The organism is Lientehia hominis (assembly GCF_021044755.1).
GTDB classification, from domain to species: Bacteria; Bacillota; Clostridia; order Lachnospirales; family Lachnospiraceae; genus Lientehia; species Lientehia hominis.
In genome coordinates, this window is record NZ_JAJNOR010000006.1 from 57,672 (window position 1) to 115,342 (window position 57,671).

Sequence of the window (57,671 nt, forward strand, 5' to 3'; positions counted from 1 at the left end):
CTGCTGGACGCCTTCGCCGGATACGTCCCTTGTGATCGAGACATTTTCTGATTTCTTGGTGATCTTATCTATTTCATCAATATAAATGATTCCGTATTCTGCCCTGTTGATATCAAAGTCAGCAGCCTGAATGATCTTCAGCAGAATATTTTCCACATCCTCGCCCACATACCCGGCCTCGGTGAGAGCCGTGGCATCCGCGATCGCAAAAGGTACATTGAGAATCCTGGCCAGTGTCTGTGCCAGAAACGTCTTTCCGGAACCGGTGGGGCCGAGAAGCAGGATGTTGCTTTTCTGGACCTCCACATCCGAATCCGACGGCGCCGTGATCCTTTTATAGTGATTGTATACCGCGACGGAAAGCACTTTTTTCGCCCGCTCCTGTCCGATCACATATTCGTCCAGAAACTCCTTGATCTCCTTCGGCTTCAAAAGGTTAATGCCCTCCAGCTGCTCCACCGCGTCACTTGCCGTCTCTTCTTCAATAAGCTCCGCACAAAGCTCCACGCACTCGTCGCAGATGTAGACATCTTTCCCGCCTGCAATCAGCTTCTTCACTTGTTCCTGGGTCTTTCCGCAGAAAGAGCAGCGAACATCAAATTTTCCTGCCATCCGTTTACCTCTGACGACTTTCGATTACTTGGTCAATGATGCCATATTCCTTGGCTTCTGCCGCACTCATATAATGGTCGCGTTCGGTATCCACTTCGATCACATCCAGAGGCTGACCTGTGTTCTGCGCCAGCAGCTGGTTCAGCTTTTTCCGGGTCTCGATAATCTTGTCAGCCACGATCTTTATGTCGGTGGCCTGCCCCTGCGCGCCGCCGGAAGGCTGGTGGATCATGATCTCCGCGTTGGGAAGCGCCATACGTTTCCCTTTGGTTCCCCCTGCCAGAAGGAATGCGCCCATGCTGGCCGCCATTCCAATGCAGATGGTGGATACGTCGCATTTGATATAATGCATGGTATCATAAATCGCCATACCTGCTGTCACGACTCCGCCGGGGCTGTTGATGTACAGCTGGATATCCTTTCCGGGATCTTCAGATTCCAGGAATAACAGCTGGGCCACCACCAGGCTGGCCGTAGCCTCATTTACCTCTTCTCCCAGAAAAATGATCCTGTCCTTAAGCAGCCTGGAATATATGTCGTAGGAGCGCTCCCCCCTGCTGGTTGATTCAATGACGTAAGGTACTAAACTCATTCTGATGCCTCCTGTCTTAATTTTAGGCTTCTTTCGCTTCCGCTACCAGCAGATCGACCGCCTTCTGCACCGCCAGGTCTGTCTTCATCTGCTCCGCTTCCGCGTCTCCTAAATATTTCTTGAGCTGGTCTGCTTCCATCTTGTAAGCCTTGGCCATCTCTTCAATTTCTTTGTCAAGTTCTTCTTCTGATACCTGGATGTTCTCAGCCTTTGCAACTGCCTCCAGGGTCAGTCTGACCTGGATTCTCTTCTTGGCCTGCTCCATCATCTGCTCTTCCATTTTTTCTCTCGTGGTGCCGGTGAACTGCATATACTGCTCCATGGTAAGGCCCTGGCCCTGCATTCTCTGAGCAAATTCATTCACCATGTTGGAAGCCTGGGTCTTTACCATAGCCTCGGGGATATCCATGGACGCGTTTTCAACGGCCTTATTCACAGCCTCGTCCTCTTTCTTCCTCTTGGCTTCCGCTTCCTTCTGCTCCCTTAATTTATCTGCCACTTCCTTCTTATATTCTTCCAGCGTGTCAAATTCGGATACTTCGCTGGCGAATTCATCGTCGATTTCTGGCAACTCTTTTGCCTTCAGCTCTTTGACTGTCACTTTGAACATGGCATCTTTGCCTTCCAGCTCTTTTGCCTGATAAGGAGTGGGGAACGTAACGTTTACTTCTGCCTCTTCCCCTACGTTTTTACCGATCAGCTGCTCTTCAAAACCGGGGATAAACTGTCCGGAGCCGATGACCAGAGGGAAATCCTCTCCCTTTCCGCCTTCAAACGGCACGCCGTCGCAGAAGCCTTCAAAATCGATGACAGCTGTGTCATCCTTTTCAATGGGCCTTCCCTCTACCGTCACCATAGCGGCGTTTTTATCCTGCTCCTTTTTGATCTCTTCCATTACCTCGTCATCTGTGACGATGATTTCCTGTCTTTCCACTTCCAGACCCTTATATTCGCCAAGAGTCACTTCCGGCTTCACAGCCACAGAAGCAGTGAAGATCATGGGCTTTCCGGCCTCGATCTGGGTAACGTCGATCTCAGGCTGGGATACGACTTCCAGCCCGCTCTCTTCCACGGCCTTCTCATAAGCTCCGGGAAGCAGCATATTTACGGCATCTTCATAGAAAACGCCGGCACCATACATCTTCTCGATCATTTTCTGAGGCACTTTGCCTTTCCGGAAACCGGGGACATTGAACCTGTTTTTATTTTTCTGGTATGCGCCCTGAATCGCCTTTGCGACTTCCTCAGCCGGTACTTCGATTGTCAGCTTTGCCATGTTTTTTTCCAAATTCTCTACCTGTACACTCATTGTTCGTGTATTCCTCCTTAAATATATATAACGTATTACATTTTCTCACAGTCTAGCAATTTACCATTATAGCATAGAAGTTTTTTAATTACCAGCAGAAATTTCGATTTCTGGCAACTCCTGGCTGTGGGGCCGGCATTTACCTCAGCGTACAGGTATTCTTCTTATTTTATGGATGCTGAATCTCTTTTTTCACCCTTTCTGAGGTCTCCTCATCCGCAAGGATCTTAAGGAGCTCAAGGCCTTCGTCGATGGCAAAGCCGAGTCCGCGTCCTGTCACCACATTTCCGTCCCGGACCACACCGTCTTCCACATGCTCTGCCCCTAAAAGCTTGTCCTCCCATCCGGGATAGCAGGTGGCCTTCTTTCCCTCCAGACAGCAGTATTTTCCCAGTACACTGGGTGCCGCGCAGATGGCGGCAAGCAGCCTGCCCTCTTTGTGAAACTTCTGGATAGCCTCCCCCAGCTCCGCATGTTCGGTCAAGTTCGCTGTGCCCGGCATCCCTCCCGGAAGGAAAAGCGCGTCGCACGCATCGCACGCTTCTGACGACCACATGCTGTCGGCTTTCACGGTGATATCATGGGACCCTGTCACTTCAAGTCCTCCGCCCATGGAAGCTGTCTCCACTTCCACTCCGCCCCGCTTTAGAATATCCACAACGGCAAGGCATTCCACCTCCTCCATCCCCGGAGCCATGCAAACATAAACTTTACTCATGATAGACCTCCTTTTCTATTTCACTCTTACTGACTGCATCCATTATATCACACTCCTCCTCTTGGTTATAGAATGAAAGTATGATAAAATGAGAAAAATCATAAAGAAACTGTAAAATAGCAGAACGCGGAGGTCGGCTTATCCGCTGCCCCCAGAAAGGAACGCCGTGTGGAAATAGAACGGAAATTTTTAGTAAAAAAGATGCCAGAAGACTTGGAAACCTATCCCTGTCTGTTGATCGAGCAGGCTTATCTGTGCACAGACCCGGTAGTCCGGATCCGGCGCCAAGATAACAGCTATTATATGACTTACAAAGGCAAAGGGATGATGGTGCGGGAAGAATATAACCTGCCGCTGAATGAAAAGGCTTACCTGCATCTGAAAGCAAAGGCCGATGGCCACATCATTGCCAAAAAACGTTACCGGATCCCTCTTGGGACCCTCACAGCGGAGCTGGACATCTTCTCCGTCCCGAAAGAACTCACGCTGGTCGAAGTGGAATTTTCCACAGAGGATGAAGCTCTCTCTTTTTGTCCCCCAGACTGGTTTGGTGAAGATGTGACTTCTGACAGCCGCTATCATAACAGCAATATGATTTGAGATATGTAAAGGCGCCCTAGCCGGAAATATGGAAAGATTCATTATTTCCGGCGAGGGCGCCCATATGCAGGTCTATTATGCAGATTCGTCTTTTACTCCTGTGCGTATTCCACAAAATCCAGCGGATCAATGGGCGCACCGTCCTTTGTCATCTGAAAATAAAGGTTCGGGCCTTCTACCACATAATACTTAGTAGGTTCGGCCAGATTTCCGATAACGGCTCCGGCTTCCACATAGTCTCCAGGATTCACGGCAAGCTCTGTGAGCTGACCGCAGGTCAGTTCATAAGCGTTCCCCAAATCCAGCGTTACATAATTTCCCAGCTCTTCATTTGTCCCTACGGCTTTCACAATGGCATTTGCGGCAGCTTTTACCTGCGTTCCGGCCGCGCCCTGAATCAGAACGGCGGGATTACACTTGTACTCGTCAAGCGTAGGAAAATAAATAGTCTTGTCCATGGAATAATCCAATATGACATTTCCTTCTACCGGCCAGATCAGTTTGTCCGCTTCACCGAAGCTCACTGAATGTACTTCGCCGGCAGCGGCGGGCGCTTCTGAAGGAAGCTCCATTTGATCTTGTTCCGGGGAATCCTCTTCACCGGTCTCTTCTCTCACGGCCTCTGTGGCCTCTGTCGACTCGGGCGTATTCGCCGCGGTCTTTGTCGTCTCTTTTACGTCTTCTGACGTTTCTTCCTTTGTACCCGTAGTTTCTTCGTCATTCCATAAGAGCTCTTCCGAAGAATCGTTCAGTTCCATGTACTGATTATTCTCATCTTCTTTCTTGTCCGTTCCCCTCCATACCAGTACTCCGGCAATGGCAGTCACGGTCACAAGACACCCCAGCAGCATGACCAGCAATCCTTGCTTCTTCTTCACGATAATCACCTCGGTATTAGTCTTGCCCGATTACCGTGTCCTATTCAAAAATTATCTGGACAATTCTGGCTCACCAACATTTTTTTACTTTTTTTCTATGCTTACATTTTGATAATAGTAAGCCAGTATGGCCGCGGCATCCTTTCCTTCTCCCGCCAGTTTATTAGCTCCCCATTGGCTGAGTCCATATCCATGGCCAGAGCCCTTATCGACAAATTTAATTCCGCTCTCAGACTGTGTGATAGAAAACGCGGAAGACGGAAGGGAAAGCGCAGAGGCTACCTCTTCTCCGGTATAGGTTTCTGTTCCGGCCATCACGCTCTGCACATATCCCGCATCGTCCCTGGCCGCGATCTGCAGTCCCAGGACGTCCGTATCCGTAAGCTGCTGTCCGCGCAAAGAGCTTATGGCCGATACCAGATCAGGAGCGGAATATTCTTTGATCGTCACATATCCTTCCATATCCACATCCCGGCTGCTGTCAACGCTCTTTATGTAAGGCAGAAGCTCTCCTCCGTCCCTGGTCTTTCCCGCGCTGGCCCGGTGGAACATGGCGTCAATCAGCCCCCCCTGATAAGTCAGCACCTGACCCGCGCTCTCCGTCGCAGCCTGCTTGAATTTTTCCTGATACTCCAGGTATTTGTCTCCCCATTCCTTTTTTCTGTCATCCGTATCCCAATATCCGCAGGACAGTTCACTGCCGGCAATGGAAGTCTCGTCTCCCATCATCTTGTACAGATATGTCCTGGCAATGATCACCTGGGCTTTCACAGCCTCTTTTTCATAATTCCCCGGAATCTGAGACGCTGCCACTCCCTGCACATAGTCCTCCAGGTCAATTTCTTCTGTTCCGTATTCGCTTTTTACATGAACTGTTTTCCCGCTGTCCGCCGTCTGTTCCGGCGCCATGGTGATCTTGCCGGTAATAAAAAGTGTGACCATATAAGGAAACAGAAACAGGAGGATTGTCCCTCCTGCCGCCAATAGAAAATTTCGCTTCATAATAAAAAACTCCTTCGGCCTGTCTTTAAAATAGTGTACGCCGAAGAAGCTTTCCGTATGATTGAATTTTATGATTGTTTAAAAATGGAAATAAATCCAGACGGCAGACTTATCTTCCGTATCCTACCGCCATGTTTGCCAGATATACCTGCTCCGCACCGGCCTTTAACAAAACCGCGGCACATGACTGGGCGGTCGCACCGGTGGTATAGATATCATCCACTAGGATCAGGGTACCCCGCACTGCCGTTTTTCCCGATGTGCGGAATGCATGCGCCTCGTTCTTCTGGCGTTCCTCATATCCGAGCTGTTTCTGCGCTTTCGTATTTTCCACTCTGAACAGCAGATCCGTTCTCACGGATATCCCCAGCCTTCGGCCCAGGGCCTTGGCCAGCAGCTCCGACTGGTTATACCCCCGCAGCTTCAGTCTGGCCTTGTGAATAGGCACCGGGACAAGTGCATCTGGTCTCAGCCGGAGAAGCTGCCGTCCATGCCTTTTTGCCATTTCAGCTGCCAGGAACTCTGCACCCTCTCTTTTATTCTGATATTTAAGCCGGGCCATGACTGTCTGTGCCGCCGCATTATAATTAAGCAGCGCAATGCCTCCCGCGAAGTCCTTTGGATGGCGTATACAGTCGGCACAGTATTCTCCGCCATTCCAGCCGTTATCCAGCTTTTCCAGCTCCTTCCCGCATTTCATGCAGACCGGCTGACTGACATAAGACAGCTTCGGCTCACAGCGGCCGCATACATATTTCCGCCCATACGGCAGGATTTCACCGCAGACTGGGCAGCGCCCCGGATAAAGCAGATCCAGTATCGTATTCTCCCCTCCTGTCACAGCTCTTCCAGACGCTTATCCAAGCTGGAATAGCGTCTCTGTTCTGTCTCGTTTTCAATCATTCCCAAAAAGGTTTCCGGCATTCCCACGATACATACGCAGGATCTGGCCCTGGTCACTGCCGTATACAGGAGATTCCTGGTCATGAGCATCCTCGGGCCGCTTAGGAGCGGGATGACCACCGCCGCATATTCGCTTCCCTGCGCTTTATGGATCGTGATGGCATAAGCAAGCTCCAGTTCTTCCAACTGGCTGAAGTCATAAGTGACCACTCTTCCTTCATCAAACTCCACAACAAGCTCCTCCGCAAAGGAGTTAATCTCGCTTATGGTTCCGATGTCCCCATTGAAGACTCCGGCTCCTGTGTCTACTGGAATCCCGTACCGGCTCCTGACTTCCCATTCCATCTGATAATTGTTTTTGATCTGCATCACCTTGTCGCCCTCGCGGAAGATTCCCTGAGCATATTCTTTTTCCGCTTTCTTTCCATCCGGCGGATTCAGGAATTCCTGTAGTATCTTATTCAGACGTTCTACTCCCAGCGCCCCTTTTCTCATGGGAGCGATCACCTGAATGTCGTGCATCGGCACATTCAGATATCCCGGCAGCTTCTGACATATCAGTGCGATCGACGCATTGATTATGGAATTGGCATCCGTCCTCTTTATGAACAGGAAATCCCTGCTTCTGGCGGCCACATCCACCGGCTGGCCTTTATTTATCTTATGGGCGTTCAGGATGATGTCACTGGCGGCCGCCTGTCTGAATATCCTGGTCAGGCGCACCACATGGAAGCTTTCCGACTGGATGATATCCTTTAAGACATTTCCAGGCCCCACGGAAGGAAGCTGGTCACGGTCCCCCACCAGGATCAGCCTGGTCCCGACGGCTACGGCTTCCAGAAGAGACTGCATCAGCTGAATATCGACCATGGACATCTCATCGATGATAATGACATCTGTCTCCAGTGGGTTTGCCTGATTCCTGGCGAAGTGCACTTCCCCGGAAGACTCATTTTGGATGCCGGACAGCTCCAGCATACGGTGAATGGTCCTGGCCTCATATCCCGTGGCTTCCGACATCCGTTTGGCCGCCCGCCCCGTGGGCGCCCCCAGCACGACATCCATTCCCTCCATCTCAAAAAAGCGGATGAGCGCCGTGATCGTGGTCGTCTTACCGGTGCCGGGCCCTCCCGTGATCACCAGCACTCCGTGCCGCGCCGCTTCCAGCACAGCCTCCCTCTGGCGTTCATCCATCTCAAACTTTTCCTGTTCCTCGATCCGCCGGATCGTCTCAGCCGCTTCGCCTTCTTCTACTTCCCACACAGAATCCAGTTCCGCCAGCCGTCTGGCCACATTCATCTCCATATAATAATATTTAGCCGCATAGACGATCGAAACGTCCTCTTCCTTCTTCACCACCAGACGCTTGTCCATGACCAAGTCCATAATATGGTTCTCCAGCGAGTCAAGCTCTACTCCCAGCAGCTGATTCGTCCCGCGCAGGAGTTCATTCATCGGAAGATATGTATGTCCGTTCGTTATCGCCTGAAGAAGCGTATATAATATCCCGCTTTTTATCCGGTAGTCTGAATCTGCGCGGATGCCTGCTTTCACCGCAATATCATCCGCAATCTTAAAGCCGACGCCGGCGATATCATCCGCCAGACGATATGGATTCTGTTCAATGATCGTATAAAGCTCGGAGCCGTATTCCTTGAATATCTTCGCCGCCAGGTTGAGGGAAATCCCATACTTCTGTAGAAACAGCATCGCCTGACGCATATCCCGCTTTTCCGCCACCTGACTGCCTAGCTCCAACGCCATGCGGCTGCTGATCCCTTTCACCTCCGCCAGCCGTTCCGGCTCTTCCTCTATGATGCGGAAGGTGTCCTCTCCAAAGCGTTTCACGATCCTGGCCGCGAGCGCTCCGCCTATCCCTTTGATGGCGCCGGACCCCAGATATCTTTCTATGGACATCGTATCCTCAGGATTCTTGATCTCGTAGCTCTCCACTACCAGCTGTTCTCCGTAGAGAGGATGCTTTTTAATGGTTCCGATGGCTTCCACATATTCCCCTTCTCCCAGCATGGGAAGAATGCCTACCAGCGTTTTATCCTCCCCGCTGTTAAACAGCTCAATCACCGAATAGCCATTCTCCTCATTCCGGTATACGATCTTATTGACATATCCTGAAATCGTCTCCACCAGACGTCTCCTTTCTTAAAAAGCAAAAAGGCAGCCAGAAGCCTGGAAGACTTCTAGCCGCCCCTGATATCTCGTCGGCTGCGCCGCTTTTATTCAACGTCCCTTTGTCCATGCATGAACTCAATGAACTTTCCGGTGCCAATCGCCACTGCCGTCAGAGGCTCTTCGGCGATCACCGTATTGATGCCGGTCTTTTCCTCGATCAGAGCATCCAGTCCGCTGAGCAGGCTCCCTCCTCCGGTCATCACGATTCCTCTGTCGTACACATCAGCCGCCAGTTCAGGCGGAGTCCTCTCCAAGACATTGTGTACGGCATCTACGATCTGCATAGCCGGCTCCCGGAGCGCTTCCAGTGTTTCATCGGAAGTGATCGTGATCGTCTTGGGAAGTCCGGTCACCAGATTACGGCCCCTGACGTCCATGGCCACCAGCTCCGGTCTTTTATAAGCACAGCCTATCTGAATCTTGATCTCCTCAGCTGTCCTTTCACCGATCAGCAGATTGTGTTTTTTTCTCATAAAACGTACGATCGCCTCATCAAAATCATCTCCGGCCACCTTAACCGAAGTGCTCACTACCGTGCCGCCAAGGGAAATAACAGCGATATCCGCGGTACCGCCTCCGATATCCACGATCATGTTGCCGCAGGCCTTTGATATATCGATACCGGAACCGATCGCTGCGGCGACTGGCTCCTCAATAATAGAAACCTCTCTGGCCCCAGCCTGATAAGTTGCATCCTCCACCGCCTTTTTCTCCACCTCTGTGGCGCCGCTGGGAATACATACGCTGATCCTGGGTTTTCTCAGGGTCTTTTTTCCGAGAGCCTTACGGATAAAATACTTCAGCATTTTTTCCGTGACCGTATAATCAGAAATCACGCCCTGGCGAAGCGGTCTCACAGCCACGATATTGCCGGGAGTCCTTCCGATCATCAGACGTGCCTCTTCTCCGATAGCCTTTATCTGATTGGTGTCCCGGTCGAATGCTACTACGGAGGGTTCCTTCAGTACGACGCCTTTTCCTTTTATATATACCAGGATGCTGGCCGTACCCAGGTCAATTCCTATATCTGTCGATAATAACATCTTCATTTCCTCCTATGCTCTTCCAAACTGCTTGCCTATAATGCGATTCTATATCCGATACGTCCGGAGACCGGACATTTCTTCCTCTCATTACCTATAAACTTCGCCAATCCTTTATATTATAAACAATTTTTCCATTTTTTCAATTGCTTTTTGCAGATGAAAGGAAATTTTGTGTTTCTCTAAATTTTCTTTTATGTTCTTCATGATTTTTTCATAGACTGAACATATTTTGGTCACAATTTCTTTTTATACTATAGGCATACCAATCGAAATTGGTATAAACAAGCTTTTTCATACTCACGCTCGGCAGCCTGAGGCTGCCGAGTCCCCCCCCCTAAAACTCCACCCTGAAAAGGGTGTTTTTTTATTTCATAGGAACGTTCATCCTATGAAACAAAAACGACTCCGGGCGGAGAATCCCGCTTACGGGATTCTTTATTCTTTACGGCGTTTTTTCCGGTTTTCTTTCTTCTCTTTTCTCCGGATCTCATAACGCTTTATCTGTTCTGTCCGCAGCACAGAAAATTCCTTGGCAAACTTTCTGGAAGTGGCGGAAGGGTTCCGTTTCAGCATCTTCATCTTTAAGTATGCCATCTTTTCCGTCTGGGATTCGTGTTCCTGTTTTAAAGATTTAAGCTTTTCACCGAGGCTGGAGACCGCGCCCACTTCTTCATCCTTTTCGTCGGACAGCCTGACCAGCGCCCCCAGTTTTTCGTAAGTAGCGTCAATCAGAGAATCCATCTTACTCCCTGCCGCGCCGGCCATCTCCGTCAGCTTATCACCAATGGAATCAAGAAGCGTTCCAAGCCGTTCTCCAACCGAATCTTTCTTTTCTCCCATACCGATTCTCATGGCGTTTACACGTTCGTTCAGCTGCACCTGTACCTCGTTCAATTCTTTACGTAAACGTTTAGAAACATCCAGCATGTCCCGGATTCCCAGGGCTACCTTTATGGACACCGCTGCGTCGGAAACAAAGATGGCCGAAATCACGATCACCACCACCGTCACCATAACCGGAGGCAGTCCCAACACAAAGGCCTCTACCGGTTTATGCAGATATTTATTGAGCAGCACCGTGAATAATCCCCAGCAGAGGGAAGACGATAAACAGATGACGCCTTTATAATTCAGCTTCTGATTGCTGTAATCCCAATATTTCACTTTGAAGATTGCCTCCATGGACAACCCGACCACCAGTTCCAGGGCTGTGGCTCCCACCATCCCCGCCAGATACATCCATACGATATGGTCTCTCAGTCTCAAAGTCGCCACAAGCATTACGACCGCCCCTGATCCATATATGGGAAGCAGCGGTGAATGTAAAAAACCTCTGTTCACAAATCTTCTCTTTAATATAGAAACATAAGTACTCTCGAAGCACCAGCCGATGAAACAGTAAACATAAAAAAACATCAGCCATTGCTGAAAAGTATAGTGCATAGCCGCATCCTCCTGTCACTATTCAGTCTAGTGCAAGAGCTTTCGTATGTCAACTATAAAACGGGAATGTAAACTTTCTTAAGAATTATTAAAAAAGTTTTTCGACACCATATGACAAACAGCTCTTCAAATGGCTGAGAAATGAGGGGCGACCGCCGGCTTTTGGTGGAAGCCCCATGTTCCACAGTCCTGAACCGGCTTCCAATTTCAAGCCCAGGTATGACCGAAAGAATTTCGGCGGTCTGTGGCAATGATATGATAATAGATTTGTTATTTGATTAATATAGTTTTTTGTTTTTATTATAAATTAATTATATATCTGTCAGTCTTTTTTGTTTCAAATGTGTCAATTTTAGACACCATCATTCAAAAATGTCAATATAAAGCTTCCCAGTTTTTGTTATCTTTCTGCCACAGGATAAACTACCCGCCATTCTGGCTGATCTGACAGCAGAATGACGGGATAATTTTATAATTACTTATTATTTTTTAAATATTTGATACAAACTATGATGACCAAGATCATCATCACCAACTGTACGAGACTAAAAAGACATGACAATACATAGGACACATTCCAATAAAACATCTCTTTTTCCTCCTTTGTCTCTTATGCCAAAACTTTGTCAAAATAAACTTGTTTATATGATAATTTTATCGCACGTGCCGCAAAATATCAATTCATTTTCTGTTTAAATCAATATTATATTACTTTTTTATTTTTTACATCTATCCTTCTAAACAATGTCCAAGGGCATGCCTTTGAATACCTTTAAAACAAACTTATTTCTATAACTAGATGAAGCAGGAGGAAATCCGATTCCATCCAGGCGGCTCGCGGGCTGTGTGGTTATCTAATCCTTTTCTGGAATCTAAGAAATGAAATTTGTCCGGTACAGTGCGGCAGACAGGGCACCGGCAGAAAGATTCCGGGCCGGCCTAAAGGTGAGCGCCGCAGGGAAGCGGCCGGTGTTCTCCAGGAGGAGGGAGGCAGAAACGGAAATACCGGTTCCGTTTCTGAGCGAACAGGAGACAGGAAATCATAAGGATTTCCTGTCGACATGTGAGCGGTACTGCCGGAGCGGAGATAAAGCGGCCCCTGCATCGCCAGCGAACCGAAATCGTGACGGTCCGGAACTTCTGCCGATGCTAAATTGGAGCTAATTAAAAAAGATTCCAAAAAGTATTTTATATCATAATATAAGAATCAAACTGCGCCCGGAGCATTGATCTTCCCCCGAGCGCAGTTTTCCCTTTGGTCACTTATAACCGGAGTGCGGCCGCATGCCGTTCCGAAACTCTTGTCATTTGATTTCCATCTGATGGAGATACTTTTCTTTCGTCGCCATCCCGCCTCTGATATGACGTTCCGATTTATTGACGTCCAATACGATCCGGGCCTGGGATGCCAGCGTCGGATTGATCTGCACGAGACGGTCTGTCACGTCCTTGTGCACCGTACTTTTGCTGATACCAAACTTTTTCGCAGTCTGCCGAACCGTGGCGTTCTCCTCAATGATATAATTTGCAATCTCTACGGCACGCTCCTCAATATAATCTTTCAAAAGGGAGTCCCCCTGATACGCTTGTTTTTACAATCTATGCAGGGAGTATTCAATTCATGTGCAGGAAACGCACCATATTTATGGTTAATAATTCGCCGCCGCTTCCTTCTCCTTTTTGCTCTTTATCCGTCCCTCAGAGATTACCAGCCCGGCTAAAGTAAGCGCCGTCCCCAGGGCAGACATCCATGTGATCTTTTCATCCAGGATAATCGCTGACGCGGCTACTGTTACCACCGGGACCATATAGATATAAATCGTGGTCTTCACAGCGCCCAGCTTCTTGACCGCCGTATTCCAGGTGACAAAGCAGAGGGCAGACGCTCCCAGGCTCAAATATAGAAAGTTAAACAGCAGCGTGGAATTTCCAAGCACGGAAAAATCCGGCCGGAAATCCATGAGAAGCAGTGCCGGTATCATGAATACAAGGCCGTAAAAGAACGTTCTTCTGGTTACCTGGATGGTGTTGTATCCATAACGGCTGATCTTTCTGGAGAACACGGCATAAGAACTCCAGGCCAGCGCCGCTCCCAACTCCAGCAGATCTCCCAGAGGATTCACATGGAATCTGCTGGCTCCATTAAAGCTGATAAGGCATATCCCGGCGATCGCTGTCAAAAACCCTATGAAAAATCCGGGCCGGAGCTTTTCATCCTTTGTGAAAATGTGCGACAGGATTGCCGTAAAAAACGGCGTGACCGATATGATCACTCCCGCATTGGACGCCAGCGTATAAGTCAGTGCCACATTTTCCAGCAGATAATAAAAGGTGATGCCAAACAGTCCGGCTCCAACGAATAAAAGCTCATGCTTTTTTTCTTTCAGCTTCATCCGGCGCGGGCAAACGGCACACAATACCAGGAACGCCAACAGGAAACGGAAAAAAAGAATCTCCGCAGGCGCCATCCCTCTAAGTAAAATTTTCGTCGCTATGAATGTGGTCCCCCATACAGCCACGGTGAACACCGCCGCCATATGGCCGCGGGTACTACCTGTCTCTTCCTCTTGACCCGCCGTCTTCTGCTGAAACTGCTCTTTCATCTCCAAATCCTCCCTATTCTGATTCCGGGGCCTCAGACCCGTTCCCTCCTCTTTCATTCCCTGAAAATATCCCGGTATTGTCCCGGTGTCAGTCCTATAAACTCTTTAAAATAATTGGTAAAATGGCTCTGGTCGGAAAACCCTGCGGCCATAGCCGCATCCAGCGGTTCCCCTCCATGCTCCAGTAACTCCTTCGCTTTATTCACCCGGATATTTTCCAAATACCGATACGGCGTGATTCCATATAATCTCGTAAAGGTCCGCAGCAGAGAATATTTATTCATATCTGCCATGGCCGCCAGTTTATCAAGAGATATCTTTTCTTCATAATGTGTCTCCAGATAAAGGCGGACCCTTTCCGCTTCCTCATGAATGAACGGGCTGCTTCCTCCCTCACCAGGCTCCGCATATTTCCGTATCAGCTGTTCTGTCAGAAAATAAAACAGTTCTTCCTTGTCGAATTCTTTCCGCCCTTCCATTATCATATGATGAAGCTGGCGCAAAAGCTCCGTCAAGCCGCTGTCCGGAACTACAGTTTCCGAAAAATACGGCAGGCATCCTTTACCGGTTATCTCTTCCGCCACCCGCCACATAGTTCTTCTTTTTATATTAATACACCGATAATCCAAAGGAGCATCATCGATGGCCTCACATGTATGGCTGTCCGAAGGATTGAACAGCAGCAGAGCCCCAGACCGGACCTGGTAATCCTTATTTTTACATATCAGGTGCCTGCGGCCGCTCTCAATAAACCCAATCACATAATATTCATGGAAATGGTTAGGAAACCTTTGCATGATTCCTTGAAAGCAGTACGCTTCCACCTGAAGTTCATTGTCAAACCGAACGCTCCTTTTACCCTGTTCCATAATATTTCCTCTCTTTCCTTATCCTGTGCACAGCCAGTATAGCACAGTTCTCAAAAATGCTCTTGTAAAATATTGCACCTTGTCCAAGACTATTATAAAAAGATTCGGGACATATGAGGAGCCATTTGACATTTCCACAGGCGGATATTAGAATTGGAGGAAATCAGATGAGATCGCTTGCCTCATATCAAAATCAAATCGTTCTTTTTGCTCCTCTTCCCGCACCAAAGCTAGCTTCTGTCTGTTCTGAAAAATATTGGGACAACATGGAACTTCTGCCGGTACCTGGATGGAGGGACTCAGAAATGACTACTAAATACTTTGTACTCTAATTTGAAAAAAGGAGACATATGCCGGAATTACTGAAAAACAAGTATTTTAATTACAATTCTCTTCACGAACTGGCTGTGCGTACGGAAGCCGTATATCATCCGTTTCCTGCGGATACGTTTGTCAGTGATATTATGGACGAAACATGGGATGCTTTAGAACTGAAAGCCCGCATCCGCCGGATTGCCGCTCATCTGGGAAAGTATCTGCCGTCGGATTATGAGCAGGCACTCGGCATTATTGATAAGGTTCTCGCGGATTATCCAGAGGGATACCACGACAACACCTTAATATACTTCCCCGACTTTGTTGAGGTCTATGGACAGGATGAGCGCCATTGGGACCTATCAATGTCCGCGTTGGAAAGGTACACCGCCTACTCCTCATCTGAGTTTGCCGTAAGGCCATTTATCATAAACCATGAAAAGCGTATGATGCAGCAGATGGCCGCCTGGGCCAGACATGACAATGAGCATGTCCGGCGGCTCGCCAGCGAAGGCTGCCGTCCTCAGCTGCCATGGGGACAATCGCTTCCCAGCTTTAAAAAAGACCCGTCTCCCATTCTCGGTATCTTAGAGCAGCTGAAAACCGATCCGTCGCTATACGTCCGTAAAAGTGTAGCCAACAACCTAAACGATATATCCAAAACCCATCCCGATCTGGTCGTAAAAATTGCATTGGATTGGTACGGTAAGCACCAATATACGGACTGGATCATAAAACATGGATGCAGAACACTGCTGAAAAAAGGCAGAAGGGATGTTCTGGACATTTTCGGATTTGAAGATGACGATTCTGTGAATGCTGACGATTTTACACTGGATACCACATCTGTTGCAATTGGGGACGATATCACCTTTCACTTCAGAATCAAGGCGAAAAGAGCGGCCCAGGTACGGCTGGAATATGGCATCGACTATGTAAAAGCAAATGGCAGCCGAAGCCGCAGGATATTCCAAATATCTGAGGCTTCGTTCGCGGCAGGACAGGAAAAGTCATACAGAAAAACCCACTCCTTCGCAAATTCAAGCTCAAGGAACCATAATCCCGGAATCCATTCCATTACACTTATTGTCAATGGCGCTGAGAAGGGTACCCTGGATTTTGAGGTGCGGGCAGCCGGCTGAGCAGCTCTGCAGCCCGCACCATGGAACCAAAAATGCCTGCCCGGCTCACGGCCGGACAGGCATTCAACTCACGTATTCGCTCTCTCGTACTCAGACTTCTTCCTTATACAAGCTGCGGATCTCCTTCAGATATTTCCGGTATTCTCTCATCGCGGAAGGCGGAGCCGTCATCTTGACTTTGCAGCCATATCCGGCCAACCAGCCATAAAAAGCGTCTCCCACCGCAGCTTTCAATTTCAGGGAAACCATCTGAGCGCTCCCTTTTTTTGTACCAGAGCTGCTTTTCCCGCGCACGGAAACGCCTCCTCCCAATTCGTTCAGGATGCTCTCAGCCGCCGTCTCACTGCACAGCAGCTCAATCTTTGTTTTCCCCCGAAGCCAGTCCGGACGCCGGACAGAAGGCGCAAGCTTTTCAGGCTTGGAAGTGATTTCTTTTTCTTCTTTCTGATCTGCCGGTAAACCGGGCAAAATTCCGGGTACAGACAGCAGCCCGGCCATACTGCCGGCATTCTTAAGATAATAGCCGGCCGGCCGCTCTCTCCTGCTGACTACCTCAAAGCCGAAAGTCCGAAGTGCGTCCAGATCATCATAAATACTCTTTCTCTCCGCGGAAATGCCATGGCTTTGAAGCTCTTCGAGAATCTCATTCATTGTCACCACATGGGACGCATTCGTCCCCGCAAGCAGCTTTATAATGTACAATACTTTCAGTTTTTGATTCATCGATCTGGCCATATGCATTCCTCCTTCTCTTTCCGGCAGATGCCGCGAATCTGTCCTCTACAGGGCCGTTTCAATACCTGTTATATACGTGCACCAGATGGCCCAGCCAGTCCGATTCCCTCTGACCCAGCTGGTCCTTCCGCAGACGCCATTTCCAATTGTTTCCCAATGTGGACGGAAAATTCATACGGGCGGAATTATCCAGCTTCAGAACATCCTGCGCCTGGAATATCACCACATTGGCAACGCTGCCGTATGCAAGCCGGAACAGCTCCTCCACAATCTTTTCCCGGTCCCGGGTCCCAATCAGGTCAAATAAATAGCCAAGCACTTCGTCCGACTTATCGCAAAACAGACCGGCCAGTGTCTCATTGTCATGAGTCCCGCCGTAAGCGATACAGTTCGTTTCTTTGAAATTATGGGGAAGATGCTCATTGGCCGGATTTCCGTCAAAACCAAAAGCAATCACCTTCATACCCGGATAATGGTTATCCGCCAGCAGTTTTCTCACCGCCGGCGTCACGATTCCCAAATCCTCAGCAATGATATACAGCTTTTCCGCTGTCTCATTGATGACGTCGGTCAGTTTTTTTCCGGGGCCTTCCATGTAAGTGCCATGGACGCTGTCCTCCGCTCCTCCGGGCACGGCATAGTATCTGGTAATTCCAATAAAATGATCGATCCGCACCGCATCATACAATTTCTGAGAAGAAAGGATTCTGCGGCGCCACCACTCAAAATCCTCTTTTTCCATGGCATCCCAGTCATAGAGCGGATTCCCCCATAGCTGACCCGTATCGCTGAACGCATCCGGCGGAACTCCGGCAATGAATTTCGGCATCAGATTTTCATCCAGCTGAAAAAGCCCCGGATGAGTCCATACATCTGCGCTGTCCATGGCGGCATATATGGGAATATCTCCAATGATCCGGATTCCTTTCTCCGCCGCGTATTCCCTCAGCTTCTTCCACTGGCAGAAAAATTTATACTGGCAGAAAGCCCAGAAATCCATATCCTCTTCCAAAAGCTTTTCGTACTTCTCCACCGCCTCCGGACTGCGAAAACGAATGTCCTCCTCCCATTTCAGCCATTCTGCGCCGCTAAAATGCTCCTTGCACGCCATAAACAGACAGTAGTCCCTGAGCCAATAGGAGTTTTCCCGTTCAAAGGCCTGAAAATCCGGCTGTTCCCGGTGCCGGCTGTTCTTTGCCGCTGTCCGAAGGACTTGAAACCGGTTCCGATATACAGTCTCATAAGAAACATAGGATTCCTGATCTCCCCAGGAAAAGCTCTCCACATAGTCTCTTTGCAGCAGCCCCTCTTCTGTCAGAAAATCCAGGTCAACAAAATATGGATTCCCAGCAAAGGCAGAAAAGGACTGATAAGGACTGTCTCCATAGCTCGTGGGACCCACTGGAAGGACCTGCCAGTATTTCTGACCCGCCCGTTTCAAAAAATCTATAAAATCATAGGCCGCGCAGCCAAAGGTCCCAATTCCATACGGAGACGGAAGACTGCTGACGGGAAGCAGGATACCCGCGCCCCGTTCCAATACTTGACCTGTCATCATTCGTTACCTCTCTTTTTCTTCTTTTCTATCATTATACTGAAAAACAGGCCGATATACAATACTTACAGCCCCTGGAAATCTTTTCTGAAAATACGCTGTCATGCTCCACAAAGAGAAGGGAAAGATCGGAGTCTTCCAAAAGGTCCTCTATCTGCATTCTGGAAAAAACATCAATATAATTAAGCGGTTCATCCCAGATATAAAGATGCGCCCGTTCCCCAAGGCTTCCGGCGAGCAGCACCTTTTTCTTCTGCCCTTCACTGTATTCTTCCATGGGCTTCTCTAATTGTTCCCGAGTGAAATCCAGCTTCCGCAGCAGCATCTTCATAAGATGGCCGTCACAGCCGCAGCTGTAAATATAATCATCCAGACTTCCCGATAAAAAGGAAGTATCCTGAGGCACCCAGGAAATCTTAAGCCCCGGAGCTGTCTCAATACTTCCCCGGACCACCTGCAGGCCGTCTCCCGCCAAGCGGGCTTCCGCGTGATCCCCCGCGGCCGCCTGGGACAAAACAGCCTTCAGTAGCGTGGATTTCCCGCATCCGTTTCCGCCTGCCAGCACCATCCGTTCTCCCCTTCTCAGGGTAAATTCCAGATTCCGGCACACTTCCTTCTCTCCATATGCCAATGAGACCCCGCGGAATTTCACCAGCTCTTCCTTATGGTGGCGGAGCGGAAACAGCTTCAGCTCCTGGTTGCTCTCCAAATTTTTAAGAAGCCCGGACTTTTCCTTCGCGGCCTCCTCCATCCGGCGTTCCGTCGTCTTGGCGCGCTTCATCATCTTCGCAGCTTTATGTCCGATCGCCCCACGGTCAGGCCTCAGGCCCCCTACCCGCGTCCCGAATTTAGTCTTTTCCACTTTTCCTGACCATGTCTCCGCCCGCTTCGCCGCCTCAGACAGTCTTCCAATCTCCTTTTTCAGCTTTTCATCCTCCTGTCTCTCCCATTGATCCCTTCTCGTCTTGTCTTCCCACCAGGATGAAAAATTTCCCTGTACCACATCAATCCCCTGCCTGTTAATGGACATGATGTGATCGATGCAGCCGTCCAGGAAGGTCCTGTCATGGGACACCAGGATAAACCCCTTTTTTCTGTTCAGATAGCGGCTCACGGTCTCCCTCCCTTCCAGATCAAGATGGTTGGTGGGCTCATCGATAAGCAAGAAATGATGTTCCTGGATAAACAGCAGCGCCAGCAGCACTTTTGTCCTTTCTCCCTGGCTGAGTGTGGAAAAGGGCCGGTACAGAATCTCCAGATCCGTCTCCAGATATTGAAGTTCGCGGCACAGGCGCCAAAGCTCATACCCCGGCAGAACTTCTTCTGCCACTTCAAAGGTCATATTGTCCAGATCCATGTTAAGCGAAAAGGGAAAATAAGTGAATTTCCCTGGAGACACGATCCGGCCCTGATATTCCTCCTTTCCCAAAAGCAGGCGCAGGAGTGTCGTCTTTCCCCTGCCGTTCCTCCCAATAAGCCCCAATTTCCAGTCTGTGTCTATGGCAAACGACAAATCCCGGAAAATTTCCTGGTGGCTTCCTCCATAATAAAATGTTACATGTTCCGCGCGAATTTGTGTCATACAATCTTCCTCCAATCCTTCTAAATCAAGTTCCATTGGAGGGTGCGCTGCCATCCTGTTATTGCAAAGATTCCCGCCTGCGGGATTCTCCGTCTCTGTAAAGCATAAAAAACAGGATGCAGGAATTCCTGCATCCTTTCGTCCACACCATATCATCCGTCTCCCCGTCAACTCCGTCCCCGCAGACAGACGTTTCCAGAGCTCCGCTCTATTTGGTTCACGATAAAAGGAAAAAGCATTACATTCCTGCGGGCATGACAAACAGACATATCCAAAATGTCACGCACCATCCGACTGATCATCTGCAGGAATTAATCTTCATCCTTTCATCTCCTCTCTTCTTATTTCTGCCTCTCTGTATAAAGAGACTTAACTCATGGTATCACAATAACAGTTTGCCTGTCAAGCCTCCGCTGTATTGTGCACACGGTATCCCCAAGAAACGCCTCGCTTTATGAGTCAAATCATTTAGCAGAGACGCTTCAATGGAGTTTATGATACCATACGATCATTTAAAGAACATGAGACATAGAAAATCAAAGCAAACGCTACAGCATAAGATATATTATAACAATCTCTGTATATATACTGAGATAAATCAGGGGATAACAAATTCCTTTTTCATGGTTACAAATTTTTTCCACACCTATAAATATCATAGGCCAGATCAATAATCCACCAATCATGATGATGAAAAATAGAGCATCTTTCAAATTCATGATGGCCCATCCCTCCTAACGATAAAATGTTTTAGAAGATGTGATTGCGGAATCCACTTTAGACGCTGGTGTAAAGGAAAGCGAAAGTCCAGAACTAGAAGCACTTACGCCTATACTTGCCGTCAATCTTGCATGTCCATATCCACCAACAGCCGAAATTGAATTAATCGCTTTACTCCCTTGTGGCTTTAATGTAATATCAAGTCGACCAGATTTAGCCCAACCAAAGTTATTACTCCCCGACAAAACAATACTCATATCAAATTTTGAATACACATAATTGTTTACATCATTATAAGTAGTCGATACTGTCTTGTTTGTCGCTAAATTTCCGGTAACTGTATTCCTATATGCTACAGCACATGTGCTGCTTGTAGTTAAAGTTGAAAGCTGATGACCAGAAGAATCCGAAGCTTTCCATACAATTGCTGCAGAATCTTTATACTCAAAAGCTGGTCTCGAACTCCACTGCCAAGTATATCTTAAAGTTACAGTAGTTGTAGTCCATCCCCCGGAAGCTATTGTACCAGAAAAATTTGATATAGCATAATAAGTAAAAATTATTCTACCGGATTATGCAAAAGTTCCTTCAACTCTTCTATATCCTCCTCTATCAACTTCTCATCATATATCTAAATACTCTTTTAACCAACTATCTAATATATGTCGATACCGTTCGATATTTCCAAACCATCCCATATTATTTTCATTACAATTTATTGACTATTGGGTAATTCATGAATCTCCATTGTATCTACCTTTTAAGTTTTTAAATTAAAATTTAACTTATAACATTTTTAACATATAGTCTCACATAAGTCAATATTTCCTAATTATTTTTTCACTAACCAATTCATCATTATATATCTTCTAAAAATAACTTATAAAACGTATCGGAATCGATAAGTGCATTTACCTGTCAAGCCTCCGCTCTTTACGAAACCGCTCCTCTTCTGATATAATGGATTCATTCGTACTAAAGGAGGCCCCTATGATTCCCATGAAAGATGCCTTGAAGCGCATTCCTGTCTTTCAGGATATATCGCCGTCCACTTACGCAGATTTGGCCGGATGCGGCGTCATGCGGCAATACCGCCGGGGCACACAGCTCTTTCTGGATAAGGAGCCGGTATCCTCTGTCTTTTTCCTGGCTGAAGGAAAAGCTTCGCTCTATAAGCTGAATCATTTATATGAAAAAAAAGTGATCTTTCTATGTGGCCCAGGACAGTCTCTGAATGAGGTCGTCCTTCAGGATCCTTCCGCCTCCATAAACTGTGAGATCCTGGAGGATTCTCTGGTGCTCTGTTATCCCCGCAGGACATTTCTCGGCTTAATGGAACGGGACGCTAAACTGTCCATAGCCGTCATGTCTTCCATGGCCATTAAGATCCGCCGTCTTTACCACCAGCTTAAAAACACAGTGGGCAGCGTACGGGGGGACAAGCGGCTGGCCGCCAAGCTCTGGAAGTTGTCCCAGGACTATGGGATTCCTTTGGATGACGGTATCCTTATTGATTTTGACTTAAGTATCACGTATCTGGCAGAGCTTCTCGGTTCCAAGCGAGAAACTGTATCCCGTCTGGTGAAACAGCTCAGTGAGGCCGGGCTGGTGGAATACCGGAAAAATCAATTCTTCATACCTGACCGCGAAAAACTAATGGAGTATTTTAAAGAACCGTGAGAAAACTCACGGTTTTAATTTTTTGCAGGTGCTACATTACTTGTCAGAACTAAAAATTTTCCAATAGAAAGAGGTGGATATATGGGTTATTCTCTATCAACAGAGGCGTTATCCGAGGTTTTTAAACATCTGTCCCTCGAATACGACCTCTACGCCCCCCGTCTTTATCCCAAAGGTGGTGCATTTTCCGACACAGATCTGGTACGTTATGGGAAAATTTCATCTCCTGAGGAAATCGTGCTTCATGAAAAATCCCGGTTTTCCTGGAAGGAGACCCTCCTTCCCATCAGCCAGACTTTGTTTTATTTTACGGAGGGCTCCGTCCTGGAACCGGAGCAGGAACAAAAGGGAGCTGTCATCTTCCTGCGAAGCTGTGACCTCCATGCGTTAAAACGTCTGAATCATATTTATCTGCAGAACGGTCCGGAGGACCCTTATTACCGGGACCGCCGGGATAAACTCCGTTTTGTCCTGATTGGCTGCAAGGAACCGTTTTCCAGCTGTTTCTGCGTGGATATGGGAACTAACAAAACCGACGGCTATGACTTTTCTCTGGATTGGGAGGGCGATTTCTGGCAGATCGACTGTCCAAACACCGAATGGCAGGAGCTGTTCCGCCGCCATGCCGTCTGCGAGCAAGCGGTCTCCCCGTCCTATGTCACGGAAACCAAGACCAGGGTCCACATTCCCGACCACCTGACCGCGGATGTCATCAAGAGCACAATCTGGAAAGAATATGACAGCCGGTGCATCGGCTGCGGCAGATGCAATTTTGTCTGTCCTACCTGTACCTGCTTCACCATGCAGGACTTATTCTATACCGATAATGGAAAAGCAGGGGAAAGGCGCCGTGTATGGGCTTCCTGTATGGCAGATGGTTTTTCTGACGTGGCCGGAGGCGGAAGCTGTCGAAAGACCTGCGGCGAACGGATGCGGTATAAAGTGCTCCACAAGGCGCTGGATTTCAAGATGAAGAGCGGCTTTCAGATGTGTGTGGGCTGCGGCAGGTGCGACGACGCATGTCCGGAATACATATCCTTCTCTCACTGTCTGAACCGGCTGCCCGAAGCAATAAAGGAGGTGAATTCTGATGAAGCAGAATGAATATGTCCCTTTCCTCTCTGAAATAATTGAAGTCATCCGCCACACGGAAATCGAGTATACCTTTCGGATGAAATATCTGGGCGACGTGAAGCCGGGCCAGTTCTTTGAAGTCTCGATTCCAAAGTACGGCGAGGCTCCCATTTCTGTCAGCGGCATCGGCGACGGCACCATAGATCTGACGATCCGCCGTGTGGGAAAAGTGACCAATGAAATCTTTGAGCGCTATGAAGGCGGCCGTATGCTTCTCCGGGGTCCTTACGGAAACGGTTTCTGCCTGGATGACTATAAAGGCAAAGAACTGGTCATCGTCGCCGGCGGAACAGGAGTATCCCCGGTGCGCGGCGTCATGGATCATTTTGCCTGTCATATGCCGGAAATACAAAGCCTGACTATGATCGCCGGATTTAAATCCCCTTCCGATATCTTATTCCGGGATGATTTTTCACGGTGGAGCCAACGTGCCCGGGTAATCCTCACTGTGGACAGCGGCGGCGGCACAGAATACCGGGAGGGGCTGGTCACCGCATATATTCCCGGCCTGTTTTTCACCGACCTGGCAAATGCGGCCGCCATCGTGGTCGGCCCTCCGGCCATGATGCGCTTCTCCATACAGGCGCTAAAGAACCGAGGTCTGGAAGACAGCCAGATCTGGATTTCCCTGGAGCGGAAGATGTGCTGCGGCATAGGCAAATGCGGCCATTGCCGAATCAATGATACTTATGTCTGTCTGGACGGTCCGGTCTTTCCTTATGCCAAAGGGCGCGCACTGATCGATTAGGAGGGTGAATTTATGGATATCAATACGAAAGCACTGAAAAAAAACGCTTTCCGCGTCACTAAAGTGCGCGGGAAGACCGCTTCCCGCATCCGGGTGCCGGGCGGACATCTGGATGCAAAATATCTTTCGATGATCCAGGAGATCGCGGAAGCTTACGGTGACGGCACCGTTCACCTTACCAACCGACAGGGTTTTGAAATACCCGGCATTTCCTACGAGGATATGCCCAAGGTAAACGAAATGCTGCAGCCCATTATCGACGGCCTGGACATCAATCAGCCTGTTCTCGGAAACGGATATTCTTCCTCCGGGACCCGGAATATCACAGCCTGTATAGGAAACAAGGTCTGTCCCTTCGCCTGCTATGACACCACGGCTTTTGCAAAACGGATAGAGAAAGCAGTATTTCCCAATGACCTCCACTTTAAGATTGCTCTGACCGGCTGTCCCAATGACTGTGCCAAAGTACGAATGCATGATTTTGGCATTATGGGCATGACCATGCCCAGACTGGAACAGGAACGCTGTGTTTCCTGCGGAGCCTGTATAAAGGCATGCCGGCGCAAATCTGTCGAAGCATTGACTACCGTCAATTACCGCCCCCAGAGAAATGCTGAAAAGTGTATCGGATGCGGGGAATGTGTTCTGAACTGCCCGGTCTCCGCCTGGAGCCGGAATCCGTCAAAATATTACCGGCTGACCTTGTTTGGACGCAGCGGCAAAAAAAATCCCCGCCTGGGCGAGGATTTCATCTTATGGGCCGATGAGGACAGCATAATGAAGATCATCCTGAATACATATCACTACGTGGAGCATTACATAGACCGTACCGCTCCCGGAGGCAAGGAACACATCGGATATATCGTCGACAGAACCGGCTTTGAGGAATACAAACGCTGGGCTCTGAAAGACGTATCCCTGCCTCCCGAGGCCAAAATCTGCACTCCCGTTTACTGGAAGGGCATCTCTTACATACGCTGACCTATTCAGCATGTCTTAGAAAGGCCTGCCTGACGTTCTCCGAATCTCTCTGATATTTGTCAAGCCTGGTTTTCCTGCTTCCGCGGTTCTTTATAGCATGTGATGTCACGGCATGAGACCAGGCAGGCTTCCTTTTTCCCCCACCGTATCATGGAAGTATTCATGATGACCCACAGCTTCAGCATGGGATTATACATCTCCCTGCTGCAGTCCTTTTGGAGATTTGTATGCCGGATCGGACAATCGCTGCAGGGCTCGCTTCTTCCCATGAGGGACCGGTAGCATATCTTTCCCGCTTCGGCGTCCGACACGGTCCCGCATGTCTTTTCATTGACATACAAAAACTCATATGTATCCGTGTCCACTACGTAGATCCACGCATTCTGATTATCCAATATCCTGTGAAGATTATCCACGGCCCCTTTTTCCCGTTCGTTTGCCCGCTCCTTTAAGAGAAAAATGGATAAGATCTGAGCCACAAAGGTCAGCGCTTCCACCTGTTCCCGAATCCACAGCCGTTTCTTGACACAGTCATCGAAACCCACAAATCCCCGGAATCTGCCGCCATCCATGATAGCGCACTGGAGTGTGGATCTGATCCCCTGCCGTTCCAAAATCTCCCGCTGTGTGTCCGGCAGGACTGTCACATCCGGGCAGTAGAAGATATTCTGTTCCTTGAAATTTTCCTTATAAGAATTCCCCATCTGAGCGTAAACGATATCCTGCAGACTGTCTTTTTCCGCTTCTATTCCCGTATTACACCATTCATACGTATTGCTGCAGGCGCTCCCATCTTCGCTGTCCTCAAAAATATAGGCCCTGCTCACCTGAAAATATTTTCCGGCAAACGCTAAAATCGACTCAACTGCCTCCTCAAAATCGTGGATGGCATAAAGCTTCCCGAATATTTCCCGAATCACGCCGGACAGATCATATGGGAGGCTCGCCTCCGAATCGATTCTTGTTTTCGCCGCCAACAGCTTCTCCGGGCCATGCCCCATAGCATCCGGATCATAGAACAGGCATCGGTTCTTTCCCTGTCCCTTTGCCATATATAGAGCCTTGTCTGCGCTTAAGAACAGCGTATCATAATCATTGCCGTTGTCCGGGCACACAGAAACCCCGATACTGCAGGAAAAGCAGTCCTCTCCCAGATTCTCCAGGAATATCTCCTTAAACATCTGGAGAATCCTTTCTGCTTTTTCCATGACGGCTACAAGACTCGCACATCTTGGCATAAACACGAGGAATTCGTCACCGCCTATGCGCGATACGATATCTTCTCTGCGGAATAGGCTGTCTAAGATTCCGGCAAACTCCTTCAGCACCGCATCTCCGAACATATGGCCGAAACGGTCATTCATCCCTTTAAAATTGTCCAGGTCAATAATGAGCATAGCGGCCTTTCCCCGGTACCCTCCCTTCGCCAGACAATCCTTGATCTTCTTCTTGGACACAGCCTTGTTCAAAAGATTCGTAAGAGAATCCCGCCCCGCTTTGTCAATCAGCTCTTCTGTCTTCTTCTTCTCATCATTAATATCAATAATAACGCCCACAGATTTCACTGTCCTCCCGCGTCCATTAAACTGGGCGGTCGCACGGATCCGAAACCAAGAATAACTTCCATCGGCCTTCGCGATTCTCACTTCTGCCTCTTTGTAAGGCAGCCCGTCCGCTATCTCACGCATCAGATTTAGAAATTCCGGCTGATCTGCAGGATGCAGATGAGATACTGTCGGAATCCGTATGCTAACGCTCTCCCGTATCGGAGCATAACCGAATTTTTTCTCCCAATTGGAAGAATAGACAATGCTGTCACCTTCAATATCCCATTCAAAGATGATATCGTTGCTCTGGTCCATGATAATCTCATGGCGTTCCAGGCTCATCCGAAGCTCCTCCTGTGCCATCCGCGTCTTCGTGATGTCTATCAGAAGACAATACAGATGCTCCCTGCCGTCCTGCTCCGTGACGACGCGGCATTTATCCAGGACCCATATGATCTGTCCGTTTTTCGATTCCAAACGGTATTCCACTTCTATGGTATTTCCCTCGTTCCGTTGTTCTCTCATCTGCCGCTTCACACGGTCCCGGTCCGCGGGGCAGATCATTTCAATAAAATGGTCATGAAACCTTTCCCTGATCTCATCCCTGGTATAATCCAGCAGCTTCAAAAAGCTTTCGTTTACATATTCGATGGTGCACCATTTATCGTAGACACATTTCTGCATTCCGGCAAACAGATCCCGCATGGCTTCCGCCCCTTCTCCGAAATGCCGGGGGAGACGCCGTTCCTCCTGAAGCAATTCTTCCGGATGCCAGATGATTATGACCTTTCTATGGTGCGGATTCTCCACATCGGTCCGCAGCAGCGTAGCCGTATTCCACCGGTATTCTTCTATCATCTGGTCATATACACGGAACTTCCAGCTTTGCTTGGTCATCCCTCCGTTAAAGAACTCATACAGGTATTCTCCAAAGGAATAAAGCACCTTTTTCCGGTCGGAAGGGTGGACCATTTCTTTGGTGAAATTATAGAGCGCCTTCTCAAACAGCCCACCAGACCGAAGAAGCTGGAAATTATTATCCGACAGGTATATGACATGATAAACGCCCGTGCTGATATCCAGCTCAATCACCGTGGATTCAAGATAGCGGAGCAGAGAAAAATACTTCATCTGCCCCTGCTCCAGCGTACCAGCGCCTGTCTCCCTGGCATTCCGCTTCATCCCGCCCCGGACCAGCAGGTCAGACTTGGGAGAACGCCCGTCCGCATAGTCCCGGGCAAGCTCCGCAAAGGAATCCCTCACATTTTTAAAGCACTCCAAAAGCTTAGGAGAAAAAGCGCCGCACTCTCCGTTCAGAATCATATTGTAAGCCTTTTCCTGCGAATAAACTTCTTTATAGACCCGCTCTGTCGTCAGCGCGTCATAGGCATCCGCCAGCCCCACCACCTGTGCACAGATGGGAATCCGGTCTCCTCTCAACCCGTCCGGATACCCGTTTCCATCCCATCTCTCATGGTGATAACGGCAGATATTGTACGCATACTGCAGGTATTCTTTATCATTCATCCGGTCCAGTCCGGCCAGGATATCACATCCTTTCAGGGAATGGGTCTTCATGACCTCGAACTCTTCCGGTGTCAGGCGGCCAGGTTTGTTCAGAACAGAATCAGGTATGGCAATCTTCCCCACATCGTGCATGGAAGCGGCCCGGCTGATGATCTCTATCCTGCGTTCATCCAGTCCATATTCCTGATAGCTCCGCGCCACGTCTTCCAGGAGGATTTTCGTAAACATCCGGATGCGGAGGATATGCTGGCCCGATTCCAGGCTCCGGTATTCGATGACTGAAGACAGCGCGTCGATCATAACCTCGTTGGATTCCCGCAGGCTTACTGCTTGTTCTTCTACCAGCTCCTCCAGATGCTGCCTGTGCCTGTGCAGATCTACTACATTTTCCACACGCCGTTTCACCACATACGGTTCAAATGGCTTTCTTATAATATCGGAAGCTCCCATATCAAAGACTCTGACCTCACAGTCGTAGCTGTCCTCTGATGTGATGACGACCACAGGTATCTCCGGCAGGAACTTTTTCTTCTCCATCTGTTCCATCACCTGGTAGCCATCCTTCATCGGCATGATCAAATCAAGAAGCACCGCCACTATCCTGCTTCGATAATGTTCTATAAACATTAATGCCTGCTCCCCATTTTCAGCCTCTAATATACGGTATTCCGACTGAAAAACTTCACGGAGAATCGCCCTGTTCACTTCCATATCATCTACTATCACGAGAATGTCCCTTTTATCCATCCCACAGCTCTCCTATCATTCCCGCCCCGGGTGCCGCCTCTCCCTGTCAGGCTTTTTTCAACATTATTTTGACATTATACTCTATTCTTTTGAAGACTGCTACCTTTTCCGGCACCTGTCTCTCTATAAAATTGAAGTCTGCCGTAATACTTTGTCGATTTTTATCGTTTAATATGGTAAAATACAGCTTGAACCAACAGAAACTATTCTGATCAATTTTAATAATAAGGAGGCTGTATGATACGTAAAGACAGAGAAATGCCACGCGAATTCGCTGAATCCATCGTTGATAAATGTGAATGGGCTGTTATGGCAATGACCGGTGCAGACGGATTTCCTTACTGCATTCCCCTGAATATCGCGCGGGACGGAAATTATATCTATTTTCATGCGAGCAAAGCCAACGGGAAAAAGGCCGCCGCTCTGGCAGCCGATTCTCGGATATGTATGACTTGCGTAGGGGATACGAAGCGCGCTTCCGACAAATTCACCACGGAATTCGAATCGGCCGTCCTCACCGGCACCGCGTCTGAAGTCACGGATGATCAGGAAAAAACACATGCCATGCGGCTCATATGTGAACGCCATACTCCCGCCAACATGGCGGAATTTCAGCAGTCCATGGAACGAAGCCTGAACAATACCGCGGTATGGAAGATATCCATCGGAGAAATGACCGGGAAGCGCAAAAAATATGATAAAGACGGGATAGAGCTGAAATATGGGAGAATGGAATAAGAATGATCGTCAAAACGTTCGCTGATTTTGATCTGAAACAGATTGCGGCCTCCGGCCAGTGCTTCCGCCTGGAAGAAGCTGCGCCGGGCCGCTTTAATCTGCTCGCTTCTGACCGGTATCTGGAAATACTTGATATGAGCGCCAGGCAGGATATCCCCGGTGCAGAGCCGTCCCGTACCTATGGATTTTCCTGCACGGAGCAGGAGTTCGAGGAGTTCTGGAGCCCCTACTTCGACCTTTCTGCCGACTATGGCGCCGTTAAACGTCTGGTGCCGGAACGGGACAGATATCTCAGGAATGCCGTGTCCTTCGGCGGCGGCATCCGGATTCTGCGTCAGGACCTTTGGGAAACCATGGTCACCTTCCTGATCTCTCAGCAGAACAATATTCCCCGAATCCGCCGGTGTGTCCGACTCCTGTGTGAGAATTACGGAAACACAGTCATAGATCTCAGCGGCCAGACTCACTATGGATTTCCGGGACCAGACAAGCTTGCCTCCGTCTCAGAAGACGAGCTCCGGAATTGCAGCTTGGGATACCGTGCCAAATACATACGGAAAACAGCCCGGGATGTGTCGGACGGCAGTCTTTGCCTGGAAGCCTTCCGGCACATGGACTATGCAACGGCCAGGGAAGCCCTGATGTCTTGTTACGGCATCGGAATAAAGGTGGCTGACTGTATCTGCCTGTTCGCCCTGCACCATATTGAAGCTTTTCCCATAGATACCCATATACGGCAGGTCCTTGAGCGGGAATACCCCAAAGGCTTTCCTGTCTCCGACTATAACGGCTGCGCCGGTATCCTGCAGCAGTATATTTTCTATTACGAATTATTCCATTCTGCAATATAAATCAATTTTGTTCATTTTCCCGCATTCACGCGTGCGGGATATTGGTATAGTCAGAAATCTCCCTGTCAATTGTACACAAATCTTTTACAGACAGGCCGCTGAGCTTTTCATGGCCTGTTATTCTCGCAAAGGTCTTAAGCTCTTCCAGGGACGCGTTCAGGAAATTAGCCACTCTTTTCGCCGCGGCGTCTACTTTGAAACGGGCCCTCAACTCCGGGTCTTGAGTGGCTACTCCGACCGGACACATGCCCGTACCGCATATGCGGTACTGCTGGCAAGCCGCCGCAATCAATCCGGCTGAGGCTATTGCGACCGCGTCAGCTCCCATGGCGAGCGCTTTGGCAAAATCAGAGGATACCCGCAGGCCTCCCGTTATCACCAGAGAAATATCCGAATTTATGGAATCCAGGTATTTTCTTGCCCGGTACAGCGCATAGACAGTCGGTACGCTCGTCGCGTCCCGTATGATCTGAGGGCTGGCCCCCGTCGCTCCTCCCCGGCCGTCAATGGTGATAAAATCCGGTTCCGCATAGACGCAGTATTCCAAATCCCGTTCAACATGTCCGGCAGCAATCTTTATACCGATAGGCCGTCCCTCCGAAGCCATTCTGAGCTGGGCCACCAGCTCCTTCAATTCCTCTTTATTGGTGACATCCCGAAAATAAGACGGGCTTATAATATCTTTACCCACAGGCTTATTCCGGATCTTCGCGATCTCCGGAGTGACCTTGCTGCCGGGCAGATGGCCTCCCATACCTGGTTTCGTCCCCTGACCGATCTTAATCTCAACAGCATCGGAATTCTTCAGGTTCTCTGGCGTCACACTATAGCGGTTCGGCACATATTCAAAAATATATTTGGCAGCGGCTTCCATCTCTTCCGGCAGGATCCCGCCTTCTCCGCTGCACATGGCAGTTCCGGCCAGGGCGCTTCCTTTCGCCAGGGCGATCTTCGTCTCTTTGGAAAGGGCCCCGAAGGACATATGGGAAATATATACCGGATTATCAATGACCAGAGGCTTTTTGGCATGTGGACCAATCACTGTCGTTGTATCGATCTCGGCATGTTCTTCCAGCGGCATCGGGTTAAGCTGACTGCCCAATATCAAAATATTGTCCCAGCCCGGCATCTTCATCTGGGTCCCCATCGCCCCTATGATCGAGGCTCCGCTCACTGCCATCTGATGAATCTCCTTCATATATCGGATACTGTCATCCTTCCGGACAAAATCAGCCGGATATTCCAGGCTCTGTTCCTTCGCCTCTGAAGTCACCTCCTCCTTGTTTTCTTCCTGCTCCACTCTGTCAAAATAGTTTTTCATCTGATGGCAGACCGGACATTCTTTGAGTTCCAAAAAAGCTTTTCCCTCTTTTTCCTCGTCAAATATGTAACCGCAAATACTGCATTTGTACACCGCCATAGCACACCTCCGTTAAAGAAAAATAAAATAGTAACTATTATTATTTTATTCCCAAATTTTGACTTTGTCAACAAGAGAAACTAAAACCGGCGGAACCGTTCCGCCGGTTTTAGCAATCATAGAATCTTAACTGTCTTTTAGCTTTCCTCCTGATGAGAAATTTTTTTCTTATAAGAAATCAACAGGGCTGCCACCAGTATTGCCGCCAGAATTCCAGATATGGCAGGTAAGACAGGTGCCTGATCTCCGGTTTTCACATTTTGGCCTGCCGTGCCGGCAGCTCCCTTTCCATTTTTTCCTACCGAGCTTCCCGGCTTGGACGGACCGGCCGATTTCGTCGGATTTCCGGCCTCCTTACTTTCGGAGCTGCCGCTTCCTTCTTCTTTACTTTCCTCCGGCTCCGTAGTTTCCTCTGCTTCCGTAGATTCTTCTTCTTTTTTCGAATCAGCATAAACTACAGAGTATGTGGAGAAATAGCCGGAATCAACTGTTATGGTAGAAGCCTCCAGGTCTAGGTCCTCCAGAACTTGTGAAACAATCTTCCCGCCAAAATCATGGGTTCGGATCAAGGCGAATTTCCGGACTGTGCCTTCAGATGGCATCAGCTCTTCTGGTACTGTGAGCACCAGGCGGAGGGGTATACTCAGCTCTGAGATGGTCTCTGTCCGGTCCGGCACTCCCGCCGAAGCGTTTTCAAAGATCTGCTTTTCTATGCTTATTTCATAATGCGTCCCAATCTGATAATCTCCAAGGACCTGTGCCACAGATGCTGCTACATCCATCTCTGTTTCATCCTTCGGAAGCACATGCATGGCAACCACAAAACGGCCTATGGTGCCGTCCAGGAGCTGTCCCGCCTCTTCCGCAGTCATACAGCTCAGCAGATACGCCTCCTGATCTTTTGAAAGAATCTCTCCCTGTGCTTCCGGCAGATTGGTCCGTACTTCCACAGAGGGAATCTGCTGAAGGGCGCCCGCCAGCTTTTTGACGGTATCCTCTGAGACAGAATTTTTCTCCTGTTCCTCCAGAGCTTCATAATGCATCTTCATATTCAGGACATCCCGGATATCCTGTTCATCCTCCACCGCCTTCGGCAGAGCCTCAGCCATGTCCTCCAGATCCTCAGTCTTGACCGGCCCAAAGACCACCTTCATCTCAGTCTGCCCCGCAGGAATAAGATCTAGCGTGTAACTGACTCTCCCGGTATCCAGCTGCTGTACCCTTTGCACCATCTCCATGCCGTCCACCATCACGGACTGAAGCTTATATCCATATTCCGGCGTGAAAGTAAAGATCTGGCCGGCCACGGGGCAGGAGTCTGTGTCAGGATCGACGGTTCCCTTCCCCTCCCTCTCTATGTGTATGGGATATTCCACATCACCGGTGATCTTGGCTTCCCCAGTCAGTCCTGCCGAAATATAGTTTTCCGTATCCTCCGGAATATAGGTCCAGGCAAGAGTCTGTTCTCCTCCGTTTATAACTGCGTCCGGAACATCCCAGCTGACCGTCCCCGGCGTATCCCCGATAGTCAACTCCAGGGGAATCTGCGAGACAGTTGTTCCCGCCGGCACATGGTCCGGAAATTGGGGATGATATACGGGGCTGGCCTGGCGGATATCTACCCATGTCGCAAAATAATCATACCAGGTGCTCATACTCCATTTGCCGCGGTACTCCGGATGAGCCTTTTCGTACATCTGCACATAGCAGACATATCTCATAGAATCCCCAACATCAGTGACCGGGTAAACAAAGGGCTCATCACTGGCATAAAAAAACGAACTGTCATTTCCTTTCAAAGTGCAATACAAAAAGGTGTATTCTCCGTCCTCTCCCGCCAGGGGATGGGATGCTAAGCAGCGGATGTATTCCGTCTTCCCATCATATTCTTTCGTTTTTACTTCCTCAAATGTAATCTGCGGAGCGGATACCGATTTGGAGAAATAGAGAGTTCCGCCCGCCACAAGTGCATTGGCAGCAGCTACCTTTCCTCCTTTTGTAAAACTCCAGCCGATATCGTAGCCCACCATGCTCTCTGCTGTTTCAGGGAAATGGAAATCCGAATCCTCTTCCCATCCATTGGCTGTTTCATGGTAATTGAGAGGGCGCTGATACAAGGTCTCTCTAGTCGTCAATACTTGTTCCGCCTCATCCAGAAACGTCACCGTGAGCGGATAGGCGCAGTACTGCCTGGACCCGCTGTTCATCTTGGGCTGGTACTGATCATATAAAGCCTTAGTCGGAAATACGGCAGCATTCAAGGTGGTATCGAAAAGAAAATTAGTGGTATAAGCGACTGTATCGCTGTCCGGCATATAAATAGTACGGATTCCCGTTCCTGTGAAAACGCTGGATCCCACATTAAGAATTCCATCTGGTATCTTTACCCATCCCGACAGCTTTTTGCAGTTTCTAAACACGTTGCTGTCCAGCACAGATAAAACGTCCGGCAGCTCCACCGCCGCGGCGGAATCTGTTTTTCCCGCGACCCGTACCTTCGTAAGCTGACCGCAGTCCATGAAAGAAGAACCGCCGATCTTCGTGATTCCACTGTTCAGGACAATCTCTGTAAAATCATTCTCACTAAAAGCATAATTTCCTATAATAGATGTTACATTATCCGGTATCTCCAGACTCCCGGTGAAGCAGCACCTTTGAAATACCTGTCCCTGTATTTCCGTAAAGGACGCATTTTCCGGCAGGTGCAGGGTACCGTCAAACCCGCAGCCTGAAAACGCGCTGGAACCAATGCTGGTCACGCTGTCCGGAATATACAGGCTTCCGTTCAACGTTTTTTGACCATTGAACGCATTGCCTCCGATGGTGGCCAGCCCTTTATTCAGAACCAGAGAACAGCTGCCCATTTCACTGTACATGGAACCAAGGGCATAAAACGCCATACTGTCTATTGTTACGAGATTAACGGCGCCAGACAAATCGATTCTCTTCACCCGTATTCCTTCACACCTCTTCGTGCTTCCCAAAAAAGCAGAACCGCCGATCTTCGTCACCTTCTGTCCATTTATTTCAGCCGGTATGACGATATCCGTATACCGATTTCCATTTTCTTCCGGAAGGCTGTTCAGATAGCTGTCGGAAAAACCGGTGATCGTGCCCTGGGAAAACGTATACATCTGGCTGTAATCCAGCTGAGAAGAAAAGACTCTGATATTATTCTCCGTCTGCTGCAGACCTTTCTGGCTCTCCGCTACGTCCGAGCTTGATTCACCCTCTGCCGCAGCTTCTGATGAAGCTGTGGTATCTTCGGATTCTATATCTGTCCGGCCTGTGACCGCCCGGGCAGCGGAAGTACCAGCTTCAGCAGTATCTGCAGGATTCGTCTCATGGGATTCCTGACTGCTCTCCCCTTGAGAAACCGTTGTCTCCTCAGTCCTGTCCGCATCCTTCTGCGATTCCAGAACACCATTCTCTCTGTCTGCATTCCCCTCTGTCTGTACGCTCTCCTCAGGCACCTCAGCCTGGACCGGCCCCAGACCGCCCAGTAAAGAAAGTACCATGACCATACACATCAAAGCGGCACAGCCGGCCGCGATTCCCCGTTTCATATTTATCCCCCTATCCGCCAGATACGAACCTTACAGTCCTTTCTTTGCAGCATCTGGCTCTTCTATCATTCTATGATACTTCTTCCTCTTGTTCTAATCAACCACCTTTATGCTTTCTCCCTTCCACTGCCCAAGGTATTTTCTGGAAACAGAAACAAAAAGCTTTTTTTATCCTCCCAGCTTTCAGATTCTCTGCCTGTCAAAAAAGTACTGAAGTTCCAGCGCATCTTCGAAAGAATTTTTCCATCCGTATCTTTTCAAATCTACAGTCCTTTCTGCGTCCACCCGGACTCCTTCCTTCTCCAGCAAAAGCTTCTGCAGATCCGGTGTATCAAAGGAAGCGGCCCCACTTAAATATCCCTTGGAATTCACTACCCGATGGGCTGGGATATCCGGTCCGCTAAGACGCCGTCCCAGCGCAAATCCCACTTGTCTGGCATTCTTTGGAAACCCGCAGAGCAAAGCTATCTGTCCGTACGTAGCCACTGTCCCCCAGGGAATCCGCCTGCAGACTTCCGCGGCTCTTTTATAAAAGTCCATATATCCCCCTCTACCGAACTCCATGTCTTTCCAGAAAAGAAAAGACCGTCTCATAATATTCATCGGGCGATTTGTCAGGCGCCTGAGCATGTCCCGCTCCCTCTGCCAATAGCAGCTCTTTCTCACCTGCCGCAGCATTGTACAGTATTTGGGCCATCTCCACCGGAACAAACGCATCCTCCATTCCATGGATGATCAGAACGGGGAGAGTACACCGTTTCACGGCATCAAGGGCAGAAGCCTTCTTCAGATCGTATCCGCCCCTGAGCTTCAGCATGAGGCTCGCTCCGTCCAGCAGCGGAAATGCCGGAAGATGAAACCATTCTTTCATCTGTTTTTTGAAGATACTGTATACGTCTGTATAAGCGCTGTCCGACACGATCGCTTTTACATTGACAGGCAGTTTTTCGCCGCCCATCATCAAAGCACAGGACGCACCCATGGACTGTCCATGGAGTACAATCTCCGCGTCCGGGTCCTTTTCCAGGATGACATCCAGCCATAGCTGATTATCCAGCCTGTCTGTCCAGCCCATACCTATAAAATCTCCTTCACTGTCGCCGCTGCACCGCATATCCGGCACCAAAACCTGATATCCCTGATGTACATACCGGTAAGCGATTGGAAACAGTTCTTCCTTCCATCCGGTATATCCGTGAAGGAGCAGTACCCACCGGTGATCTGCTTTTTCTTGATAAAAAGCCTGGGCCACCAGACGGTACCCGTCCTCTGTCGTGACTGACAGAAGCTCCGTATCCGCCGACTGAAGCCATTCATTGGTCTTTGATATGGCCTCCGCCCGGTTCTCCTGGATATCGTCTGTATGTACCAGCGCTTCCATTCCCTCTTCCGTCAGGTCCTCAAAAGCCTGGGCCTGCTCCATTTTTTCTGGTATCAGAGCGAGATCGATCATGACATTACAGGCGATGACATATACAGCGGTCAGCAAAGCCGCCAGAATGATCAGAGTCCTTTTCAGCCATTTCTTCTTATGCATTCTCTCAACTACTTTCCGTTTTGTCATCCACATCACAAACGAATGATCAGCAGACCAAAAATTCTCATTCGGTTTAACTCCCGTATATCGTTCTATTTTATTTCTATCAGCTATTATAGCGCAGAAATCATCATCTGCCACCCGCTAATTATTAATTTACTGTCATTTACAGCCGGAAGATATAAACCAAAACTGCCGTTTCGTTTATCCCTTCGCCAGGCACCTCAAAACCGTTTCTTTAAGATGCACTAAATCTGCTCCATCCGGATGCGGCAGGGCCAAATCAAAGTTTTCAATCAGCTTCCTCATTTTCTCCGGTCCCTCAGTAAGCCTGGATTCATACCGTTTTCGAATCGCCGGGGCCATTTTCCCCTGGCACATATAAGAACCGATCACGAAATTGGACCCATCCAGCTGCTCTTCCACCCGGGATAAGATCTGCCGGAAATACTCTTCGCTGCCTCCAAACCCGGCCGTTCCAAACAAAAATACCTGCTTCCCGCGCAGGCTTCTCAAAAATCTGGAAATTGTCTCATCACATGATCCTTTGTCTGTCCAAAAACCTGCAAAGATCAAATCTGCTTCTCCTGCTTTCACATCCGGTGCACCGCTGTAGATACATTCCTCTTCAGGCAGCGTATCTTTGATCTTTTCCGCCAGCAGTCGGGTATTTCCGGTTTTGCTGCTAAAAACAATGGAATACTTCATATGGCACAGCCTCCTTATTCTTTTTTCTCTCGTCTGTAGCAAACGCCTTCCGCTCATCATATTCTACATTATATTGCTTTCTTCCGGTTAATTCCATAGCTCCCCGCTTTCTTTTGCTGCTAAGGGAATTATCATTCCGGATTTTTCAGCCAGCCGTCGTTTTGTCCACTTTCATCCACAGGGAGGGCTTTCAAATGTGCACCGCAATGACTATACAAACCATCCATGGAGACACCTTTTTTGGACGTACCATGGATTTTTCTTATCTTCTCGACCCTGAATTGTACATCGTGCCCAAAGGCTACCGATGGAATACGATGCTGAACACCCACCAATTCCGGAATCCTTATAGTTTCATCGGAATCGGGCAGGATATTTCCCCCATTACATTCGCGGACGGGGTCAATGATATGGGCTTTGCCGCCGCCGCGCTCTATTTTCCAGGCTATGCCCAATATGACGCCCCGGATTCTGACGATTCTTCTAAGATTCCTGTTGCTGCCGTCGAACTGCTCAGTCTTCTTTTGGGCAGCTGCGCGTCGGTGGAACACGCAGTCTCACTTCTTGATACCATCCGCATCATCGGCGTGGCAGATTCCATCACTCACTCTGTCGCTCCCCTGCACTGGCTTATAGCAGATCAAAACGGCAGATGCGTGGTAATAGAAAAGGTGGCAGCCGGACTTCGCCTGTATGACGATTCCATCGGAGTACTTTCCAACAGCCCTGATTTCCCCTGGCACATGGCTAATCTTCGAAATTATATGAATATAACAGCCTCTCAACAGGATGAAGCCCATTGGAATTCCGTGTCTCTCACCCCTTTCGGCCAGGGAGCCGGCACCTTCGGCCTTCCGGGCGACTATACTCCCCCGTCCAGGTTTGTTCGTACCGCATATCATAAAAGCCACGCTTTTACTCCCACCGGGGACAAAGAGGCGGTTCTATCCTGTTTTCACATTATGGAAAGTGTCAGCATCCCAAAGGGGAGTGTTATGACGGACCGAGGCGCTCCTGACTATACCCAGTACACCGCCTTTATGAACCTCACATCCAAAAAATATTTCTTCAGGACCTACGCCAACAGCCAGATCACCACGGCCAGCCTGGATAAAAACAGCCGGGGGGGTCCCGAAATCCTGTCCCTGGGTAAATTAAACCGTCCGGCGGAATTTAATTGCCTGCACCCCTGATGAATCTAAGCATAAAGTAAAGAACTGCCGGGACATCCGCCCCGGCAGCTTTTCAGGAAATCTCTGTTTTCCAGAGTCCATGGATATTACAGTATTCATACACTGCTTTTGGTGTCTCGCCCTTCGGCACCTGAAATACTGCCTTTGGCGCGTCATTTGGCTTAAGCTTCTTCAGGATTCCTCCACAGCATGTTTCCAGATAGATAAACATGATATAATGCTCCTCAAGCATAGGATGCTCCACACTTCCCACCGTCACTGTCAGGGTGTCGCCGTCCCTTTCCACAACCGGCAGGTGCTTCTCATTGGAAGCCTCCACAACGTTAGGCTCTAATTTGCCAAAGCTCTTCTCGCAGGCGTCTTCTCCTGCAATCACTTCCAATGCGATGCTATGACAGTTGCCGCATTTATAAAATTCCATTTCCATTACCTCCTTATGGCCTTTTGTATTAAATCTCCCCCGATATAGTTAAATTATACATAATTCAGACTTTAATCATTTTCACATATCAGAGAACAAGGGCGGCAGACAGTTATCCATGACAGTACTTCTTTTTCAATCAGTTGTTTTTTGGAAATTGGCATATCCACCGATACCATGATACTATTTTTATTACATTTGTAAGATTAATGGGAGGGACAAATCATGGCTGCGTTGCCACAGATTTCGGAAGCCGAATATAAAGTTATGAAGGTCGTGTGAAAACTCGCCCTCATGGAGTCCCAAAACAATACAGACCTTGATCAAACGTCTCGTGACCAAGGGCTCTCTCTTATGAAAAGCAGAACCGGGTATTTGTCTATACTCCTCTGGTAGAAGAGAGCGTATACATCGGCCAGGAAAGTAATTCTTATCTGAAACGCTTCTATGATGGAAACATCACCTCCATGTTGTCTGCCTACATTGAAAACGACAGATTGTCTGAAAAAGAAATTGATATCTTACGTTCCCTTCTTTCTAAACGGCCTGAAAAAGAAGAAAATGATATGGCCGGCCGAATACAGTACCATTTATGATTCCTGATGCTCATATTATTGGTATCCCTTTTCTTCCGATTCGTTTGACCGGAATCCTGTCGATGCTCTCATGGCTTGGAAAATTGTAAGTATATCTGTTTCCAATACCGGCACTGCCCTCGACGACGCAGTACTGAGTCCAACCGCGCGGCCGACTGGATAAATAATTTTACCTTTTCTGTCTGCAGGAAGACTCCGTCCATATCAGGCTCCATACTGTCCGCCATATGGATAGCCGGTATCCTGACCATGAACGTTTTAGTGATCCGGTCATTCCTTCGCTTTCATACCGTAAAATAATCGGCGTCTCCTTTGCAGAACCTTGAATTACAAAAGCTTTATAATCGATGCTTACAGGAGATGAACATTAATAGGACATTCCCATATACAGTACCGTATGTTTGAAATCTTCCGTTATGGCAGGACTTTTGAAACCATGTATTTATCTGCTGCTTCATCTGATCTCAGATCATAAGAGTTCCGATGTTAGATATATTCTGCTCCATATCTTGCAAGCCACGGCGGGGAACGACGAATATAGAGCCATTAATACTGTAATTTCTTTTATTTCAGTCCACGTTCCCGCCCTGGTCTGCGTGGTCAAGTACATGCACCATTTCAATCCACGTTCCCGCAAGGGGAACGACAGTTAATTTTTTTGTTTTGGCATCAATTGTGTAATATTTCAATCCACGTTCCCGCAAGGGGAACGACGGCTGGAAAAGGAGGAGAATTATGGCCTATGCAATTTCAATCCACGTTCCCGCAAGGGGAACGACAGTTAATTTTTTTGTTTTGGCATCAATTGTGTAATATTTCAATCCACGTTCCCGCAAGGGGAACGACTCAACATCGATATCAGCGTCCATCTGAGATGTTAAATTTCAATCCACGTTCCCGCAAGGGGAACGACATCGTTCACCGACTGTCAAGGTCACATTTTGCACCATTTCAATCCACGTTCCCGCAAGGGGAACGACAGATGTTGTATTTGAATCACTCACATATAAAGAGATTTCAATCCACGTTCCCGCAAGGGGAACGACTGCAAATATATCCAATAATACAACACAAAACAGAGAGAGTTTTGTATCATTTGGATATTTATTTCATACCATACAACAATCAAGACCACAATCTACTATCAGGAAACCTTTTTTTGTGCAATTTTTTTGGTGCGAATCTCCCGGACTTTTCATGTATGCTTTACACTCGCACTACAGAATCAAGGTCTCATCTGCTGCAATTCCCTTATCAACCCCGACATGCTCGACTTTTGTTCTATACTTATTTCCCAGATAGTAGAACCGAAGGCTGTCTACCTTTTCATCTATAATTTCTGTCAATATTGACTTCAGTAACACACACTGTGCACTATCCATAATGCACTCAAATACCGAGTTCTGGACTCGCCGCCCGTAATTAACACATTGCTTGGCAACCTTTCTTAGTCTCGTTTTTCCTCCGGCTGTCTCCGTATTCACATCATATGTAATCAATACCAGCAAACTTTCACCTCACTTCCACAAGAATGGCGGATATGCATCCAAATCGCCTCGCAGATATCTTGCCAGCAGCATAGCCTGAACATAGGGAACCATCCCCCACTCTATTTTCTCCTGCAAATACGGATGTGTCAGCATTTCTTTTTTTCGGTTCTGCCACTCTGTAAGGAATCGTTTTCGTGCATCATCCCTCATCATAACGGCTCCATTTTCCTTTTTCATGAAATCCTTCGGCCGAACTATTTTCTTGTTGATCATAGAAAGGACAAATCGATCCGCCAGGACAGGGCGTAACTCTTCTATTAAATCCAAGGCCAGAGAAACGCGCCCGGGACGTTCCGTGTGAAACACTCCAACGTAAGGATCCAATCCTACCGTTTCCAGTGCAGATGCGATATTATTTGTCAGCAGTGTATAAACAAAAGACAACATTGCATTCACATTATCGGTCGGCGGCCTTTTATTTCTGCCCGAAAAAGCAAAATCTTTTTTCTGCTGCAGAATCAATTCATCAAATACGCTGAAATAAACGCTGGCGGCCTCGCCTTCACAGCCCCGCAAGCTGTCTTTGGAGTCACAATTGCGGATTCGAAATACAGCATCTTTCAGTAAAAGAGCGGCGTGTTTAATTCTTACTGTATCAATCTGCATACTATGATCCCGGATTGAACGCTCCAGCACCCACCTTGCATTATACACTTTTCCAATAATGCAATTTCTTGCGATTTCCAGACTGCTGTCTTCATCCATACTCGTCCGGTACTGTCTATCTCTCAATACTACGTTTCCTTTTATATTTCCCGTCACCCGTGCCAGAAATCTGCCGCCAGGACTCACAAAGCAGAGAGAAATATTCCGGTCTGCACATGCTCCCATCAAAGCCGGACTAGTTCCACGATAACCAAATGAGACGATTCCCTCCAGATTATGGAGAGGAAGGCGCCCTATTTCTCTTTCCTTATCCAGCACAACTATATTTTCGCCGTCCAAAGCAAGATAACTGTCCTCCGATGTTACATATAAAGTATTCAGCAGTTTCTTCATACTTCTTCCTCCAGTGCCAGTTTTATATATTCTCCCACTGGCATGGTTTTCCCCAGCTTCGGCAGACAAATATCCTTCAGAGAACAGCCATTACAGCTCTTACTCCACTTGACCTTAGGAGTGTAACGCCGTTCATAGTACTGATGCATTTCCTTAAACATATCCCGGACTTTCATTCTCAAGTCATCTGTCATTTCTATCGTTTCACGGCGGCGTGTTTCGCCGTAGAAAATAGCTGCCTCCGGAATAACCGTAGAAAACATTTCTTCCAGGCAGATAGTTTGGGCGGCAATCTGCAGAATATCCTCCTCTGAAATTTTGGGTTTCCCCTTTTTATATTCAATAGGAAAAATGCTGTATAACCCCCGATGTCCATGAAGATGTACTCCCTCTTCACTTCGATGGAACTCCACTACATCGCATTCCCCGCTTGCGCCCAGCGTCCTGGAGGAGACCGGCAGCGCCCTTGTAATCAGTACATCCTTCCGGTTTTCCGTCAGATATGGATCATGTGCTTTTTTATGCATCAATTCCCCTGTGACCGTATGCACATTCTCTGCCCATTGCTGCTCAATATGAATCAAAGCCCACTGCCTGCGGCAAAATCGGAAATGCTGGATGCCGGAAATCATCAAATAATCATCTTCCCTGTACTCCACTATATCTTTCTGATTACCTCCACCGTTTCAGGAACCTGCTCTTCATGAATGATAACCTCGTAATCCTGATACTTTCTCGGATAAATAATTTCTTTGTTTCTCTTTACCTCCACAGACTCAAACAGTTTATAGGCCGGACAATCGCCCAGTTCTTTACTGTGTTTAAATACAATCAATTCCCGAACTGACATTTTCCCCCTTGCCGCCGAGTGATCATGCTCAAACATATTGATGATCGCTTCCCACAAAAGCTCCAGATCCTCCTCCGAAAAACCTGTCACTTTCCTTGCAAGATTTGCAGAAATATATCCCTCCACTCGGTAAAGACCATAAGGTACGATATTTTTCCTCCCCATCTCCGTGCTCTTATTCCCCGCATCTTTTTCGGTGGTAATTGCTACTCTCGTAATTGTCACTTCTTGGCTTACGATTGGATCAATACTTCTGGCAAATCCGAGCTGCACAGGCCCTCTTACCTGGCCACAATTTAAAGAAGCCTTTACAAATGTGGTCATAACTGCACCAAATGTCCGAATATCAAAAAAGTTTTTACACATAAAATCTCTGATTTTCCGATCTGCTTCCGGATCATTTTTCTTTAAATCTTTTGCTTTTGCTTCCTCGATATGCAAATACTCAAACGCCTTACTGTCACTTCGGTTTAATGGAACATTCTCTTTAATATAGATCTGATACCCCTCTTCCTCTTCTTTAATCATTTCAACATAATTACGGATTTTCCGCTTTAAGCATACATCCGTTACCAGCCCATATCCGCTTTCCGGGTCGATTCTCGGCATGTTTCCCGCGTCCGGGTCTCCGTTGGGGTTTCCATTCTCCACATCAAATAATACGACAAATTCATACCTGTTTTTAATCACTTCACCCATTTACTTATCCTCCTTTTTCTCGAAACGTTTCTGAACCTGGTGGTAATAACCCAATATAAACATTCCCTGTTCTTCTAAAGACAGGCGGCGCGGAAACGCCGCGGGCCGGTCATCTTCTACTTCAATCATTCCCTGAAGGCCGGTCAGTATTTTTTCATAAAAAATCCGTTTCCCAGTCTCTAATTTTCGGATATGACTGTTTTTCAGCTTCAACAAAATAGGAAATATCGACGCAGGCGCCGCGCAGGCCGAATTAAAATACCGATCTTTGATCGTCGCATTAATTCCGGGATTTGCATCCTCCTGAATGGCTTCCAGCACGGCAAATTCCCTTCCCAATACATAAGCCGCCTCCTTACACTGTTCATTTAATCCCACAAATTTTCCCTCCTCTGTCCATTGTTTTCCGTGATTTCGTATCAAACAGGCTTTTATAATTGCCGCCCGTCCCCGGGTAATTCTCCCCTGATCTGCACGAATCCGTATCATCACATTACTGTATAAGCTTTCTGGATACTTTTTCCCGGATAAAACCGCTTCGAACACAGATGCCGCCATATTGGGCTGAGGTTTCTTTTCCTTTGATTTCTGGTTTACAGTCTCAAAAAGAATCCTCCAGATACCCAGAAATTCTATTTTATCCCAGGATGGTCTTACAATTTTCATCTGCTCATAATGCTTTTGGATACTTGATAAAATATTTCCAAAATGATTTTGATAAAAGAACCTTACCGACAGCCGCGCCGCGTTGGGCGCCAGACCCAGTATGTAAAATTTTTGTTCTGGATTAATCCGAATCCCCTCTACGTCAATCCCCCGACCAGCCTGCAGGTTGGAAAAAACGCCCTTCAATATTTCCTGATTATCTTCTGTCGGCTCCATTGCTCCCATAAAGAAATCCTGATAGACCTCCTCGCCATCTTCCGCCCAGAAAAGAATAGTCGTATCTCCCAGCATAAATATATATTTTTTCTGGGAAAGCAGGTAATTCAGCGCCGTTGTATAAGCAAACATCGCGTACTTTCCAACCGGTGCATTAAAGCTCTGTTCCTTTCCGTAAGACTCAAAAGAAGGGGCGTTGAAAGACACCAATATCGCCCCGCTGGACTGCGCGCCCTGGACGCCTCGTATCGCGTTATGAATCCTGGATATTTCTGATTTTTTTCCAGTCACTAAGCAAATCTCCCGCTCCCCGTTTCCATCCGCCTGAAGAAATTCCTCCCAGGCGTTTCGTACACACGCATCTTCGTGTGCATACTGTGTTCCCACATAAAAAACAAGATTTCCTCCGGCTGTAATATCTTCCCATTTTTCAATCAGTTCTGGATTTTCCTTTGCTTTTATGGGCTCCCAGTGCTGAAAGAAATTTTTCACCGCCATGGCAGCTTCGCTTTGCACCTGTGCCAAAACAGTCTCATGCTTTTCTTTAGCTGCCTGAAAACAATCTAAAACGCGTTTTCCGCTTCCGTCCTTGTCAATCCCCAGCAGATATTTGGAATTATCACACAGGAAGTTTGCCGATACTCCCGAAGAACGAGCCGCCATTTCCGGCACTTCCATCAGTTGAGGTAAATAGGCCGTCTTTTTCCCGCGCTCCACTTCCTGCTTGAGCGAGATAATTCCCAGCAGATTCCCCTCTGCATCAATGTCCAGTGCATAGGACACTTTTGTCTGACACCAGCCCTGCCTTGACACCTTTCCCTGTTTCGCCAAAGTCTCATAGTGCTTTACCAACGCCTGCAGTATCATCGAATCACCTCGCAGTCTTCCAAATCCACGACGCCCCGGCGCATAACAGCCCGGAAAAACATTGGCTGTATATTCTCCGGATCCGAATAATCCAGGTCATAAAGCATAAATCCCAGATCCTTTTCTTCCACAACCTCGTAAGCGCCATGGACTTCTTCCTCATAAAGACAAAAATTCACAGGAAATTCCCGGCATCCAAAATAGGGAGTGTGATAGCATTCCCCGCGCCTTAAACGCCTCATGATAATATCCTTAAACTTCCCCGGATTATCGCTGTCGTTTGCTTTGTCCGTCAACTCAAAATGAGCATCTATAACATACTCCACATCCTTTAATAATAGAGACGCCCTCTGTACAATTTCCTCTTTGCTGCTGATGAAAAGTTCTTTTTTCGCACCGTTATAGACTGAAAGCGCATTATTAGCCGAAAGCTTACTTTTGACCTCATTCCTCCGAATGGAAGTAAACCGGATGGGTTTTATGACGTGAATACGGTCGATCTTCCAGGACATGCCCGGATGCCAATAGATTGCTTCCAAAATACCCCTGGCGGCAGACGGCGTCATGATATCGTAGCTGCAACGTTCTACTTTCATTTCTGGACGGGAAAAGAGTGCATAATCCCCCCAGACTTTTACTCTTACCCCTAGGCTCATCTCTTTCCTCTCTTTCATTTTTATTTTTTATCATCATTATTAGTTATATAGTATCATAAATCCATTATTTACAATATAATTTTTTGTTATTTTTCATACATTTTTATACTATTTGCAATTCTATTCTATCTTATTTATTTTATCGTATATCTTGTGTCAAAGATAAGTTTGAATTGAATTATTGTCGAAAATCCACAGAGAGAGCCAGTTTATTCTGGCTCTCTCTGACATTTTATAACCATACATCCATACCGAGTCCCACATTAACCCGCAGGCCGGTCTCTTTCGAGTAATCGCCGCAGTCTTTTAAAACAAAAAACTCTTCTTTCAGCTCTTCTGACACTCCAACAAGCATCCCCGCCCCGATCATTTTTTGAAACAGATTATCATAGACATTAATGCAGTATTGTCCCGCTTCTCGAATCAATCTTTTTGAAACCCCTTTATATCTCAATTCCTCCGCTATTTCTTTCGCACGTTCTTCAACGGGAATCAGAATTGTTTTTGTATTCTGTTCAATTAATTTGAATTCTTTTCCGACCGCAGCAAAGGCAAACCGGCCTTTTTGAAATTCTTCCATAATGTTCTTTTTATCCAGGGCAGAACCTTTGAAATGATACAGTCTCGTGAAATACTCCTGCACCGCCTCAAGGGAGGCGATATCCTCATATCTTCGTATTACTTGTTTTGCCGTATCAATCTGCTGTTCCTGCCCCGGAATCTTCCGGGTCTCCTCCAGCTGAAAATAGCAGGCAAAACTAGTCTGGGCATCCCTCTTTCCCTCCCTGTTGCACCGGCCTGCCGCCTGTATCATGGAATCTATTCCAAACAATTCCCTGTATACGGCCTGAAAGTCCAGGTCAACACCGGCTTCTACTAAACTGGTTGCGATTACGATACATTTTTGGCCTGCCGCCAATCTCTGCCCTATGGCAGCCAGCTGCTCCTGGCGGTGACGGGGATACATGAAAGTTGATAGGTGATAGACACCTTCCCCCTTTATTTTTTCATACAGCTTTTGTACACTATTTTTGGTATTCAAAATACATAACGCTTGTTCTTCCATCCTCAGCCAGTTTATGAGCTCTTCCTCTGTTATTTTCCCCAAATTCTTAAAAATAGCTCTCTTAAAAAACCGGAACTGCTCTTCCATCCGCGGGCACAATTCCAATTGATGCATATCTTCCGGGAAAAATGGTTTCAGAGACGGCTGGGTTGCGGTACACAGTACTATACTGCATTCATAATGACGAATCAGTTCTTCCATCGAGGCGATACATGGACGCAAATAATCATTCGGCAGCATCTGAGCCTCGTCAAATATGATAGTGCTGTTTGCAATATTATGTAATTTCCTGCATTTTGAAGACTTATTGGAAAACAAAGACTCAAAAAACTGGACATTGGTCGTAACCACAACAGGTAAATCCCAGTTTTCTGCTGCCAGTTGTTTTGGCATAAGCTCATCCGAGCTTTCATAATCAATTCCACTGTGATGCTCCAGCACATTTTTTTCACCCAAAATATTGCTGAACACTTTTGCATTCTGTTCGATGATGCTGGTATACGGAATCACATAGATAATGCGCTTCATCCTGTGCTCCGCCGCATGGTTTAGTGCAAATGCCAAAGACGCTACCGTCTTTCCGCCCCCTGTCGGAACAGTCAAGCGAAACAACCCTCTTTTTTCCTTTCCCTTTGCGATGCAGGAATTGAGAATCTCCGTTCTACGGCCATTAATCGTATCCCTCTCTTCATTCTCAAGCCATTTCTCTATATGGCGGTTCAATTTTTCCAATAATAACGGAATACTTTCTCCAGCCATCCTGCATGTCCGGCCATCCTTCATAAAGTCCTCAGTGTCAAGATAATCAGCGTCCACAAGACAAGAATACAGCATGCGAATCAAAAAGCTCATGGTAAAGGTCGGGTCTTTTTTCCCTGATACTGTAAAAGCCGGAGGCAAAAGAGAAGGAACAGAAATTTCTTCCCGATATACCTCATAATCTTCTATTTTCTTCTTCATCCTGCCTGCGAAAGTCCCTCTATCTCCCGTATCCGCACTTGATCCCGTATCCGGAAGTCCCGCATGATGACCGGCAATGCAGTATGCAGGCGCAAGATAAAAGCCGCCTTTTTCCTTTCCTAACCGCAGACACAACTGCGCACCCGCCGTGGCATGGTCCACCTTCTCACCGCTTCCCTGGATACGCTCCTGAAATTTAGCCGAATATTTTCCAATGTCATGAAGCATTCCACAGAAATATCCCCAGTCCCCATAACCAAACTCTATTGCAAATTCTTTTGCCAAAAGCGCCGTCCCCTCTAAATGACTTTTTATGGTCTGGTCCCGCTTTTTATCCTCGCTGATATGTGCAAGATATTTCATAGACGTCCCTTTCTGCTGCTATCAATTGGATATTTCTGTTGATCTTTTACTGCATCATTGTAACCTGATAATAATAATACCACCATTTACAAGCACTAAAAACACCTTAAAATAAACTAATTTGCCAAAGCTCCCCTTCTTTTACTCAGGTCCTTCCCGGCTCTCCTTCATATAATATAAAATACTTTTTGGAATCTTTTTTAATCAGCTCCAATTTAGCACCGGCAGTAGTGCCGGGCCGTCACGATTTCGGTTCGCTGGCGATGCAGAGGCCGCTTTATCTCCGTTCCGGCGGTACCGCTCACAGGAGACTGGAATTCATTCTGCCTTATCTAGTTATAGAAATAAGTTTGTTTTAAAGATATTCAAAGGCATATACTTTCAAAGCCTCTTCCTCCTTAAACTGCCTGGAATACAATTCATAATAGTATCCCTTTTGAGCCAGCAATTCCAGGTGAGCGCCCCGTTCGATGATCTTTCCATCTTTAACAACCAGAATCAAATCCGCCTTGCGGATAGTGGAGAGGCGGTGAGCAATAACAAAGGAAGTGTGTCCCTTCAGCAGATGGTCCGTTGCATCCTGAATCAGCCTTTCCGTCTGTGTATCGATGGAGGAGGTCGCCTCGTCCAGGACAAAAATAGCCGGATCTGCCAAAACCGCCCGAGCAAATGAAATCAGCTGTTTCTCTCCTGTGGACAGCAGGCCTCCGCTCTCGCCCACATCACTGTCATATCCCTTTTCCATCTTTTCTACAACTTTATCCGCAGACACGCTTTTCGCCGCCTCCTCGATTTCCGCATCCGTTGCATCCAGCCGTCCATATCGGATATTCTCCCGCACGGTTCCCGAAAAAAGATGGGGATTTTGCAGCACATAGCCAATCTGACTGTGCAGCCATAGCTGTGACCGCTCCCGGTAATCCACACCGTCAATCAGAATCCTCCCCCCGGTAGGTTCAAAAAATCTGCACGCCAGATTCACAAGGGTAGATTTCCCCGCCCCTGTTTCACCAACGATCGCAACACTCGTACCGGCAGAAACATGGAGGTTAAAATGATCCAATACATATTCCTTTCCGTCCGGATACCTAAAAGTGACATCTTCAAATACAATATCTCCCCGAATCTTTTCCCAATGATCCCGATTCGGAAAAAAAGCATCTCCATACTTTTCAAGCACATCAGGACGATCTGCCACATCCGGCTTTTGTTCCAGCAAATCCATCACCCGCTCAATGTTTGCCTGACAGGAAATCAAATCCGCCAGCAGCCTGGCAAGCTGCTGAACCGGCTCAAAAATAACGACCGCATAAGAGATAAATACCGACAAAGTGCCAAGCTTTATAAGATTCTCCCGCACCATATAGCCGCCCCTCGCCAATACTAAAGCAGAAGCAACCGAGCTGAAAAACAAAATAGCCGGAATATAAACGGCGTTCAGCTTCGCCGAATGGATGGCTGCCTGACGCATGTCTCCGGTCCGCTCAAAAAAACGGCCTTCATTGTCCTTCTCAATGACCATGCTCTTGGACGTCTTCACTCCGGTAATCCCCTCATTGTAAGCACTCGTAATCTGGGAATTGATCCGCCTTACCTTCCGGTTCCATTTGAGAATTCGGTTCTGGAAATATACCGTCAGCAGGGCGATGCACGGTACGACCGTTGTAATAATGAGCGCCAACCGTACATTTAGGATAAACATAATCGCAAACACGCTGACAACATAAATCAGGGCCCAGAACATATCCACCAGTCCCCACGCGACCATTCCTGCGATCTTCAGAGTATCGCTCATCACCCGGGCATGGATATAGCCCACCGGCGTCGTATTGTAGTAGGAAAGTGAAAGCGTCTGCAGATGCCGGAACTGGGCTCTCTTCAAATCCTTTCCCACATTCATCTCAATGATCGTCGCTGAGCGGACTGATACATAGACACAGACCGTCTGTCCCGCGATTACCCCAATATATACAAGCGCAAAAATGCCAAGTCCCTCGAAACGACCCGGTATGATAAACGTATCAATGGCATAGCTTTGGAACAGCGGAACCAAAATATCCGCCCCTGCCAGCAGAATATTAAGCCCCAGGGTAATCGCAAAAAATTTCTTATATGGTCTAAAAAACGGCGCCAGCTTCCTCCAAATTCGGAAGCTAAAAGGATTGTTATATTCTTGTTCTTCGTATGCTGCCACCTCTCACCCCTCCATCGTCTCCCTGTCGTCACGGCTCATCTGGATTTCATAGATTCTGCGGTAAATCCCATTTTTCTGTATCAGTTCCCTATGGGTTCCGCACTCTTCAATCCTCCCTCGATTCAGCACCATTATCTTGTCCGCCCCCATAAGCGAGGTCACTCTGTGGGAAATCAGGATCACCGTCGCCTGCTTCATCTGCTCTTTAAGCGCTTGGCGTATATTAAAGTCCGTCTCAGAATCCACCGCCGACAGAGAATCATCAAATACCATGATTGGTGCTTTTTGAAGCAGCATCCTCGCGATGGAGACCCGCTGTCTTTGGCCTCCCGATAAGGTGACGCCGCGCTCTCCGACCAAAGTCTCATACCCGTCAGGGAAATTCATAATGGCGTCGTCGATGCATGCGATCCGAGCAGCGCAGCGAATCTCCTCTATGGATGCGTCAGGCACAGAGGCCGCTATATTTTCCCGGATTGTCCTGGAATATAAAAACGGCTCCTGCAGCACCATCCCGACACTTCTCCTCAGCTCCTCAAGGGGAATCTCTCTGATTTCCCTGCCGCCGATATAGATTCCGCCCTTACGGTCTTCCAGCTCATACAGTCTGGAAAGGAGCTGAACCACGGTAGATTTTCCGCTTCCCGTTCCGCCTAAGATACCGAACGTCCTGCCCTCTGGAACCGTGAACGAAACATCCCTCAGCACTTCCTTTCCTTTCTCATATGCAAATGAAACATTCGTGAATGAAATATCATACTTCTTTCTGGATGCATCTTCCTCATTTTCCGATTTCGCGTCTTTTTTCCCATACGCTTCTTCCTGGGCGCGGATAATATAATCTACTCGTTCAAAAGAAACCCCCGCTTTGCTCATATCCGAAAGAATACGCCCAAGCCCTCGGATCGGCCAAACAAGCGAAGAATTGTAAGCGGCAAACGCAATAAATTCACCGACAGAAATAGCGCCGTTTACTGCCTCCATTACCCCGAAAATAATGACCGCGATCACCTGAAGCCCCGTAATCAGGTCACCAATTCCCCAATACAAGCCCGACAGCGTCCCCAGACGGATCCACAGCCTGGCAAAAATATCATTCTTCTCGTCAAACCGCTCCATCTCGAACTGTTCTCTGCCGAATGCCCGAACCACGCGTACCCCTGTGGCATTTTCCTGCACAACCGTAGACAGCTCTCCCTCCGCTTCATCCGCAGTGGTGAACCGTTTTGCAATTAACTTGTAAAACACCGTCGAATACACGACTACCACCGGCACGAACAGCATGACAATGCAGGACAGCTTTACATTCATGGAAAGCATCATAACAAACGACGTAATTACAAGAAACGCCGTACGGAACACCTCCAGAAGCTGTGTCACTACAAATCCGCGGAGCACCTCCACGTCGGAAGTGCACCTCTGGATCATATCCCCGGTCTGATGCTTGTCATGCCACTTCATCGGAAGTTTCTGCACATGAACAAAGAGAGTATCCCGCAGATTCTTGGCAAAATTCTCCCCTGCTTTCGCCGTATTGATACGGCTGATATAAGTAAAAATCCCCGACATGACCGCAACCGCCGCAATCAGTAATGCCAATATCCAGAGGCGTTCTGAAAAAAAGCTCCCCTCGTCCCCGCTCAGCACCCCGTCGATGCTGAACCGAAAAATCTGCGGAGTCAGCGCGTTTAATATGGTCGATATCAGTGAAGCCGCCACAGCCAAGGTAAAAAAGACTTTCGACCCCTGGAGGTAGCGGAATATTAATCGTGCTTTTCTATACTTTGATTTTTTCGCTTTCTTCATGATTTTTCCTGTATGACCTGTTAAATTCTATCAATCCATTTCTTAGACCAATCAAACAGCCGCTCAGACATTTCTTCAAAGTCAATAACCCCGCCGTTTTTCAGGGACAGAAAAGTCCGAACAATCGCTTTTTCTTCTGCAGAAACAACACCAAGCAAGTCCTTCTGGCTGCTCATATAAACTCCGTTCTGTTTAAAATAGATTGCCTGTGCAGCAAATGATGCCGATTTGTATAATCCTTTCAGAATCTCATCACATCTCTCGTAAAGCATATTATGGACACATGCGTGGTAAATGTTGCATACTCCAATTTTAATTGCTCTAGTAACAGCCGCATCGTCAACCAGCTGCAGCAGATCGTCAAGACTTCCTTTTATAGATCTCGTATCATGACAGAACTGAAACAGATCAGATGTCTCCCATTTCCTGATTTCATTTTTTCCCGAAAGAAAACCGCAAACTAATTCTCGGTGCGGCAATGTATCCAGCATCGTACGGTAAGCTTGAATATCCGGTGCAGACAATTTATCCAGAATTACAACCATATCAATATCGCTTGCTTCTGTTGCTTCGTTCCGCCCGTAACTGCCCTGCAGTCCGACAAACCATATTCGGTCTTTAAAGCTTTCATTTAATACCGTTAAAAATTCGTTTATCCATGCAGTAAGATCTATCATTCCATATTATCCTCCAGGTTTCAATCATTCGCCAGGTTAATTTTACTTAATTTATGGTACATGCCACATTGAGTTGCATATTTCGGACACCAGACGTTTTGCAGCCTTTGCGTCCTGCCGATCACACGTCGGCATCTTCATTTTACGAGCAGCGCCACAGTCTCCAGGTGCACCCCATATCGCAACTATACAATATTAATAATTATACCATCATTTACAAACACTGAAAACACCATAAAATAAAGCATATTTTAAACATCTATTAACGCAAGACACCATTGTAAATGCTATAACCTATCTTAACTTATATTTGGCAGGCGAAAGTAGGCATTGCCAACCAAAAGAGAGAGCTCGGAATCTCCTCTTTCTCCACGTGTATTGGAGCATCTTATTTTTGATATGTATATGGGAATATATATAGCTGCAAAATGATTAGGTTTCATATATATTGAAAAAATCAGCGCATTTAAGATTTATAAACAATTAATGTCTCACTATTTATTAATAGATAAAAATTCACTAACCTTGTCGAATATCAGAATAAAAAAAAAATTGATAAGAAATATTAAAAAATATTTGTTGTAACAATTTGACATTTATGATAGACTATATATATAGTCTATCAATGCAAAACTATGTAAATAGTAAACGGGGAGGGATTCCAATGGGGCTTTTAAGGTGGCAAATAATTTTGCTCTTTTGACTATCGTATACTATTAAAAGGAGGTTTATATTATGAAGAGAGGAATTATAGCAACATTAATGTCTTTAGTAATCCTTTTAGGAAGCAGTTTAATGGTATTTGGTGCTGAAGAAGGAAGTAAAACATTAAATGAATATATAGAAACCATCTGCTTAGATGAAATAATTGATACTGGAGAAAGAATCCAGATAATAGGAAGAGATTATGAAAATGGCGATGCGGAATTTATTCAAATAGTTAATAATGAAATTGTTTCAAACTACTATGTTGATCGTTCAGAATCCGTAATTAATGAAACAAGTCAGGTTAATGGTAAACAAAAAATCTCTACTATTGAGTATAAAGAAGCAGCCGGAGTCAGTTATTCACCGATGGCTTATACCAATGCCGGAACTCTAACTTGGAACTGGTCCGATGGAAGTAATTCTGGAACATGTGGTGCAAAATTATCTTTTGAAACAGTGTTTAATACAAAGGATAAGTACGATATAAATGGGAGATATAGAAATTTAGCTGCTTTAGCATCTTTTATTAGTTCAGTAATTGCATTACCTGCTTCTCCTGCAACAACAGTAGCAAAAAACGTTTTCTCTTATTTAGGCGTAGGCTTTACAGTAACACAGGTACTTATTCCTACATACTACGTGAGTGCTAATAGTGTAAAGGTAACTCATAAAGCGATTAATACAGCTAACAGTGGACACGTTAATACTTTAAATGGAACTCAATATACCGTAACTCAGACTGGATATAGTAATAAAACATATACTGAAGGCAATTATTATTCTACATCATCTTTTGCCAATAGAAGTACCGTTTATGCAAATGCAATGTATCATTTATTATTCTCATATCCAAGCTACAGTATTAAATCTTGGAATTAAAATTTTTATGGGGCTGGCAAAACAGCCCCATTTAGTTTTTTTGAATTAGGTTATGAACTTCAAAGGAGTAACGCAAAATGAAAAAGAAATCTATTCTAATATATATTTTAAGTGAAGTGATTTTTATTATTATATTTATAATGAGTTCTATTATGTCGTATCCAATAATTTATCAGGATATTAATAATTATATCGAAAAGCATTATGGTTCTATTAAAGATAAGGTTGAAACAAATGGATCATATATCTGTCGCTATACGAACCAAAATCATGAATTATATATTATTGTTCTAAATCGGAATTTTTTTGTTAAAAACCGATTTAATATAAATAAAAATACAAACTGTTCTAATTTTGAGGTTAAAAATCAGTATGAAATACTTGAAATACAAAATGAAGATGTATTGAAAGTTGATATTTTAAAAGAAACAAGAGAAGAAAAAATTAATCAATATGTATTAGGATTTTTATTACTTAATCTTTCTCTTATAACATTATTCACAAATAGAATGAGATTTAAAACATCAAAAAAACAAAAAAAGGGGCAGTAAAATCAGTCCCTAATAAGCCCATGAGGGTAACTCTTAGCTTTTAAGCCGCTATTTCTTTTCGCTGCTTTTTATTATGATATTTAGAGATGTCAAGACCACAAGAGATTAGTGTAAGCTCCACAATTATATTTTTCTCGCCTCTTCGAAATAACCTTTTGTAAGACCTGTCCCGCTGTAATATACCAAATGTTCCTTCTTCCTGAATCCTTCGATCCATTCGCAAAAGGGCTCCATGTATTGACTCAAGGTTCGATATCACTTCTTGATGTATGGCGGTCAATTCCTCATTCATGCGAATGGTTCGGTTGCCCGATGCCTTTGGACACCATTCTCTTTTATGTTGTCAGCCCTCATTCGCATTCATAGAGTTCTTCCGTTCTCCCATAGTTATTCTTATAAACTGGACGCTAGCTTTTGAAGCGAAATCTTTTTCTTCATGGACAGCGCAGGGTTCCGGATTCATCTCTTTGAAAATTTACAGCACGATATGGATTTTCATGTATATTTCCACCCCGTGCTCTTCACGATAAAACAAGTTTTATGAAGCTTCCTTTTCCGGCGGACACTGCGGCGCTTTAGCATCTTCCTTTTTTATGAGATTATAGTTCCTCCCAACATCCAACCCACATTTCCGCTTAACCTGGGAGATATACAGGCCAGACACCTTCAAACCGTGTTTTTCCAGAACATATGTCTTAATCTCGTCATAGATGGCCTTACTCTCAGCCGCAGTCAAATCTGGCTTATCCAGATTCAACTCCACTTCGATATGCTACTTAGTATTAAGTTTGGACAATAATACTACCGTTTCCACGTGTGTGGAGTGTATGATAATAATGTCTTAAAAACCTAATTATCCCTTGGCGGTAACCCTTTTCCATCAGACAAACCATTATCACGTTCTTATAGGCTGCAACTCGGATTATTGAAAATCATGATTGTACCACAGTGAAACTTTTAATGCCCCATTGCTTTAACAACTTACTTAATCATAGTAATTGAAATCTATATTTTTAAGTCCACTTATATCAATTCTGGGCTTGGGATTTTTATATAGTTTAACATTTTTTATAAGTTCTGAGAAAAAATCCACTAAATCTTTCTTTTGATTCAGCACGTCATATATATCTTTTAAATCGACTAATGCAAGAACAGAGATTGATAATGCCTCTTTCGCGGTGAGGATAGCCGTTTCCGTAAAGGATGCATATGATACAATAATTCCATCTACATTTTTTCTTACCAATAAGCGTGACATAAATCTTCCAACTTTATCTACGCCTAAAGGTTCTTTTTCCCATTTCATTTCTACTAATGTTAGATAATGATTTATTTCCACCACACCATCTATCTGTTCACAATTCTTACCCGTTTCATCATCGTAAATAACGAAATCTTCCTTTATACCAATTTTAAAATACATAAAAATATCATTAAGGACCTGTTCAAGTTTTTTTCCTCTTTCTTGAGGGTTCTGAATAGAAAAAAGTTGGGCAAATCTCTGTTCTAAATCAACAAAGTGTTTTCTTGATTGGCACAATTTATCAACTACTTTCTGTTTTTCTTGTATTTTTTCGCTTTGTTCCCTGCTAAGATAATTCTCGTACTTTGTGACCGTATCCTTTAATTTAACTATTTTCTGAATATCAGACACATTTGCCTTTGCCCTGTCTTTATCATTTGGGTAACATGTTTCAAATGAATCAAACTCCACAATCCTCTGCAAAAGTTTTCTCCGAACACCAAGCATTTTTTC

At 46.9% G+C, this 57,671-nt stretch carries 46 protein-coding genes, 3 pseudogenes and 1 CRISPR repeat array (2 of these 50 cut by a window edge); of the genes and pseudogenes, 13 read left to right on the top strand and 36 right to left on the bottom strand.

Annotated elements, in window-relative coordinates:
• From clpX to LQE92_RS10735, 4 genes are all read right to left on the bottom strand, one after another.
• A protein-coding gene (gene clpX, locus LQE92_RS10720) for an ATP-dependent Clp protease ATP-binding subunit ClpX (protein ID WP_231062957.1) crosses the window boundary here: on the bottom strand, positions 1 to 612 show its start. It extends 648 nt beyond the left edge of the window; only the first 612 of its 1,260 coding nucleotides appear in the window; the start codon lies at positions 610 to 612; its stop codon lies off the left edge, out of view.
• Positions 613 to 616: 4 nt separating this feature from the next.
• On the bottom strand, positions 617 to 1,204 hold the full coding sequence (gene clpP, locus LQE92_RS10725; protein WP_231062958.1) for an ATP-dependent Clp endopeptidase proteolytic subunit ClpP: 588 nt from the start codon (positions 1,202 to 1,204) through the stop codon (positions 617 to 619).
• A 22-nt stretch (positions 1,205 to 1,226) separates the two neighbouring features.
• Positions 1,227 to 2,513, bottom strand: a complete 1,287-nt coding sequence (gene tig, locus LQE92_RS10730; RefSeq protein ID WP_231062959.1) for a trigger factor — start codon at positions 2,511 to 2,513, stop codon at positions 1,227 to 1,229.
• Positions 2,514 to 2,682: 169 nt separating this feature from the next.
• On the bottom strand, positions 2,683 to 3,231 hold the full coding sequence (locus LQE92_RS10735) for a DJ-1 family glyoxalase III (protein WP_231062960.1): 549 nt from the start codon (positions 3,229 to 3,231) through the stop codon (positions 2,683 to 2,685).
• A 168-nt stretch (positions 3,232 to 3,399) separates the two neighbouring features.
• Between LQE92_RS10735 and LQE92_RS10740 the strand changes: the two genes are divergently transcribed.
• Positions 3,400 to 3,831: a CYTH domain-containing protein gene (locus LQE92_RS10740; RefSeq protein WP_231062961.1), complete on the top strand. Its 432-nt coding sequence runs from the start codon at positions 3,400 to 3,402 to the stop codon at positions 3,829 to 3,831.
• A 92-nt stretch (positions 3,832 to 3,923) separates the two neighbouring features.
• On the opposite strand, the gene LQE92_RS14550 is transcribed toward LQE92_RS10740, so the two are convergent.
• From LQE92_RS14550 to LQE92_RS10770, 6 genes are all read right to left on the bottom strand, one after another.
• Positions 3,924 to 4,709, bottom strand: coding sequence for a M23 family metallopeptidase (locus LQE92_RS14550; RefSeq protein ID WP_231062962.1), 786 nt, complete (start codon positions 4,707 to 4,709; stop codon positions 3,924 to 3,926).
• Between the two features lie 84 nt (positions 4,710 to 4,793).
• Entirely contained in the window at positions 4,794 to 5,711 is a 918-nt protein-coding gene (locus LQE92_RS10750; protein ID WP_231062963.1) for a SpoIID/LytB domain-containing protein, read from the bottom strand.
• Positions 5,712 to 5,820: 109 nt separating this feature from the next.
• Positions 5,821 to 6,552, bottom strand: a complete 732-nt coding sequence (locus LQE92_RS10755; RefSeq protein WP_231062964.1) for a ComF family protein — start codon at positions 6,550 to 6,552, stop codon at positions 5,821 to 5,823.
• The gene (gene recD2 / locus LQE92_RS10760; protein ID WP_231062965.1) at positions 6,549 to 8,759 is read right to left on the bottom strand and encodes an SF1B family DNA helicase RecD2; all 2,211 of its coding nucleotides are present in this window, start codon (positions 8,757 to 8,759) and stop codon (positions 6,549 to 6,551) included. Before recD2 ends, LQE92_RS10755 begins: the two co-directional genes overlap by 4 nt.
• An 89-nt stretch (positions 8,760 to 8,848) precedes the next feature.
• Entirely contained in the window at positions 8,849 to 9,847 is a 999-nt protein-coding gene (gene mreB, locus LQE92_RS10765; RefSeq protein ID WP_249301323.1) for a rod shape-determining protein, read from the bottom strand.
• Positions 9,848 to 10,285: 438 nt separating this feature from the next.
• Positions 10,286 to 11,293, bottom strand: a complete 1,008-nt coding sequence (locus tag LQE92_RS10770) for a putative ABC transporter permease (RefSeq protein WP_231062966.1) — start codon at positions 11,291 to 11,293, stop codon at positions 10,286 to 10,288.
• A gap of 879 nt (positions 11,294 to 12,172) precedes the next feature.
• Here LQE92_RS10770 and LQE92_RS10775 point away from each other — a divergent pair.
• The gene (locus LQE92_RS10775) at positions 12,173 to 12,457 is read left to right on the top strand and encodes a hypothetical protein (protein WP_231062967.1); all 285 of its coding nucleotides are present in this window, start codon (positions 12,173 to 12,175) and stop codon (positions 12,455 to 12,457) included.
• A gap of 140 nt (positions 12,458 to 12,597) precedes the next feature.
• Here LQE92_RS10775 and spoIIID read toward each other — a convergent pair whose 3' ends face one another.
• The 3 genes from spoIIID to LQE92_RS10790 all read right to left on the bottom strand — a co-directional run bounded on the left by spoIIID (position 12,598) and on the right by LQE92_RS10790 (position 14,765).
• On the bottom strand, positions 12,598 to 12,858 hold the full coding sequence (gene spoIIID / locus LQE92_RS10780) for a sporulation transcriptional regulator SpoIIID (protein ID WP_231062968.1): 261 nt from the start codon (positions 12,856 to 12,858) through the stop codon (positions 12,598 to 12,600).
• Between the two features lie 84 nt (positions 12,859 to 12,942).
• Positions 12,943 to 13,896: a DMT family transporter gene (locus tag LQE92_RS10785; protein ID WP_231062969.1), complete on the bottom strand. Its 954-nt coding sequence runs from the start codon at positions 13,894 to 13,896 to the stop codon at positions 12,943 to 12,945.
• A gap of 53 nt (positions 13,897 to 13,949) precedes the next feature.
• Entirely contained in the window at positions 13,950 to 14,765 is an 816-nt protein-coding gene (locus LQE92_RS10790; RefSeq protein WP_231062970.1) for a helix-turn-helix domain-containing protein, read from the bottom strand.
• Positions 14,766 to 15,115: 350 nt separating this feature from the next.
• Here LQE92_RS10790 and LQE92_RS10795 point away from each other — a divergent pair, with 350 nt between their 5' ends.
• Positions 15,116 to 16,222 (top strand): DNA alkylation repair protein, encoded by a 1,107-nt coding sequence (locus tag LQE92_RS10795; RefSeq protein ID WP_231062971.1) that lies wholly within the window; start codon positions 15,116 to 15,118, stop codon positions 16,220 to 16,222.
• 90 nt (positions 16,223 to 16,312) lie between these two features.
• On the opposite strand, the gene LQE92_RS10800 is transcribed toward LQE92_RS10795, so the two are convergent.
• The 3 genes from LQE92_RS10800 to abc-f are packed head-to-tail and all read right to left on the bottom strand — an operon-like array spanning position 16,313 to position 20,094.
• Entirely contained in the window at positions 16,313 to 16,957 is a 645-nt protein-coding gene (locus tag LQE92_RS10800; RefSeq protein WP_231062972.1) for a hypothetical protein, read from the bottom strand.
• A 58-nt stretch (positions 16,958 to 17,015) separates the two neighbouring features.
• Complete coding sequence (malQ, locus tag LQE92_RS10805) at positions 17,016 to 18,515, bottom strand: 4-alpha-glucanotransferase (RefSeq protein ID WP_231062973.1); 1,500 nt, start codon at positions 18,513 to 18,515, stop codon at positions 17,016 to 17,018.
• Between the two features lie 31 nt (positions 18,516 to 18,546).
• Positions 18,547 to 20,094, bottom strand: coding sequence for a ribosomal protection-like ABC-F family protein (abc-f, locus tag LQE92_RS10810; protein WP_231062974.1), 1,548 nt, complete (start codon positions 20,092 to 20,094; stop codon positions 18,547 to 18,549).
• 1,710 nt (positions 20,095 to 21,804) lie between these two features.
• Between abc-f and LQE92_RS10815 the strand changes: the two genes are divergently transcribed.
• The 4 genes from LQE92_RS10815 to asrC all read left to right on the top strand — a co-directional run bounded on the left by LQE92_RS10815 (position 21,805) and on the right by asrC (position 25,357).
• Positions 21,805 to 22,494 (top strand): Crp/Fnr family transcriptional regulator, encoded by a 690-nt coding sequence (locus tag LQE92_RS10815; protein ID WP_231062975.1) that lies wholly within the window; start codon positions 21,805 to 21,807, stop codon positions 22,492 to 22,494.
• Between the two features lie 81 nt (positions 22,495 to 22,575).
• A complete protein-coding gene (gene asrA / locus LQE92_RS10820) occupies positions 22,576 to 23,598 on the top strand; it encodes an anaerobic sulfite reductase subunit AsrA (protein ID WP_231062976.1) in 1,023 nt (340 codons plus the stop codon).
• Positions 23,585 to 24,376, top strand: coding sequence for an anaerobic sulfite reductase subunit AsrB (gene asrB, locus LQE92_RS10825; protein WP_231062977.1), 792 nt, complete (start codon positions 23,585 to 23,587; stop codon positions 24,374 to 24,376). Before asrA ends, asrB begins: the two co-directional genes overlap by 14 nt.
• 12 nt (positions 24,377 to 24,388) lie before the next feature.
• Entirely contained in the window at positions 24,389 to 25,357 is a 969-nt protein-coding gene (gene asrC / locus LQE92_RS10830; RefSeq protein ID WP_231062978.1) for a sulfite reductase subunit C, read from the top strand.
• 59 nt (positions 25,358 to 25,416) lie between these two features.
• Here the strand turns inward: asrC and LQE92_RS10835 are convergent, their stop codons facing one another.
• Positions 25,417 to 29,178, bottom strand: coding sequence for a diguanylate cyclase domain-containing protein (locus LQE92_RS10835; RefSeq protein WP_231062979.1), 3,762 nt, complete (start codon positions 29,176 to 29,178; stop codon positions 25,417 to 25,419).
• Between the two features lie 237 nt (positions 29,179 to 29,415).
• On the opposite strand from LQE92_RS10835, the gene LQE92_RS10840 reads away from it, so the two are divergent.
• Together LQE92_RS10840 and LQE92_RS10845 are read left to right on the top strand one after the other, a co-directional pair.
• Positions 29,416 to 29,916, top strand: coding sequence for a pyridoxamine 5'-phosphate oxidase family protein (locus LQE92_RS10840; protein ID WP_231062980.1), 501 nt, complete (start codon positions 29,416 to 29,418; stop codon positions 29,914 to 29,916).
• A gap of 2 nt (positions 29,917 to 29,918) precedes the next feature.
• Positions 29,919 to 30,767 (top strand): DNA-3-methyladenine glycosylase family protein, encoded by an 849-nt coding sequence (locus tag LQE92_RS10845; protein ID WP_231062981.1) that lies wholly within the window; start codon positions 29,919 to 29,921, stop codon positions 30,765 to 30,767.
• Between the two features lie 25 nt (positions 30,768 to 30,792).
• Here LQE92_RS10845 and LQE92_RS10850 read toward each other — a convergent pair whose 3' ends face one another.
• The 5 genes from LQE92_RS10850 to bilS all read right to left on the bottom strand — a co-directional run bounded on the left by LQE92_RS10850 (position 30,793) and on the right by bilS (position 37,998).
• Positions 30,793 to 32,187, bottom strand: coding sequence for a glutamate synthase-related protein (locus LQE92_RS10850; protein ID WP_231062982.1), 1,395 nt, complete (start codon positions 32,185 to 32,187; stop codon positions 30,793 to 30,795).
• 137 nt (positions 32,188 to 32,324) lie between these two features.
• Complete coding sequence (locus tag LQE92_RS10855) at positions 32,325 to 35,753, bottom strand: leucine-rich repeat domain-containing protein (protein ID WP_231062983.1); 3,429 nt, start codon at positions 35,751 to 35,753, stop codon at positions 32,325 to 32,327.
• Between the two features lie 183 nt (positions 35,754 to 35,936).
• Positions 35,937 to 36,293: an MGMT family protein gene (locus LQE92_RS10860; RefSeq protein WP_231062984.1), complete on the bottom strand. Its 357-nt coding sequence runs from the start codon at positions 36,291 to 36,293 to the stop codon at positions 35,937 to 35,939.
• Positions 36,294 to 36,303: 10 nt separating this feature from the next.
• On the bottom strand, positions 36,304 to 37,317 hold the full coding sequence (locus tag LQE92_RS10865; RefSeq protein ID WP_231062985.1) for an alpha/beta hydrolase: 1,014 nt from the start codon (positions 37,315 to 37,317) through the stop codon (positions 36,304 to 36,306).
• Between the two features lie 177 nt (positions 37,318 to 37,494).
• Positions 37,495 to 37,998 (bottom strand): flavodoxin family protein BilS, encoded by a 504-nt coding sequence (gene bilS / locus LQE92_RS10870; RefSeq protein ID WP_231062986.1) that lies wholly within the window; start codon positions 37,996 to 37,998, stop codon positions 37,495 to 37,497.
• 194 nt (positions 37,999 to 38,192) lie between these two features.
• Between bilS and LQE92_RS10875 the strand changes: the two genes are divergently transcribed.
• Entirely contained in the window at positions 38,193 to 39,191 is a 999-nt protein-coding gene (locus LQE92_RS10875; RefSeq protein ID WP_231062987.1) for a linear amide C-N hydrolase, read from the top strand.
• Between the two features lie 52 nt (positions 39,192 to 39,243).
• Here the strand turns inward: LQE92_RS10875 and LQE92_RS10880 are convergent, their stop codons facing one another.
• The gene (locus LQE92_RS10880; protein ID WP_331001285.1) at positions 39,244 to 39,612 is read right to left on the bottom strand and encodes a desulfoferrodoxin family protein; all 369 of its coding nucleotides are present in this window, start codon (positions 39,610 to 39,612) and stop codon (positions 39,244 to 39,246) included.
• Positions 39,613 to 39,837: 225 nt separating this feature from the next.
• Here LQE92_RS10880 and LQE92_RS14645 point away from each other — a divergent pair.
• Positions 39,838 to 40,208: pseudogene (locus LQE92_RS14645) on the top strand (BlaI/MecI/CopY family transcriptional regulator).
• Positions 40,209 to 40,823: 615 nt separating this feature from the next.
• A CRISPR array of direct repeats spans positions 40,824 to 41,254; the repeat unit is 32 nt; unit sequence ATTTCAATCCACGTTCCCGCAAGGGGAACGAC.
• 171 nt (positions 41,255 to 41,425) lie between these two features.
• Here LQE92_RS14645 and cas2 read toward each other — a convergent pair.
• The 10 genes from cas2 to LQE92_RS10935 all read right to left on the bottom strand — a co-directional run bounded on the left by cas2 (position 41,426) and on the right by LQE92_RS10935 (position 53,777).
• Positions 41,426 to 41,716, bottom strand: a complete 291-nt coding sequence (gene cas2 / locus LQE92_RS10890) for a CRISPR-associated endonuclease Cas2 (RefSeq protein WP_231062989.1) — start codon at positions 41,714 to 41,716, stop codon at positions 41,426 to 41,428.
• A gap of 9 nt (positions 41,717 to 41,725) precedes the next feature.
• A complete protein-coding gene (gene cas1c / locus LQE92_RS10895; protein WP_231062990.1) occupies positions 41,726 to 42,757 on the bottom strand; it encodes a type I-C CRISPR-associated endonuclease Cas1c in 1,032 nt (343 codons plus the stop codon).
• A complete protein-coding gene (gene cas4 / locus LQE92_RS10900; RefSeq protein ID WP_231062991.1) occupies positions 42,754 to 43,416 on the bottom strand; it encodes a CRISPR-associated protein Cas4 in 663 nt (220 codons plus the stop codon). Before cas4 ends, cas1c begins: the two co-directional genes overlap by 4 nt.
• Positions 43,416 to 44,306, bottom strand: coding sequence for a type I-C CRISPR-associated protein Cas7/Csd2 (cas7c, locus tag LQE92_RS10905; RefSeq protein WP_231062992.1), 891 nt, complete (start codon positions 44,304 to 44,306; stop codon positions 43,416 to 43,418). Before cas7c ends, cas4 begins: the two co-directional genes overlap by 1 nt.
• Positions 44,307 to 46,055 carry a type I-C CRISPR-associated protein Cas8c/Csd1 gene (cas8c, locus tag LQE92_RS10910; protein ID WP_231062993.1) on the bottom strand — a complete coding sequence of 583 codons (1,749 nt, stop codon included), beginning with the start codon at positions 46,053 to 46,055 and terminating at the stop codon, positions 44,307 to 44,309.
• On the bottom strand, positions 46,052 to 46,711 hold the full coding sequence (gene cas5c / locus LQE92_RS10915; protein ID WP_231062994.1) for a type I-C CRISPR-associated protein Cas5c: 660 nt from the start codon (positions 46,709 to 46,711) through the stop codon (positions 46,052 to 46,054). The genes cas8c and cas5c overlap by 4 nt, the downstream gene beginning before the upstream one ends.
• 232 nt (positions 46,712 to 46,943) lie before the next feature.
• On the bottom strand, positions 46,944 to 49,100 hold the full coding sequence (gene cas3 / locus LQE92_RS10920) for a CRISPR-associated helicase Cas3' (RefSeq protein ID WP_231062995.1): 2,157 nt from the start codon (positions 49,098 to 49,100) through the stop codon (positions 46,944 to 46,946).
• Between the two features lie 355 nt (positions 49,101 to 49,455).
• Entirely contained in the window at positions 49,456 to 51,294 is a 1,839-nt protein-coding gene (locus LQE92_RS10925) for an ABC transporter ATP-binding protein (protein WP_231062996.1), read from the bottom strand.
• Between the two features lie 3 nt (positions 51,295 to 51,297).
• Positions 51,298 to 53,100, bottom strand: coding sequence for an ABC transporter ATP-binding protein (locus tag LQE92_RS10930; protein WP_231062997.1), 1,803 nt, complete (start codon positions 53,098 to 53,100; stop codon positions 51,298 to 51,300).
• Positions 53,101 to 53,120: 20 nt separating this feature from the next.
• Positions 53,121 to 53,777 carry a nucleotidyltransferase domain-containing protein gene (locus LQE92_RS10935; protein WP_231062998.1) on the bottom strand — a complete coding sequence of 219 codons (657 nt, stop codon included), beginning with the start codon at positions 53,775 to 53,777 and terminating at the stop codon, positions 53,121 to 53,123.
• Between the two features lie 735 nt (positions 53,778 to 54,512).
• Between LQE92_RS10935 and LQE92_RS10940 the strand changes: the two genes are divergently transcribed.
• A complete protein-coding gene (locus tag LQE92_RS10940) occupies positions 54,513 to 55,364 on the top strand; it encodes a hypothetical protein (protein WP_231062999.1) in 852 nt (283 codons plus the stop codon).
• Between the two features lie 77 nt (positions 55,365 to 55,441).
• Positions 55,442 to 55,915 (top strand): hypothetical protein, encoded by a 474-nt coding sequence (locus LQE92_RS10945; RefSeq protein ID WP_231063000.1) that lies wholly within the window; start codon positions 55,442 to 55,444, stop codon positions 55,913 to 55,915.
• Positions 55,916 to 55,955: 40 nt separating this feature from the next.
• Here LQE92_RS10945 and LQE92_RS14740 read toward each other — a convergent pair.
• From LQE92_RS14740 to LQE92_RS10960, 3 genes and pseudogenes are all read right to left on the bottom strand, one after another.
• Positions 55,956 to 56,415, bottom strand: a pseudogene (locus LQE92_RS14740) (transposase); the annotation flags it as partial.
• 38 nt (positions 56,416 to 56,453) lie between these two features.
• A pseudogene (locus tag LQE92_RS14655) lies at positions 56,454 to 56,738 on the bottom strand (23S rRNA (uracil(1939)-C(5))-methyltransferase RlmD); the annotation flags it as partial.
• 162 nt (positions 56,739 to 56,900) lie between these two features.
• Positions 56,901 to 57,671 carry the 3' portion of a restriction endonuclease gene (locus LQE92_RS10960; protein WP_231063002.1) on the bottom strand. 222 nt of this gene lie beyond the right edge of the window, so 771 of the gene's 993 nt are visible here — the last part of the coding sequence; its start codon lies beyond the right edge, outside the window; it ends in the stop codon at positions 56,901 to 56,903.

Excerpts from the sequence above, each read along its gene's own strand:
- malQ (WP_231062973.1), bottom strand. The coding sequence starts at position 18,515 with ATGATGACAGGTCAAGTATTGGAACGGGGCGCGGGTATCCTGCTTCCC.
- LQE92_RS10930 (WP_231062997.1), bottom strand. The coding sequence starts at position 53,100 with ATGAAGAAAGCGAAAAAATCAAAGTATAGAAAAGCACGATTAATATTC.
- asrB (WP_231062977.1), top strand. The coding sequence starts at position 23,585 with ATGAAGCAGAATGAATATGTCCCTTTCCTCTCTGAAATAATTGAAGTC.
- LQE92_RS10795 (WP_231062971.1), top strand. The coding sequence starts at position 15,116 with ATGCCGGAATTACTGAAAAACAAGTATTTTAATTACAATTCTCTTCAC.
- cas5c (WP_231062994.1), bottom strand. The coding sequence starts at position 46,711 with ATGAGCCTAGGGGTAAGAGTAAAAGTCTGGGGGGATTATGCACTCTTT.
- cas8c (WP_231062993.1), bottom strand. The coding sequence starts at position 46,055 with ATGATACTGCAGGCGTTGGTAAAGCACTATGAGACTTTGGCGAAACAG.
- cas1c (WP_231062990.1), bottom strand. The coding sequence starts at position 42,757 with ATGAAGAAACTGCTGAATACTTTATATGTAACATCGGAGGACAGTTAT.
- LQE92_RS10880 (WP_331001285.1), bottom strand. The coding sequence starts at position 39,612 with ATGGAATTTTATAAATGCGGCAACTGTCATAGCATCGCATTGGAAGTG.
- tig (WP_231062959.1), bottom strand. The coding sequence starts at position 2,513 with ATGAGTGTACAGGTAGAGAATTTGGAAAAAAACATGGCAAAGCTGACA.
- LQE92_RS10785 (WP_231062969.1), bottom strand. The coding sequence starts at position 13,896 with ATGAAAGAGCAGTTTCAGCAGAAGACGGCGGGTCAAGAGGAAGAGACA.
- LQE92_RS10945 (WP_231063000.1), top strand. The coding sequence starts at position 55,442 with ATGAAAAAGAAATCTATTCTAATATATATTTTAAGTGAAGTGATTTTT.
- cas3 (WP_231062995.1), bottom strand. The coding sequence starts at position 49,100 with ATGAAATATCTTGCACATATCAGCGAGGATAAAAAGCGGGACCAGACC.
- LQE92_RS10735 (WP_231062960.1), bottom strand. The coding sequence starts at position 3,231 with ATGAGTAAAGTTTATGTTTGCATGGCTCCGGGGATGGAGGAGGTGGAA.
- LQE92_RS10875 (WP_231062987.1), top strand. The coding sequence starts at position 38,193 with ATGTGCACCGCAATGACTATACAAACCATCCATGGAGACACCTTTTTT.
- LQE92_RS10845 (WP_231062981.1), top strand. The coding sequence starts at position 29,919 with ATGATCGTCAAAACGTTCGCTGATTTTGATCTGAAACAGATTGCGGCC.
- clpP (WP_231062958.1), bottom strand. The coding sequence starts at position 1,204 with ATGAGTTTAGTACCTTACGTCATTGAATCAACCAGCAGGGGGGAGCGC.
- LQE92_RS10815 (WP_231062975.1), top strand. The coding sequence starts at position 21,805 with ATGATTCCCATGAAAGATGCCTTGAAGCGCATTCCTGTCTTTCAGGAT.
- bilS (WP_231062986.1), bottom strand. The coding sequence starts at position 37,998 with ATGAAGTATTCCATTGTTTTTAGCAGCAAAACCGGAAATACCCGACTG.
- cas7c (WP_231062992.1), bottom strand. The coding sequence starts at position 44,306 with ATGGGTGAAGTGATTAAAAACAGGTATGAATTTGTCGTATTATTTGAT.
- asrC (WP_231062978.1), top strand. The coding sequence starts at position 24,389 with ATGGATATCAATACGAAAGCACTGAAAAAAAACGCTTTCCGCGTCACT.
- LQE92_RS10750 (WP_231062963.1), bottom strand. The coding sequence starts at position 5,711 with ATGAAGCGAAATTTTCTATTGGCGGCAGGAGGGACAATCCTCCTGTTT.
- LQE92_RS10775 (WP_231062967.1), top strand. The coding sequence starts at position 12,173 with ATGAAATTTGTCCGGTACAGTGCGGCAGACAGGGCACCGGCAGAAAGA.
- asrA (WP_231062976.1), top strand. The coding sequence starts at position 22,576 with ATGGGTTATTCTCTATCAACAGAGGCGTTATCCGAGGTTTTTAAACAT.
- LQE92_RS10790 (WP_231062970.1), bottom strand. The coding sequence starts at position 14,765 with ATGGAACAGGGTAAAAGGAGCGTTCGGTTTGACAATGAACTTCAGGTG.
- LQE92_RS10860 (WP_231062984.1), bottom strand. The coding sequence starts at position 36,293 with ATGGACTTTTATAAAAGAGCCGCGGAAGTCTGCAGGCGGATTCCCTGG.
- LQE92_RS10840 (WP_231062980.1), top strand. The coding sequence starts at position 29,416 with ATGATACGTAAAGACAGAGAAATGCCACGCGAATTCGCTGAATCCATC.
- LQE92_RS10850 (WP_231062982.1), bottom strand. The coding sequence starts at position 32,187 with ATGGCGGTGTACAAATGCAGTATTTGCGGTTACATATTTGACGAGGAA.
- mreB (WP_249301323.1), bottom strand. The coding sequence starts at position 9,847 with ATGTTATTATCGACAGATATAGGAATTGACCTGGGTACGGCCAGCATC.
- LQE92_RS10770 (WP_231062966.1), bottom strand. The coding sequence starts at position 11,293 with ATGCACTATACTTTTCAGCAATGGCTGATGTTTTTTTATGTTTACTGT.
- LQE92_RS10940 (WP_231062999.1), top strand. The coding sequence starts at position 54,513 with ATGAAGAGAGGAATTATAGCAACATTAATGTCTTTAGTAATCCTTTTA.
- LQE92_RS10835 (WP_231062979.1), bottom strand. The coding sequence starts at position 29,178 with ATGGATAAAAGGGACATTCTCGTGATAGTAGATGATATGGAAGTGAAC.
- LQE92_RS10800 (WP_231062972.1), bottom strand. The coding sequence starts at position 16,957 with ATGGCCAGATCGATGAATCAAAAACTGAAAGTATTGTACATTATAAAG.
- abc-f (WP_231062974.1), bottom strand. The coding sequence starts at position 20,094 with ATGACACAAATTCGCGCGGAACATGTAACATTTTATTATGGAGGAAGC.
- LQE92_RS10855 (WP_231062983.1), bottom strand. The coding sequence starts at position 35,753 with ATGAAACGGGGAATCGCGGCCGGCTGTGCCGCTTTGATGTGTATGGTC.
- LQE92_RS10935 (WP_231062998.1), bottom strand. The coding sequence starts at position 53,777 with ATGATAGATCTTACTGCATGGATAAACGAATTTTTAACGGTATTAAAT.
- LQE92_RS10865 (WP_231062985.1), bottom strand. The coding sequence starts at position 37,317 with ATGACAAAACGGAAAGTAGTTGAGAGAATGCATAAGAAGAAATGGCTG.